General features: G+C 69.6%; 50 protein-coding genes (1 of these 50 cut by a window edge). 39 read left to right on the forward strand and 11 right to left on the reverse strand.

Going from position 1 to position 57331, the window contains the following annotated elements:
* Nucleotides 1–359: 359 nt before the first annotated feature.
* On the reverse strand, nt 360–857 hold the full coding sequence (locus tag ACOJUJ_RS18860; RefSeq protein ID WP_420128446.1) for a (2Fe-2S)-binding protein: 498 nt from the start codon (nt 855–857) through the stop codon (nt 360–362).
* Nucleotides 858–1083: 226 nt separating this feature from the next.
* Here ACOJUJ_RS18860 and ACOJUJ_RS18865 point away from each other — a divergent pair, with 226 nt between their 5' ends.
* From ACOJUJ_RS18865 to ACOJUJ_RS18940, 16 genes are all read left to right on the forward strand, one after another.
* Nucleotides 1084–1770 carry a hypothetical protein gene (locus ACOJUJ_RS18865; RefSeq protein WP_420128447.1) on the forward strand — a complete coding sequence of 229 codons (687 nt, stop codon included), beginning with the start codon at nt 1084–1086 and terminating at the stop codon, nt 1768–1770.
* Nucleotides 1771–1941: 171 nt separating this feature from the next.
* Nucleotides 1942–2622 (forward strand): HAD-IA family hydrolase, encoded by a 681-nt coding sequence (locus ACOJUJ_RS18870; protein WP_420128448.1) that lies wholly within the window; start codon nt 1942–1944, stop codon nt 2620–2622.
* Nucleotides 2619–3374 (forward strand): class I SAM-dependent methyltransferase, encoded by a 756-nt coding sequence (locus ACOJUJ_RS18875; protein WP_420128449.1) that lies wholly within the window; start codon nt 2619–2621, stop codon nt 3372–3374. The genes ACOJUJ_RS18870 and ACOJUJ_RS18875 overlap by 4 nt, the downstream gene beginning before the upstream one ends.
* Before the next feature lie 521 nt (nt 3375–3895).
* A complete protein-coding gene (locus tag ACOJUJ_RS18880; RefSeq protein ID WP_420128450.1) occupies nt 3896–4801 on the forward strand; it encodes a diacylglycerol/lipid kinase family protein in 906 nt (301 codons plus the stop codon).
* 339 nt (nt 4802–5140) lie between these two features.
* Nucleotides 5141–6487, forward strand: coding sequence for an amidohydrolase family protein (locus ACOJUJ_RS18885; RefSeq protein WP_420128451.1), 1347 nt, complete (start codon nt 5141–5143; stop codon nt 6485–6487).
* 334 nt (nt 6488–6821) lie between these two features.
* Nucleotides 6822–8243, forward strand: coding sequence for an amidohydrolase family protein (locus ACOJUJ_RS18890; RefSeq protein WP_420128452.1), 1422 nt, complete (start codon nt 6822–6824; stop codon nt 8241–8243).
* A gap of 314 nt (nt 8244–8557) precedes the next feature.
* Nucleotides 8558–8986: a cobalamin B12-binding domain-containing protein gene (locus ACOJUJ_RS18895; RefSeq protein WP_420128453.1), complete on the forward strand. Its 429-nt coding sequence runs from the start codon at nt 8558–8560 to the stop codon at nt 8984–8986.
* A complete protein-coding gene (locus ACOJUJ_RS18900; RefSeq protein WP_420128454.1) occupies nt 8983–10626 on the forward strand; it encodes an acyl-CoA carboxylase subunit beta in 1644 nt (547 codons plus the stop codon). The genes ACOJUJ_RS18895 and ACOJUJ_RS18900 overlap by 4 nt, the downstream gene beginning before the upstream one ends.
* A gap of 130 nt (nt 10627–10756) precedes the next feature.
* A complete protein-coding gene (locus ACOJUJ_RS18905) occupies nt 10757–11371 on the forward strand; it encodes a Uma2 family endonuclease (RefSeq protein ID WP_420128455.1) in 615 nt (204 codons plus the stop codon).
* A gap of 207 nt (nt 11372–11578) precedes the next feature.
* Nucleotides 11579–12250, forward strand: coding sequence for a Uma2 family endonuclease (locus tag ACOJUJ_RS18910; protein ID WP_420128456.1), 672 nt, complete (start codon nt 11579–11581; stop codon nt 12248–12250).
* Nucleotides 12251–12375: 125 nt separating this feature from the next.
* A complete protein-coding gene (locus ACOJUJ_RS18915; RefSeq protein ID WP_420128457.1) occupies nt 12376–13476 on the forward strand; it encodes a YcxB family protein in 1101 nt (366 codons plus the stop codon).
* A gap of 109 nt (nt 13477–13585) precedes the next feature.
* Nucleotides 13586–14959 (forward strand): acyclic terpene utilization AtuA family protein, encoded by a 1374-nt coding sequence (locus ACOJUJ_RS18920; RefSeq protein WP_420128458.1) that lies wholly within the window; start codon nt 13586–13588, stop codon nt 14957–14959.
* A gap of 157 nt (nt 14960–15116) precedes the next feature.
* Nucleotides 15117–16031, forward strand: coding sequence for a ribonuclease Z (rnz, locus tag ACOJUJ_RS18925; RefSeq protein WP_420128459.1), 915 nt, complete (start codon nt 15117–15119; stop codon nt 16029–16031).
* A gap of 264 nt (nt 16032–16295) precedes the next feature.
* Nucleotides 16296–16652, forward strand: a complete 357-nt coding sequence (locus tag ACOJUJ_RS18930) for a YciI family protein (RefSeq protein ID WP_420128460.1) — start codon at nt 16296–16298, stop codon at nt 16650–16652.
* 93 nt (nt 16653–16745) lie between these two features.
* Nucleotides 16746–17108 (forward strand): YciI family protein, encoded by a 363-nt coding sequence (locus tag ACOJUJ_RS18935; protein ID WP_420128461.1) that lies wholly within the window; start codon nt 16746–16748, stop codon nt 17106–17108.
* Nucleotides 17109–17112: 4 nt separating this feature from the next.
* Nucleotides 17113–18396, forward strand: coding sequence for an RNA polymerase sigma factor (locus ACOJUJ_RS18940; protein WP_420128462.1), 1284 nt, complete (start codon nt 17113–17115; stop codon nt 18394–18396).
* Between the two features lie 290 nt (nt 18397–18686).
* Here the strand turns inward: ACOJUJ_RS18940 and ACOJUJ_RS18945 are convergent, their stop codons facing one another.
* From ACOJUJ_RS18945 to ACOJUJ_RS18955, 3 genes are all read right to left on the reverse strand, one after another.
* A complete protein-coding gene (locus ACOJUJ_RS18945; protein ID WP_420128463.1) occupies nt 18687–20234 on the reverse strand; it encodes a phytoene desaturase family protein in 1548 nt (515 codons plus the stop codon).
* A gap of 295 nt (nt 20235–20529) precedes the next feature.
* Nucleotides 20530–21273 carry a lycopene cyclase domain-containing protein gene (locus tag ACOJUJ_RS18950; RefSeq protein WP_420128464.1) on the reverse strand — a complete coding sequence of 248 codons (744 nt, stop codon included), beginning with the start codon at nt 21271–21273 and terminating at the stop codon, nt 20530–20532.
* Nucleotides 21270–22787 (reverse strand): phytoene desaturase, encoded by a 1518-nt coding sequence (locus tag ACOJUJ_RS18955; protein ID WP_420128465.1) that lies wholly within the window; start codon nt 22785–22787, stop codon nt 21270–21272. Before ACOJUJ_RS18955 ends, ACOJUJ_RS18950 begins: the two co-directional genes overlap by 4 nt.
* A 180-nt stretch (nt 22788–22967) precedes the next feature.
* Here ACOJUJ_RS18955 and ACOJUJ_RS18960 point away from each other — a divergent pair, with 180 nt between their 5' ends.
* The 8 genes from ACOJUJ_RS18960 (at nt 22968) to groL (ending at nt 31444) form a co-directional block, all read left to right on the forward strand.
* Nucleotides 22968–23828, forward strand: coding sequence for a carotenoid biosynthesis protein (locus tag ACOJUJ_RS18960; RefSeq protein ID WP_420128466.1), 861 nt, complete (start codon nt 22968–22970; stop codon nt 23826–23828).
* The gene (locus tag ACOJUJ_RS18965) at nt 23825–25738 is read left to right on the forward strand and encodes a squalene/phytoene synthase family protein (protein ID WP_420128467.1); all 1914 of its coding nucleotides are present in this window, start codon (nt 23825–23827) and stop codon (nt 25736–25738) included. Before ACOJUJ_RS18960 ends, ACOJUJ_RS18965 begins: the two co-directional genes overlap by 4 nt.
* The gene (locus ACOJUJ_RS18970) at nt 25735–26295 is read left to right on the forward strand and encodes a hypothetical protein (RefSeq protein ID WP_420128468.1); all 561 of its coding nucleotides are present in this window, start codon (nt 25735–25737) and stop codon (nt 26293–26295) included. The genes ACOJUJ_RS18965 and ACOJUJ_RS18970 overlap by 4 nt, the downstream gene beginning before the upstream one ends.
* Complete coding sequence (locus tag ACOJUJ_RS18975; RefSeq protein ID WP_420128469.1) at nt 26288–26992, forward strand: lysophospholipid acyltransferase family protein; 705 nt, start codon at nt 26288–26290, stop codon at nt 26990–26992. Before ACOJUJ_RS18970 ends, ACOJUJ_RS18975 begins: the two co-directional genes overlap by 8 nt.
* Entirely contained in the window at nt 26989–28122 is a 1134-nt protein-coding gene (locus tag ACOJUJ_RS18980) for a glycosyltransferase (RefSeq protein ID WP_420128470.1), read from the forward strand. Before ACOJUJ_RS18975 ends, ACOJUJ_RS18980 begins: the two co-directional genes overlap by 4 nt.
* Nucleotides 28115–28840 (forward strand): phosphatase PAP2 family protein, encoded by a 726-nt coding sequence (locus tag ACOJUJ_RS18985; protein WP_420128471.1) that lies wholly within the window; start codon nt 28115–28117, stop codon nt 28838–28840. The genes ACOJUJ_RS18980 and ACOJUJ_RS18985 overlap by 8 nt, the downstream gene beginning before the upstream one ends.
* Nucleotides 28841–29437: 597 nt before the next feature.
* Entirely contained in the window at nt 29438–29740 is a 303-nt protein-coding gene (gene groES / locus ACOJUJ_RS18990; protein WP_420128472.1) for a co-chaperone GroES, read from the forward strand.
* 66 nt (nt 29741–29806) lie between these two features.
* Nucleotides 29807–31444: a chaperonin GroEL gene (groL, locus tag ACOJUJ_RS18995; RefSeq protein WP_420128473.1), complete on the forward strand. Its 1638-nt coding sequence runs from the start codon at nt 29807–29809 to the stop codon at nt 31442–31444.
* Between the two features lie 299 nt (nt 31445–31743).
* On the opposite strand, the gene ACOJUJ_RS19000 is transcribed toward groL, so the two are convergent.
* Nucleotides 31744–32568, reverse strand: coding sequence for a sensor histidine kinase (locus ACOJUJ_RS19000; protein ID WP_420128474.1), 825 nt, complete (start codon nt 32566–32568; stop codon nt 31744–31746).
* A 415-nt stretch (nt 32569–32983) separates the two neighbouring features.
* On the opposite strand from ACOJUJ_RS19000, the gene ACOJUJ_RS19005 reads away from it, so the two are divergent.
* From ACOJUJ_RS19005 to ACOJUJ_RS19020, 4 genes are all read left to right on the forward strand, one after another.
* Nucleotides 32984–33565: an RNA polymerase sigma factor gene (locus ACOJUJ_RS19005; protein WP_420128475.1), complete on the forward strand. Its 582-nt coding sequence runs from the start codon at nt 32984–32986 to the stop codon at nt 33563–33565.
* Nucleotides 33566–33614: 49 nt separating this feature from the next.
* Nucleotides 33615–38546, forward strand: coding sequence for an amino acid adenylation domain-containing protein (locus ACOJUJ_RS19010; RefSeq protein WP_420128476.1), 4932 nt, complete (start codon nt 33615–33617; stop codon nt 38544–38546).
* 329 nt (nt 38547–38875) lie between these two features.
* Nucleotides 38876–39931, forward strand: coding sequence for a 6-bladed beta-propeller (locus tag ACOJUJ_RS19015; RefSeq protein ID WP_420128477.1), 1056 nt, complete (start codon nt 38876–38878; stop codon nt 39929–39931).
* 138 nt (nt 39932–40069) lie between these two features.
* Entirely contained in the window at nt 40070–40414 is a 345-nt protein-coding gene (locus ACOJUJ_RS19020; protein WP_420128478.1) for a hypothetical protein, read from the forward strand.
* Between the two features lie 123 nt (nt 40415–40537).
* On the opposite strand, the gene ACOJUJ_RS19025 is transcribed toward ACOJUJ_RS19020, so the two are convergent.
* Nucleotides 40538–41266: a DUF1963 domain-containing protein gene (locus ACOJUJ_RS19025; protein ID WP_420128479.1), complete on the reverse strand. Its 729-nt coding sequence runs from the start codon at nt 41264–41266 to the stop codon at nt 40538–40540.
* 160 nt (nt 41267–41426) lie between these two features.
* Between ACOJUJ_RS19025 and ACOJUJ_RS19030 the strand changes: the two genes are divergently transcribed.
* On the forward strand, nt 41427–42197 hold the full coding sequence (locus ACOJUJ_RS19030) for a carbon-nitrogen hydrolase family protein (protein ID WP_420128480.1): 771 nt from the start codon (nt 41427–41429) through the stop codon (nt 42195–42197).
* Between the two features lie 168 nt (nt 42198–42365).
* Here ACOJUJ_RS19030 and ACOJUJ_RS19035 read toward each other — a convergent pair whose 3' ends face one another.
* From ACOJUJ_RS19035 to ACOJUJ_RS19045, 3 genes are all read right to left on the reverse strand, one after another.
* Nucleotides 42366–43637 carry an ABC transporter permease gene (locus tag ACOJUJ_RS19035; protein ID WP_420128481.1) on the reverse strand — a complete coding sequence of 424 codons (1272 nt, stop codon included), beginning with the start codon at nt 43635–43637 and terminating at the stop codon, nt 42366–42368.
* Nucleotides 43630–44586: an ABC transporter ATP-binding protein gene (locus tag ACOJUJ_RS19040; protein WP_420128482.1), complete on the reverse strand. Its 957-nt coding sequence runs from the start codon at nt 44584–44586 to the stop codon at nt 43630–43632. Before ACOJUJ_RS19040 ends, ACOJUJ_RS19035 begins: the two co-directional genes overlap by 8 nt.
* A gap of 114 nt (nt 44587–44700) precedes the next feature.
* Nucleotides 44701–45153 (reverse strand): hypothetical protein, encoded by a 453-nt coding sequence (locus ACOJUJ_RS19045; protein ID WP_420128483.1) that lies wholly within the window; start codon nt 45151–45153, stop codon nt 44701–44703.
* Between ACOJUJ_RS19045 and ACOJUJ_RS19050 the strand changes: the two genes are divergently transcribed.
* The 3 genes from ACOJUJ_RS19050 to ACOJUJ_RS19060 all read left to right on the forward strand — a co-directional run bounded on the left by ACOJUJ_RS19050 (nt 45134) and on the right by ACOJUJ_RS19060 (nt 46508).
* A complete protein-coding gene (locus ACOJUJ_RS19050; protein WP_420128484.1) occupies nt 45134–45577 on the forward strand; it encodes a GatB/YqeY domain-containing protein in 444 nt (147 codons plus the stop codon). The genes ACOJUJ_RS19045 and ACOJUJ_RS19050 overlap by 20 nt on opposite strands.
* Before the next feature lie 212 nt (nt 45578–45789).
* Entirely contained in the window at nt 45790–46257 is a 468-nt protein-coding gene (locus tag ACOJUJ_RS19055) for a hypothetical protein (protein ID WP_420128485.1), read from the forward strand.
* Nucleotides 46258–46268: 11 nt separating this feature from the next.
* Nucleotides 46269–46508, forward strand: a complete 240-nt coding sequence (locus tag ACOJUJ_RS19060; protein ID WP_420128486.1) for a hypothetical protein — start codon at nt 46269–46271, stop codon at nt 46506–46508.
* A gap of 79 nt (nt 46509–46587) precedes the next feature.
* On the opposite strand, the gene ACOJUJ_RS19065 is transcribed toward ACOJUJ_RS19060, so the two are convergent.
* Together ACOJUJ_RS19065 and ACOJUJ_RS19070 are read right to left on the reverse strand one after the other, a co-directional pair.
* On the reverse strand, nt 46588–46905 hold the full coding sequence (locus ACOJUJ_RS19065) for a hypothetical protein (protein ID WP_420128487.1): 318 nt from the start codon (nt 46903–46905) through the stop codon (nt 46588–46590).
* Between the two features lie 137 nt (nt 46906–47042).
* Nucleotides 47043–47726, reverse strand: coding sequence for a metal-dependent transcriptional regulator (locus ACOJUJ_RS19070; RefSeq protein ID WP_420128488.1), 684 nt, complete (start codon nt 47724–47726; stop codon nt 47043–47045).
* Between the two features lie 375 nt (nt 47727–48101).
* Between ACOJUJ_RS19070 and ACOJUJ_RS19075 the strand changes: the two genes are divergently transcribed.
* From ACOJUJ_RS19075 to ACOJUJ_RS19105, 7 genes are all read left to right on the forward strand, one after another.
* A complete protein-coding gene (locus tag ACOJUJ_RS19075) occupies nt 48102–49754 on the forward strand; it encodes a GAF domain-containing sensor histidine kinase (RefSeq protein WP_420128489.1) in 1653 nt (550 codons plus the stop codon).
* Nucleotides 49755–49864: 110 nt separating this feature from the next.
* Nucleotides 49865–52246, forward strand: a complete 2382-nt coding sequence (locus ACOJUJ_RS19080; protein ID WP_420128490.1) for an endonuclease MutS2 — start codon at nt 49865–49867, stop codon at nt 52244–52246.
* 103 nt (nt 52247–52349) lie between these two features.
* The gene (dnaG, locus tag ACOJUJ_RS19085; protein ID WP_420128491.1) at nt 52350–54269 is read left to right on the forward strand and encodes a DNA primase; all 1920 of its coding nucleotides are present in this window, start codon (nt 52350–52352) and stop codon (nt 54267–54269) included.
* Between the two features lie 510 nt (nt 54270–54779).
* Nucleotides 54780–55874, forward strand: a complete 1095-nt coding sequence (locus tag ACOJUJ_RS19090; RefSeq protein WP_420128492.1) for an alanine racemase — start codon at nt 54780–54782, stop codon at nt 55872–55874.
* A gap of 16 nt (nt 55875–55890) precedes the next feature.
* Nucleotides 55891–56124 carry a hypothetical protein gene (locus ACOJUJ_RS19095; RefSeq protein WP_420128493.1) on the forward strand — a complete coding sequence of 78 codons (234 nt, stop codon included), beginning with the start codon at nt 55891–55893 and terminating at the stop codon, nt 56122–56124.
* A 122-nt stretch (nt 56125–56246) separates the two neighbouring features.
* Nucleotides 56247–56798: a thioesterase family protein gene (locus ACOJUJ_RS19100; protein ID WP_420128494.1), complete on the forward strand. Its 552-nt coding sequence runs from the start codon at nt 56247–56249 to the stop codon at nt 56796–56798.
* On the forward strand, nt 56782–57331 hold the 5' end (the start) of the coding sequence (locus ACOJUJ_RS19105) for a DUF2339 domain-containing protein (protein WP_420128495.1). Its footprint extends 1256 nt past the window's final position; 550 of the gene's 1806 nt are visible here — the first part of the coding sequence; the start codon lies at nt 56782–56784; its stop codon lies beyond the right edge, outside the window. The genes ACOJUJ_RS19100 and ACOJUJ_RS19105 overlap by 17 nt, the downstream gene beginning before the upstream one ends.

Here is a 57331-nt window from a genome sequence, read left to right on the forward strand (position 1 = left end):
GGATCTGGACGGCCTCGAACGGCATCGAACTGCGGCCGCCGGCGCCCCCCCCTCTCCCGGCTTCTCCCCCCCGAACTGCAGGGGGGAGAAGAACTTCGGACGCGCTTCGAACGGCATCGGACTGCGTCTGACGCGGTGCCCCTCCCCCGGCCCCTCCCCGTTCGTTCCTCACGGAGAGGGGAGAATTTGATCGCGCTTCAGACGGTTCGGCTCACTTCAACCTCCCCCGGCAGTTTCGGGGGAGGTGGGCCGGTGGTGCCGGCCCGGAGGGGGCCTGCGCCGGCGTATCCGGAGCGCCCCACCGCCCGTGCCGTGTATCCCCCCTCCCGCGCCGTTCGCGGGAAGGGGGTGGCGCGCTCTCAGGCGCCGCCGGGGGAGGGCCGCTCCCGCATCCGCTCCGCCGCCAGCGCGACCGACTGGATGATGTTCTGGTAGCCGGTGCAGCGGCACAGGTTGCCGGACAGCGCCTCGCGGATCGTCGGCTCGTCGGGGTCCGGATGGTCGCGGAGAAACGGGACCATCGACATCAGGATCCCCGGCGTGCAAAAGCCGCACTGCAGCCCGTGGGCATCGCGAAATGCCTCCTGCAGCGGATGCAGCTCGCCGCCGGAGTCCAGCCCCTCGACCGTCGTCACCTCTGCCCCGTCCGCCTGCACGGCGAATACCAGGCACGAGCGCACGGCTTCGCCGTTCAGCAGCACGGTGCACGCGCCGCACACGCCGTGCTCGCACCCCACGTGCGTGCCGGTAAGGCCCAGGTCCTGGCGAAGAAAGTCGCTCAGCAGCAGGCGCGGCTCTACCGCGCGCCGTTGCGGGGCGCCGTTTACGGAAAGGGAAACGTCCACGGGCTGCGCCAAGGGGTGCCGCTCCCGCCGGGGTGGATTCGCGAAGTGAGATCCCCCGCGGCCGCCGCGGTGAGGCGGTGCGGCGCCGTTCGTGGGGGATGAGGACTGCGAACAAACAGATAGGATGCGCGCGGCGGGCTCGCAAGTAGGCGCGCGGCGCCGGCGAGTGCCGCCGTTCGGCTTCCGTTGCGCGGAAGGTGCGGGGCGGGCATGTTGGAACGCTGCGGTTTTTTCGCCCATGCTCGCCACCCGCTCACTGGTTTTGATGATGGCGCTCTCCATCCGCTCCATCTTTTCCGTGTTCGCCGCCGCGCTGGCCCTCTCGCACGCCGCGCCGGCCGCCGCGCAGTCCGAAGCTCCGTATCCGCCGCTTGCGGGCGCGGAGGCGGAGGCCGTTCGCAACGTGGTGCGGCAGTACGAGTACGCCACCCGCAGCGGGGACGGGAACGCAGCGGCGCGGCTGGTGAGCCGCGAGACGCGCGACTACTACAATCGCATGCTTGCCATGGCCATCTCGGCGACCGAGGAGCAGGTACGCGCGGTCACCCTGATGGATCGCATGATGATCCTGATGTACCGCCACCGCGTTTCCGCCGCCCAGCTGCGCGCCCTTCCCGCTGATGGCGGGTTCGCGCTCACCATTGACGAGGGATGGCTGAACGCCCCCGAGATCGGCGACCTCGTGTCCGGCAGCGAGGTCTTTGGCGAAGGCGACCGCGCCATCCTGCGCTACGACGGAGACATCCACTTCGTACGCGAGGGTGGCGCCTGGCGCTGGGACATGATGCCCCTGATCCTGGCGGCCGGCGAGGAGGTGGAGGCGGACCTGACTTCTCCGGAAGAACAGGACGAGTTCCTGATGTACGTTCTGGAGCAGGCGGACGGCCTGGACCCCTCACCCACCATCTGGCAGCCGCTGCCGTAGCCTTCGCGTGCAAGAATGACGGCAGCGAGGCCGGCGGAACGCGCGTTCGCCGGCCTCGTTCCGTTTCATCGCCGAGGCGGTTGCGGGTCGCGCAAACGCGGCCAGCGGTGCATCTTGTCGCTTCCGGGCCGGGGGACGGCCCGCATCATCCTTCGTACCTGCGGCGTTCTGATGACCGACACCAGGGCCGTGCTCTTCGACGCCGGCAACACGCTGATCTTTCTGGACCACCCCTACATCGTCGAGGCGCTGCGCGAGCACGGCGTGGAGACCACGATGGAGGGGTTGATGGCGGCGGAGTACGACACCAAGCTGCTGTTCGACCAGCTGGCCCGCGCCGACAACCTGGACGAGCGCGCCCGCGGCAAGCTGTTCTTCGCCGAGATCTTTCGCCGGGTGGGGGTAGATGATGCCGCGTTCCCCGCGCTGGCGCAGCAGATGTTCGCGCGCCACGCGGAAAAGAACCTGTGGGGCAACGTCCGCGAGCGCACCGCCGAGACGCTGGACGAGCTTCGCCGCCGCGGCTACCGGCTGGGTGTCATCAGCAACGCGGACGGCCGCATCGACCCGCTGCTGGAGTCCGTGGGGCTGCGCGAGCACTTTGAGCTGGTGGTCGATTCAGGGCTCGTCGGCATCGACAAGCCCGATCCGCGCATCTTCCATCACGCGCTGGAGCAGATGGGCGTGGAGGCGGAGGAAGCCGTGTACGTGGGCGACATCTACGAGATCGACGTACAGGGCGCCCGCGCCGCCGGCATGCGCGCCATCCTCATCGACCCCCTGTGGAAGTGGGACGACAAGGACTGTGAGCGCATCCGCGGCATCCACGACCTGCTGGACGTGCTGCCGTGACGGCCAGCCGTGGATGGTGGGATGGCTACTTCGACGAGACGTTCGTCGACATCTACCGCGACTTTCTTACGCCGGAGCGTACCGAGCGCGAGATCCAGGGGCTGCGCGAGATGGTGCCGCTGCCGCCGGACGCCGAGGTGCTGGACCTGGCGTGCGGCTGGGGGCGGCACTCGGTGCAGCTGGCCCGCAGCGGCTTCAAGGTCACCGGCCTGGACTGGTCGCGAACGCTGCTGACCCGCGCCAGGAAGCGGGCCGATGCCGCGAAGGTGTCCGTCGATTTCGTGCAGGGCGACATGCGCGAGATCCCGTGGACGGGGCGGTTCGATGCCGTGCTCTCGCTCTACTCGTCGCTCGGCTACTTTCTCTCGGATGAGGAGGACCTGCGCGTGCTGCGCGGTGCCCGCGACGCGCTCAAGCCCGGCGGCGTGTTCGTGATGGAGACGATGCACCGCGACCACATTGTCGGCGGATTCACGGAGCGCGACTGGTGGGAGACGGCGGGCGGCGCCACGGTGTGGGTGGAGCGCGAGTTCGACGTGATCGAGGGCGTGAGCCGCGAGTGGACGCGCTGGAGCAAGGGTGACAAGAAGGGCGAAAAGTACCACGAGCTGCGCATCCGCACCGCCACTGAGTGGAACGCCCTGCTGCGCCAGGCGGGCCTGGTGCCCATCGACTGGTGGGGCGATTGGCAGTTTGCGCCCTTCATCCACAGCAGCGAAGACCTGATCGTGGTCTGTGAGCGGCGGGATTGAGTGTGGGGTACGAGAGTACGAGAGTACGAAAGTGCGAGAGTGCGAGAGTGCGAGCGTGGCCGGTGATGGTGTGATCGCGACGGGCGTTGTCTCGGGCGATTGAAATCGCGGCTGGAAAATCACGAAATCCGTCTGCGCGGATTGTGGCCGACAGGTCGCCTCGCTATCGGAATACGATGGGCCCGCCATGCGCGTCGGGCGCCGTTTTCACGAGCAGTTGAAGCCCCGGCCGGCGAGCGTCAGCGAGCCGGACGGGGCTTGTCGCTTTCCCAGCAGCGGGTTTACCCGCTCATCCGCGCCGTCCGCCTGTCCGCATCCGCCCGTTCACCCGTCCGCCCCATCCGCGCCGTCCGCCTGTCCGCATCCGCCCGTCTGCCCGGTCGGCGCCGTCCGCTCATTCCCATCATCCGCGCCCGCCGCCAATACGTCCTGTCATCTTTTCCTCCGCCCGGGAGGGCGGCCGGCCCGCCACGCTTCGGGCGTCGGCGCTTCGGCCAGCGGTTTGCGAGGAAGCGCGGCCCATGCGCCCATCGCTCCTCATCTACAATCCCGCCGCCGGCCAGCGCTGGCGCCGACCCGCGCCGGAAGCCGTCGTGGATGAGCTCGCGCGCAACGGGTGGAGAGCGGAACTGCACCTGACGCGCGGCCAGGACCACGCCACGGAGTTGGTGCGCGCGCACTTGGCGCCGCGCCACCAGGCCGTCTGGTCCGCCGGCGGTGACGGGACGCTGGGGCAGTGCGCCGCCGCGCTGATCGCGTCGCAGGTGCCGCTGGGCATCATCCCCACGGGCACGGTGAACGTGATCGCGCGCGAGTGCGGTCTGCCGTCCAGCTGGCGCCGGGCCTTCGCGGCGGTGGCGGATGCGGCGCACACGCGGCCGTTCCGCACCTGGCGCGCGGGTGAGCGCGCCGTGCTGCTGGGGATAGGCGTGGGTTTCGACGCGCGGGCGATGGGGCGGGTGAGCGCGGGCGCCAAGGACGCGCTGGGGATGCTGGCCATCGGCACGCGCGGCGTGCGCGAGTGGGCGCGCTACGACTTTCCCCCGCTGCGCGTGACCGGCCAGGACGAGCACGGCCGCCCCATCGACCTTGACGCCACGCAGGTGCTGGCGACGGTGCCACGCCACTTTGCCGGCCAGCACGTGCTGGTGGCCGATGCGAATCCCGCGGATGCGTTCATCGACCTGGTTCTGTTCCGCGGGACGTCCCGCGCCCGGCTGGCTGCGTTCTGGGTGGGCGTGGAACTGCCTGGTACCGCCCAACTACGCGTCCCTGGCGTCCAAACGCTGCGGGCGCGGCGCTTCTCCGTCGCCGCCACCGACGGCCGCGCCGAGCCCACGCACGTCAACGGCGACGTGGTCGATTCCACGCCGCTCTCCGTGGAGCCGTGGGGTACGGTGCAGATTCTGGCGCCGGATCGGGTGTGATGGTGTGATGGTGTGATGGTGTGATGGTGTGATGGTGTGATGCGCCCGTGCCAGCCGCCGGGTCTATGCGGCCTGCACCGATCCCGCCACGCCCACGAAACGTTCTTTTCGCACCCAGGCCTCCAGTCCGCGAAGGCGGACTTCGTGTGGTTGTTGCCGCGAATTTATTCGCCCTTGCCGTCGAATCGAGCGCTCCATCGCCCCCACATCCCGCGGCGCACGGCTACGCTTCATCCCACATCTCTGGCGCATCGGCGGGCAGCGTTGCAGTATTTCATGCTAAATTTTTCGCCGCACCACGATCCACATCCCACACCACCTGCCAAAGGTCCGCACGCGATGAAGCTCATCCGCCTCTGCCGCGCCATCTCCGCCGCCGCGCTCCTGCTGGGTGCGGTGCTTCCGCCCGCCGCCTGCGCGCAATCCGCGGACGGCGTGACGGCGTTCGAGAACGTGACCGTCATCCCCATGGATACCGAGCGCTCGCTCCCCGGCCACACCGTGCTGGTGCAGGGCGACCGCATCATCGCCGTGGGCCCCAGCGCGTCGGTCGCGGTGCCGGGCGGCGCGCGGCGGGTAGATGGCCGCGGCAAGTACCTGGTCCCGGGCCTGGCCGAGATGCACGGCCACGTGCCCCCGCCCAGCGCGCCGGCGCAGAACACCGAGGACGTGCTGTTTCTGTACCTGGCCAGCGGCATCACCACGGTTCGCGGGATGCTGGGCGCGCCGGGCCAGCTGGAGCTTCGCCGCCGCACCGCGCAGGGCGAGCTGCTGGGGCCCACGCTGTACCTGGCCGGCCCCAGCTTCAACGGCAACTCCGTCAACACGGTGGATGATGCCGTGCGGATGGTGCGCGAGCAGCGCGCGCAGGGCTGGGACCTGCTCAAGATCCACCCCGGCCTTACCCGCGCCGAGTACGACGCCATGGCGCGCACCGCGGCGCAGGAAGGGCTGCGCTTTGGCGGCCACGTGCCGGAAGAGGTGGGGCTGATGCACGCTCTGCGGATGGGGCAGGAAACCTTTGACCACGCGGACGGCTACGTGGAGTACGCGGCCGGCGAGGACGTGTCGCTCGACGCCGCGAAGCTGGATTCCGCGGTGCGGATGACGCGCGAGGCGGGGGCGTGGGTGGTGCCTACCATGGCGCTGTGGGAGGTGCTGTACGTTACGCTGCCGCTGGATTCGCTGCTGGCGTACCCGGAGCTGCGCTACGTGTCGCCGCAGTCGGTGCAGGCGTGGGTGAACGCGTACAACCAGCGCCGCGCCGATCCTCAGTACGACGCCGGCACGGCGCGCCGCGTGATCGAGGCGCGCCAGCAGGTGCTGGCGGCGCTGCACCGCAACGGCAGCCGCATTTTGATGGGCACGGACGCGCCGCAGCAGTTCAGCGTGCCCGGATTTTCGCTGCATCGCGAGTTTCCGCGCATGCGCGCCGCGGGGATGTCGCCGTACGAGATCATCGCCACAGGCACGCGCAACGTGGGCGACTACTTTCAGCGCAACGACGCCTTTGGCACCATCGCCGTAGGCCGCCGCGCCGACCTGCTGCTGCTGGACGCTGATCCGCTCGCCGACGTCGCCAACCTGCAGCGCATCGCCGGCGTAATGGCGCGCGGCCGCTGGCTCCCCGCCGACGAGATCCGCACGCGCCTGGAAGCCATCGCCGCGCGCCATCCGCGGCCGTAAGGAAGGTACGGAAGTATGGGTTGGCTGCTGTTCTCCCTCCGCCACGCGGTTGGCGCGCTTAGCGGCGAGGGCCGGGGAGGGAGGCGGCCCACCGTCTCGCACGACACGATCCGACGCACACCAGCGCCCGTGCCGTTTATCCCCTCTCCCACGCAGTTTGTGGGAGAGGGGCAGGCGAGGAACGAGCCGGGGTGAGGCTCCCGCCGTTCGTCCCTCGCCTCCACGCTCCGTCCCTCGATCACGAAATCCGCACCTCCCGCGTTCCGCCGCTCATCATCCGGGGATATCCTTCTCCGCTCCCTTTCATCCGCCTCTCAGCACGCAGGATATGCGAATGCGACTCGCCTCCGGCATCCTCATCGGCATCTTTCTCACGATCGCGCGCACGCCCGCGGCGGCGCAGGAGGTGGTGGCGTTCACCAACGTGTCCGTGATTCCCATGGACCGCGAGCGCGTGCTGCACGACCAGACGGTGCTGGTGCGCGACGGGCGCATCGTGTTGGTCGGCTCCGCGGCGAGCGCGCGGGTGCCGGCGGGCGCGCGGCGGGTGGACGGTGCGGGGAAGTACCTGATCCCCGGCTTGGCCGACATGCACGCGCACCTGCTTTCCGACGCCGCCGTGCCGGACTCCGTCGCGCCCGACGAGCTGCGCATCATGCTGGCGAACGGTGTAACCACGGCGCGGCTGATGATCGGCACGCCGGAGCAGTTTCCGCTGCGGGCGCGCGTGGCCAGCGGCGAGATCCCGGGGCCCGCGCTCTACCTGGCCAGCCCGCAATTCGCCGGGCGGCGGTACGGCGAGCCGTATTTCAACGGCATCGTGGTCACCACGCCGGAGGAAGCGCGCGTCGCCGTGCGCCAGGTGGCGGATGCGGGATACGACTTTATCAAGCTCACCATCATGATCTCCGTCCCCGTGTACGAAGCGGTGATGGACGAGGCGGCGCGGCGCGGGATCAAGGTGATCGGCCACGTGGATCAGCAGGTGGGGCTGGCGCGCGCGCTGGCCGCGGGGCAGCAGATCGAGCACCTGAACATGTACTTTGAGGCGGCGCTGCGGGACGGCGCGCCGATGACGGCTTCCGTATCGGATTACCTCATCTACCGTCCCGCCAACTGGGAGAGCCTGGACTGGCTGGATGATGCCAAGCTCGACTCGCTGGGTCGCGCGACCGCCGCCGCGGGGGTGTGGAGCAGCCCCACGCTCACGTTCTTCAAGCTGGCGTTCGGCACCGGGCAGCCGGATTCAGTGATCGAGGCGCGCCCGGACTACGCCGTGCTGCCGGATTCGCTGCGCCGGCAGATGCGGGAGGGGCGCGACTACTACTGGAACAATCCGCCTTCCGCCGCGCGGCGGGCGCGGTACATCGAGGCGCGAAACCGGATCGTCCGCGCCATCCACGGAGCCGGCGGGCGCATACTGGCTGGCAGCGACTCGCCCGAGTTCTTTCTTCTATACGGCTGGACGCTGCATCGCGAACTGGAGAGCCTGGTGGATGCCGGCCTGCCGCCCTTTGCCGCACTGGAGGCCGCCACCCGCAACCCCGCCCAGTGGCTGGGCACGCTGGCGGAGAGCGGCACCGTAGAGCCCGGCAAGCGCGCCGACCTGGTGCTGCTGGACGCCGATCCTCTCGCCGACATCCGCAACACCACGCGCATCGCCGGCGTGATGCGCGCCGGCCGCTGGTACCCCGCCGCCGAGCTGTCGCGCATGATCGACGAATCCGCCGCCCGCATCCGCGCCTCGCTTCCGTGATGCGGGGCCCGAGCCGCGGTCGTGGCGGTTGAAACCGCGGCTGGAAATTCACGAAGTCCGCCTCCGCGGACTGTGGCCGACACTTCCTCCCGCCCAACCGCATCGAAGCGTCCGCAACGAGCCCCGCGCAGTTTGCGGGGCTTTGTGCCGTTCCAGCCGCGGCTTCAGCCGCCCGAGCTCAAAGCCGGCCGAAGCGGCACGCGGGCTGCAACCTCAGCTTGCCGCAGCCTCGCATTGCGCCTTATGTTACGCCATCTGTACCGCGTTCGGGGAGCGCGGCAATTCGTCACCATGTCCGCCAATTTCATCTGACTATGCCTGAACGGAAGATCCGGGTGCTGGTGGCCAAGCCCGGCCTGGACGGCCACGACCGCGGCGCCAAGGTGATCGCCGCCGCGCTGCGCGACGCCGGCATGGAGGTCATCTACACCGGGCTGCACCAGACCCCGGAGATGATCGTCAGCGCCGCCATCCAGGAAGACGTGGACGTGGTGGCGCTCTCCATCCTCTCCGGCGCGCACATGACGCTGTTCCCGGCCGTGCAGGAGGCGCTGCTAGCGGAAGGCGCCGACCACATCCTGATCACCGGCGGCGGCATCATCCCCGAAGAGGACATGGCCGCGCTGGAAAGCCGCGGCATCGGCAAGCTCTTCGGCCCCGGCACCACCACGTCGCAGGCGGTGGAGTACATCAGCGGCTGGTTCACCGAGCACGGCCGCGACCGCGAGGCCGTCGCCCAGTGACAACCGCCACCCCGGCAGCCGAAGAAGCGCCGCCCGCCAAGGGCCGCGCCCGCAAGCTTGCGCAGGAGCTCCGCGACCTGGAGGCGCGGCTGCGGCAGGGCGGCGGGCCCAAGCGCATCCAGAAGCAGCACAACGACGGCAAGCTGACCGCGCGCGAGCGCATTGCCTTGCTGCTGGACGCGCGCTCGCGTTTCCAGGAAGTGGGGATGCTCGTCGCGCACGACCAGTACGAGGGGCAGGCGCCCGCGGCCGGCGTGGTGACGGGCATCGGCACCGTGTGCGGGCGCGAGGTGGTGGTCATCGCCAACGACGCCACCGTCAAGGCGGGCTCGTGGTGGCCCGAGACCATTACCAAGATGCTGCGCGCGCAGGAGATCGCCATGCGCTGCCGCGTCCCCATCATCTACCTGGTCGACAGCGCCGGCGTGAACCTGCCGTACCAGGGCGGCGTCTTCCCCGGGCAGTACGGCGCGTCGCGCATCTTCTACTACAACAGCATCATGCGGCGCTACCTCAAGGTGCCGCAGATCGCCGCCGTCATGGGGCCGTGCATCGCCGGCGGCGCCTACCTGCCGGCGCTGAGCGACGTGATCCTGATGGTGGAGGGCACGTCGTTCATGGGTCTTGGCGGGCCCAACCTGGTGAAGGGCGCTACGGGGCAGACTGTGGATTCCGAGACCCTGGGCGGCGCGCTGACTCACAACGCCATCAGCGGCGTGGCGCACTACCGCACGCCCGACGACCGCACCTGCATCGCCAAGATCCGCGACCTGGTGAAGCAGCTTCCGCGTGAGACGACGGCGCTGCCGGTGACGGAGGCCAAGCCGGGCGCGCGGCCGGAGGCGGAGCTGTACGACCTGCTGCCGGAAGACCACAAGCAGCCGTACGACATGCGCCAGGTGCTGTCGTGCATCCTGGACGGCGGCGCGCTGGACGAGTTTCAGGCGGACTACGCGCCGGAGATGATCTGCGGCCACGCGCGCATCCAGGGCATCCCCGTCGGCGTGATCGCCAACGCGCGGGGGATGCTCAAGGATCCGCACGGCGGCGCGCCCAAGTTCGGCGGCATCATCTACGCCGATTCGGCCGACAAGGTAGCGTTCTTCATCGAGACGCTGAGCCGCCACGGCACGCCCATCCTGTTTGTGCAGGACGTGAGCGGCTTCATGGTGGGCTCGCAGGCGGAGCACTCGGGGATCATCCGCGCCGGCGCGCGCTTCGTGGAGGCCATGGCGACGGCGGGCGTGCCCAAGATCGTGCTGACCCTCAACCACGCGTCGGGCGCGGGGTACTACGCCATGGCGGGGCAGGGCTTTGACCCCGACTTTATCTTCACCTGGCCCACGGGGCGGATGGGGGTGATGGAGGGCGACAGCGCCGTCGCGGCCCTCTTCGGCCCGCAGCTGGAGGCGCTCAAGAAGGAAGGAAAGCAGCCGGACGAGGAGATGCAGGCCAAGATGGCCTCCGTCCGCGCCGACTACGACCAGCAGCTGGACGCCAAGTTCGCCGCCGCGCGCGGCTTCGTGGACGCCGTGGTGCTGCCGGACGAGACGCGCGCCGCGCTGGCGCTGGCACTGCGCACCTCGCTCAACAACCCTGGCCCGCACCTGGGCGCCTTCGTCCTGCCGCCCAACATGTAGGTGCACGGCGGTGGCGTGAAAGGATACAGAGTTGACGGGCTCGGCAGCCGACGGTAGAGTTACTCCGTTCGCTTGTCGGGCCCTTTCGTTGCGTGTCGATCGTGCAGTGGCGAGGTATCCAGGAGCGCAGATGAGCACCGCGATCGAGATGGAGAACGAGATCGAGGACGAAATCGGCGTTGAACCGGAGCGCAGGCGGTTCACCGTCGAGGAGTTCCAGCGGATGGGCGAGGCCGGCATCATCGCACCTGATGAACGGGTGGAGTTGATCGACGGAGAGGTGTATGAGATGACACCTGTAGGCCCGCGCCACATCTGGTCCGTGATCTATCTGAACAAGTATCTGGTTGCGCTCGCGGGGGATGAGATGTTCGTGTCACCGCAGAGCGGGGTGACGATCGGAGAGCGGAGGCAGCCGTACCCCGACTTCGCCGTGCTGCGGCTGGCGCCGGGAAAACTGCCCGGGCAGGCTCCGCAATCCGAAGATTGCGTGCTGCTCGTTGAAGTCGCCGATACTTCGGTCGGTTTCGATCGAAGGAAGAAAAGCCGTCTGTACGCCGAGGCGAACATCCCGGAGTACTGGGTCCTGGATCTTCCCAGGAACCACGTGGTCGTCCATCGCCGCCCCAGGGCCGGCGGATACCGGGATGTCGTGGAGTACGGGATTGAGGCCTCGTTCACATCTCCAGCATTTGGGGGCAGAACCATCTCGGCAAAAGATCTGCTGCAGACGTCGGGAGCCTGATCTACCCGGCACCCCGGGCGCCGTACGAAGGATCGCATTTGCGCGCCTTCGTCCTGCCGCCCAACGTGTAGGTGCGCGCCTGTGGCGTGAAAGGATACAGAATTGACGTTTCGGGGCGGACGACATTAGAGTTGATGCCGTCCGCTTCTTCGTCAGGATGTCCTCGCTGTCGAACACTCTTGCAGTCGCGACGGAAGGAAGGGACGCATGGCCGTTCAATTTGCGCAGCCGTACCGGTTTACCGAGCAGCAGCTGTCTCGCATGGCCGATGCCGGCATCATTCCGCGAGGTGGAACCACGCTGATCGATGGCGTTCCCTACCAGGGCGGTGTCCCGGTTCGGTTTTCGAGTCCGGATTATTACAGGCTAGGCGAGATTGGTGCGCTGACTGAGAACGAGCGCGTCGAACTCATCGACGGGGAGATCATTGCGATGAGTCCAGAAGGAAGCCGTCACTCCGCCTGCATCATACGACTGATTCGGTTTCTCACTCCCCGCGTTGGTGAAGCGCTTGTGGGTGCCCACGGCTCGCTCTTTCTTCCCGACGAGTATCGGCCGATGCCCGATGTGGTGGTGCTTCGTGCAAGCGCGGATGAGTACGAGCAGGCGCACCCTACGCATGAGGACGCACTGGTCGTTATCGAAGTATCAGACACGTCACTTCGGTACGACCGCCACGTGAAATCCGGGCGGTACGCCCAGGCCGACATTCCCGAGTACTGGCTGGTGGATCTGACGCGCGACAAGATCTCCGTCCATCAGAACCCTGTCGCGGGCGAGTACGCGCAGGTACGAACGTACGGCGCGGGCGAGTCGTGGAAGTCATCCGCTTTGGGCGGATTGGAAGTGGCTGTAGATGATGTGCTAAAGCCTCGGTGAACATGTAGCCGGGTTGCCGCCGTGGCGGGGCGGGTGATATATGACTCTCCGGAGGCTGCACGCGCGGCCTCCGGATTTGTTTTGGGGATGATGATGATCCGCGCCAACGATCCGCCGACGCCATCGTGAGCACGTCTTCGCCGCCCGCGCCGGCGCGGGAGCTTAGCTTTGAGCTGAACCCCACCTTCGCGGAGCACCTGCGGGCGCAGAAGGCCGCGCAGCGGCACGGGCGCGGGCGGCAGATCCGCATCCAGCAGCTGGTGGGGCTGGCCATCGGGCTGCCGCTGGCCGTCCTGCTGCTGTACGGCCGCGACCGGCGGATGGACGGGGCGGACTGGCTGCTGGTGGCGCTGGTCGCCGGCTACTTTCTTTCGCCGCTCCCCAACATCCTGCACGTGCGGCGGATCCGGCGCACGGCGGGCGGGCCCGCGCGGGTGACGATCGCGGAGAGCGGCATTACGGCCTCGGACGCGCACGGCGGCAACACCATCGCCTGGGCTTCCGTGCGCGGCGTGACGGAGACGGACGAGTTTCTGGTCTTCGACCTGGACGACACCGGCGGCTACTTCGTTCCGCTCCGCGTGCTGCGCGAGGCGCGCGCGCTGGAGCAGGCGCGCGAGATCATCGCCCGCGGACGCGCCGCCGCGGCTGCAGATGCCGATCTCGCAGACGTGAACCAGGCCCCGGCGACATCTCCGTCGGCTGACGTCGAGAGCGGGCCGGGCATCTCGCTGGAGTTTGCGACGACGGTGTGGGAAGACTTTGCGGCGCGGCAGCAGGTGTGGTTCCGCTCGCGGCAGGGAAAGCAGTTCACGGGCTACCTGATCGGCGTGCCTGTGGCGCTGCTGGCGCTGTTCCGCTGGTCGCTGGGGCCGCAGGGGGTGCGCGACAACCTGTACCTGCTCATCGGCGGGGCCACGCTGGCGCTGGTGATCATCCCGGCGCTGAGCCTGCTCTTTCTGCTGCTGGGCAGGGCGCTGGCGCGCGGCCGCATGGCGCCGGTGCGGATGCGCCTGGGCGAGGCGGGGCTTACGTTCACCGCGGGCGGCAACCGCATGACCACGGCGTGGCCCGGCATCCGCAAGGTGCAGCGGGCCGGCGGCTTTCTGCTGTTCTGGATCGACCGCAACACGGCGCACTATCTGCCTCTCCGCGCGCTGGGCAGAGACGCGGACGAGGCACGCCGCATCATCCGTGGCCACGCGGGCGACCGGGCGGCGCTCTGACGCGGCGCGGGACGGACGGCGGTTCCACCCGTGAAAGTTCCAGCGCTGGAACTTTCGCATATACTGAAATGACGCGCCCGGGCGCGCTTTATCGACCGACACGGACCTGATGAAAGAGACCATCCGCATCGCCAGTGGCCAGGGCTTCTGGGGCGACCAGCTCGACGCGCCCAAGCAGCAGGTAGAGGGCGGCCAGATCGACTACCTGATGCTCGACTACCTGGCCGAGGTCACCATGTCGATCATGCAGAAGCAGCGCAGCCGCAACCCGCAGGCGGGGTACGCGCGCGACTTTGTGCCGCTGATGGGCGACATTCTGCCCGCCGTGGTGGAGCGCGGCATTCGCGTGATCGCCAACGCCGGTGGCGTGAACCCGGCAGGCTGCCGCGACGCGGTGCTGGAGGAGGCGCGCAAGGTGGGGCTGGGCGGGCGCGCGCGGGTGGCGATGATCAGCGGCGACGACATTCTGGAGCGGCTGCCGGACCTGCTGGCGCGCGGGGTGGAGCTCAAGAACATGGAGACGGGCGAGCCGCTGTCGACGGTGCTCGATCGCGTGCAGAGCGCCAACGCCTACATCGGCGCGCGGCCCATCGTGGAGGCGCTGCGGCAGGATGCGCACGTGGTCATCACCGGCCGGTCGACGGACACGGCGCTGACCTACGCGCCCATGATCCACGAGTTCGGCTGGAGCGTGGACGACCATGACCGCATTGCCGCGGGCGTGGTGGCGGGGCACATCAACGAGTGCGGCGCGCAGGCCAGCGGCGGCAACCACCTGGTCGACTGGCGCAACATCACCGAGCTGGCGAACGTGGGCTATCCCATCATCGAGGCCTCGCCGGACGGCTCGTTCATCGTCACCAAGCACGACGGCACGGGCGGCCGCGTTACGCTGGCGACGGTCAAGGAGCAGCTGGTGTACGAGATGGGCGATCCGCGCAGCTACATTACGCCCGACGTGGTGGCGGACTTTACCAGCATCCGGCTGGAGGACGCGGGGGCGGACCGGGTGCGCGTGCACGGGGTGCGCGGCGGCCCGGCGACGCCGCTGCTCAAGGTGAGCATCGCCTATTCCGACGGCTACAAGGCGACGGGAACGCTCGTCTACTCCTGGCCCGACGCGGTGGAAAAGGCGCAGGTGGCCGATCGGGTGCTGCGCGAGCGGCTGGACCGCCTGGGGCTCAAGTTCGACGAGGTGCTGACGGAGTACGTGGGATGGAACGCCACGCACGGTCCGCTGGCCGGCCCGCTGCCGCGCGACCTGCCCGAGGTGACGGTGCGCTGGGGCGTGCGCGGGCAGGACAAGGCGGCGGTGGAGCGCTTTACCAAGGAGATCGCACCGCTGGTGCTGGCCGGCCCGCCGTCGGTCACCGGCTTTGCGGGCGGGCGCCCGGCGGTGCAGGAGATCATGGCGTACTGGCCGGCGCTGATCCCCAAGACCGAGATCGAGCCGGGGCTGAGGGTCGAGGTGGTGACGGCGTGAGGAAGTACGAAAGTACGAGGGTACGAAAGTACGTTTCCGGAGTCGGCGTGGAGGCGGGACGCGTGGCGCGATCGGGCGGCGTGGCGAGCGTGGAGAGTCGAGGGGCGGCGAGTAACGCCGCTCCGTACTCTCGTACTTTCGTACTTTCGTACTCCTGATGCGCATCACTTTCCTCGGCACCGCCGCGGCGCGCCCGACGGTGGGGCGCAACGTGTCCTCGCTGATGATCCAGCGCGAGGGCGACGTAATGATGTTCGACTGCGGCGAGGGGACGCAGCGGCAGATGATGCGCTACGGGACCGGGTTCTCGTTCAACGACATCTTCTTTACGCACCTGCACGCGGACCACTTCCTGGGCGTCATCGGGCTGCTGCGCACGCTGGGGCTGCAGGCGCGCGAAGAGCCCATCGACCTGTGGACGCCGCGCGGCACCACCGAGCTGATGCGGCAGGCGGTGGAGCTGGGGGTGGAGCGCGTGCCGTTCGAGGTGCGCATCCGCGAGCTCGCGCCCGGCGACACGGTGTCGCGCGGCGTGTACGACGTGGTGGCGTTCCGCACGCAGCACCGCGGCGGCCTCTCGCTGGGCTACGCGGTGGTGGAGCACGCGCGGCTGGGACGCTTCGACGCGCAAAAGGCGCGGGAGATGGGCATTCCCGAAGGCCCGCTGTGGGGCAAGCTGCACCACGGCGAGGCGGTTGAGGTGGACGGCCGCGTCTACCGCGCGGAGGACGTGGTCGGGCCGGCGCGGCCAGGGCGGCGCGTGGTGTACACGGGCGATACGCGGCCCACGAAGGTCACCATCGAGCACTCCCAGTCCGCCGACCTGCTGATCCACGAAGCCACCTTCGCGCAGGACGAGTCGGACCGCGCCCAGCACACCGGCCACTCCACCGCCCGCGAGGCGGCCGAGGTGGCCAGGGCGGCCGAGGCGCGCAAGCTGGTGCTCACCCACTTTTCCCCGCGCTACGCCGACGATCCGCGCGTGCTGGAGCGCGAGGCCCGCGCCGTCTTTCCCGAGGTGGTCTCCGCGTTCGACGGGCTGGTGATCGAGGTGCCGTACCGCGACGCGTAGGGCCCTCCCCCGGCGGCGCCCGAGAGCGCGCCACCCCCTCCCGCAAACTGCGCGGGAGGGGGAATATACGGCACGGGCGTTCGCGCGTTCCCGCCGAGCTGTCGGCACACGGAGTCAACGGAGCACAGTCTCTGTTGACTCCGTTGATTTTGGATGATTGAATACGAATTTCGATTCCGCGCCGGTGGCGATGTCGATTTCGCCCCCTCCCGTTCGACCATCTGTGTTCGCGGCAGTCATCCACCCATCGATGGGAGAATCCCGATGAAGTACCTGTGCCTGATCTACGGTGACGAAAAGCTGTGGGAAGCCATGTCCAAGGCCGAGGCCGACGCGGAGATGGCCGAGTACTACCAGTTTACGGACGGCATCCGCGCGGCCGGGCAGTACGTTGCGGGCGAGGCGCTGCAGCCGGTCGCGACGGCCACCACCGTGCGCGTCCGCGACGGCAAGGTGACCACGACGGACGGCCCGTTCGCCGAAACCAAGGAGCAGCTGGGCGGCTTTTACCTGATCGAGGCGCGGGACCTGAACGAGGCCATCCAGGTGGCCGCGAAGATCCCGTCGGTGCGCATCGGCAGCGTTGAGGTGCGGCCGATCGTCGATTTCGGTGAGATGTAGGGTTGTCGGCATGACGGGCCCGGTGCGGCTGGATCCGCGCCGGGCCCGCCGCGTTCCCGTCCGTTCGATTCCATCCAGCCAGACGGAGCCACGATGAAGTACCTGTGCCTGATCTACGACGAGGAGCGGGACTGGGACGCGATGCCCCCATCCGAAGCCGACGCATACCTGGCCGAGTGCATGGCGGCCGGGGAGGAGATCGAAGCCGGCGGGCACCTGCTCGCCGGCGAGGCGCTGGAGCCGGTGGCGGCGGCGGTCACCGTCCGCATCCGCAACGGCAGGATGTCCACGACGGACGGCCCGTTCGCCGAAACCAAGGAGCAGCTGGGCGGCTTCTACCTGATCGAGGCGCGGGATGTGGACGAGGCCGTGCAACTGGCGGCGAAGATCCCGTCCGCCCGCACCGGGTGCATCGAGGTGCGTCCCGTCATCGACTTCGGCCAGCCGCAGTCGTAAGCCCATGGCGAGCGAGCATGCGGCGGATGATGCGCGGCACGTGGTGGATGCCGTCTATCGCGCCGAATCGCGCCGCGTGCTGGCCACGCTCATCCGCCTGCTGGGCGACTTTGACCTGGCGGAAGAGGCGCTGCACGATGCGTTTGCCGCGGCGCTGGAGCGGTGGCCGCGCGACGGCGTGCCGGCGAATCCGCGGTCGTGGCTGGTCTCCGCCGGCCGCTTCAAGGCCATCGACACCATCCGCCGCCGCGCCCGCTTTGACGCGCGCCTGGCGGAGGTCGCCGCGCACCTCGAATCCGCCGTGCACGATCCGCCCGAGTACGATGCGGACGGGGTGGAGGACGACCGGCTGCGGCTGATCTTTACCTGCTGCCACCCCGCGCTCTCGCCCGACGCGCGCGTGGCGCTCACGCTGCGCGAGGTGTGCGGGCTTACGACGGAGGAGATCGCGCGCGCCTACCTGACGGGCGCGCCCACGCTGGCCCAGCGGATCGTGCGCGCCAAGGCCAAGATCCGCGATGCGCGCATCCCCTACCAGGTGCCCGCGCTGGCGGACCTGCCGGACCGGCTGGACGCGGTGCTGCAGGTGGTGTATCTCGTTTTCAACGAAGGATATTCCGCTTCCTCCGGCGCCTCGCTTACGCGCGCGGACCTGTGTGGCGAGGCGATCCGGCTGGGGCGGCTGCTGGCGGAGCTGCTGCCGGAGCCGGAGGTGCTGGGGCTGCTCGCGCTGATGCTGCTCCACGAGTCGCGCCGCGCCGCCCGCACCTCGGCGGAGGGCGAGCTGGTGCTGCTGGCGGACCAGGACCGCGCGCGCTGGGATCGCACCCTGATCCTGGAAGGTGAGGCGCTGGTGGAGCGGGCGATCCGCTCGAGGCGCTTTGGGCCGTACACGCTGCAAGCCGCCATTAGCGCCGTGCACGCCGAGGCGCCCACCGCCGGCGCGACCGACTGGCCCCAGATCGTGGGCCTGTACGACGTGCTGCTGCGCGCCGATCCGTCCCCCGTCGTCGAGTTGAACCGCGCCGCGGCGGTCGCCATGCGCGACGGCCCCGCCGCCGGTCTGGCCCTCATCGACACCCTTCTCGCGCGCGGCGAGCTGGCCGACTACCACCTGGCCCACTCCGCCCGCGCCGACCTCCTCCGCCGCCTGGGCCGTACGTCCGACGCGCGCGAGGCCTACGACCGCGCGCTCGCCCTCGCGCGGCAGGAGCCGGAGCGGCGTTTCATCGAACGGCGGCTGGGGGAGATTGCCGACGCGGGTGGCACCGGCTCCGCCGCGGGGTAATCCGCGCGTTGCCAAGGGATCGATCGGGCTTTGTCGCTCGCCAACGGCACCCCGGGTTGAAACCCGGGGCTATAAAGGCCATAAGCCCCGTCTTTGCTCGTTCCTCGCAAAACGGGGCTTCACCTGCTCGTGTCGACGGTGCCCGTCGCGCGTGGAGGGCCAGTTGCACGACGACCACCCGATGCGCGATGAACCTTCTCCCACGCTACCCCTCCCCCGAAGTTGGGGGAGGGGTCGACCTCCGTTGCGAGGAACGAGCAAAAGGCCGGTCGGGGGAGAGGGCCCGCGGGTCACACCTTCCGCCGCTCCAGATCCCGCAACACCGCCCGCGCCGCGTTCCGCCCCGACGCGCCCATGATGCCGCCGCCGGGGTGCGTGCTGGCGCCGGTGAGGTACAGGCCCTTGAGGTGGCTGCGATAGTTCGCCATTCCCGCCATCGGCCGCAGCCCGAACATCTGGTCCAGGCTCATCTCCACGTGCATCACGTTGCCGCGTGGCAGCCCCAGGTCGCGCTCCAGCGCCAGCGGATGCTGAAAGAGGCGGCCCACCACCTTGTCGCGCGTCCCCGGCGCGTACCGCTCAAAGGTGTCGAGGATGTTGTCCGCCACCTGGTCGCTGATGTCGTCCCAGCTGCGGCCGCCGGACAGCTCGTACGGATAGTACTGCGCCCACAGCCACAGCACCTCGCCGCCCGGCGGCGCCAGCGAATCGTCTACCGCGCTGAAGGTCATCGCCACGATGGGCGGATCGCGGGTGGGCTCGCCGCGCAGATAGTCGGCGTAGGCGTCGGCGATCTGCTGGCGGTCGCGGCAGAGCAGCTGGAGACCGATGCGCGCCTCGCGGCCGGGCGACGCGGCGTAGGACACCGGCTCGCGCAGCGCCAGCCGCAGCACCGCGCCAAAGCCGTTCCCCACGCGGATGCCGTCCCTCCCCGGTGGGCGGTGCGCCTCCGGCAACAGCCGGCCCAGCGTCTCCAGCACGTGCGCGCCGCTGAGCACCGCGCGCGCCGTGCATCCGCCCTCCCGCGTCTCCACGCCCACCGCGCGCCCGCTCTCCACCACGATCCGCTCCACGGGCGCGCCCACCTGCACCTGGCCCCCGTGCGCCTGGATGTGCCGCGCCAGCGCCTGCGTGAGCATCCCGCTTCCGCCCCGCGGCCGCGCAATCCCACCCTCGTGGTAGAGCGGCTGCCAGAGCAGAAACGGCGCGGTCAGCGGCTCGTGCGGCGGAGGGCCGCTCTGCGCCGCCATCCAGACCAGCGGCGTCTTGACCTTTTCCTCGCGAAAGTAGCGGTCCACCACCTCGCCGTACGGGCTCAGGATCGTCCGCAGCGCACGCTTCCAGTCGCCCTGCACGGCCTTGCCGAAGATGAATTTTTTCCCCAGCTCCAACGGGCTGGGGACGCTCAGGAAGGCGTCCTTCACCGTGCGCGCGAACGGGCGCCAGTCGTCCAGAAAGCGGCGGTACGCCTCGCCCTCGCCGGGAAACAGCGTCTCCATCCCGTGGACGGTCTGGTCCACGTCGCGGTGAAAGAAGAGCGTGGTGCCGTCGGCGTAGGGCGCGAAAAAGAGCGGATCGAGATCGATGTACTCCAGCCCATGCCGCTCCAGCCCCAGCTCCTGCACGATGGGCGTGTTGCGGATGAGGATGTGCGCGCTGCCGCCCAGGTCGAAACGGTAGCCGGGGACGATTTCCTCCGTCGATACGGCGCCCCCCGCCACGTGCCGCCGCTCAAAGACGCGTACGCGGTAGCCCGCCTGCGCCAGGTACGCCCCGCTGATGAGCGCGTTGTGCCCCGCGCCCACGATGGCGACGTCGCAATCCGTGTTGCGCCTCATGCCGAATCCGGAAAGAAAGCCAACTCGCGAGTCCGGCGAACGGTGTCATTCTGAGGGAGGCGCACGCCCCGATCCGTCCGGACGCACCAGGGTTCGTGCGCAGACCGAAGAATCTGCCGGATGGGCGCACCACTCCGTCGGCTACGACCGGTCCGCGTGCGAGAAGCCCCGCCTGCCGCCGAAGGAGATTCTTCGGTCAGCGCACGGGCTGCCACGCGCCGCGGAGGAGGCGGTGTGGGCGCCTTCCTCAGAATGACAGTGACCGTCCGTACCCACCGTTCGTGCGGATCCGCTCTCATCGGCTGGCTGGCGCGGCGGCGGTGTGCGCGACGGGCTTGTGGAAGGGGTGCAGGAAGAGCGTCAGCCCCTGGACCACGAGCAGGTTGGTGGCCAGAAAGAACGTCGCCTCTTCCAGCGGCAGCGGACCGAACTTGATCCCCAGCGTAAGCGTTTCGCTGATGTGCCAGATGCCCAGGCGGATGGCGATCGCGTCCGCCATCCACAGGTACAGCGTGGGGATGCCGACGGCGAGCAGAAACGTCCGCCGCGCCGCGCCGATGCGCCCGCCCGCCACCCCCCACTGCGCCGCCAGCACCGGCGCCGCCCAGGCCAGGATCATCCCCAGGTACGTCCCCTCCTCCCGCTGCAGCAGCACCCATCCCCACGCCGCCAGCAGCGCGTAGCCGACGGCCGGCCCCCAGCGCACGGCCGGCGGTGCGGGCGGAGCGTCCGCGTCGCGCGGGCCGATCATCCGGTAGAACCACAGGCCGGTGAGGAGCGGCTGCAGGATGAAGAACATGTACTCTTCGATGGGGATCAGCCCGATGGTGCCGATGACCCGCTCCGGGCCGTATCCCCACACGCCACGGCGGATGAGCTCGCTGTCCCACGGCGTGGTGTAGATCAGCGCCACCAGCACCACGCCGGCCAGCGACGGGATGGCCCGCGGCCCGATGCGCCGCAGCACGTTGCCCGAGGTCAGCACCAGCAGGAGCAGCGGGGGAAAGATGAAGATCAGGTGGAACTGCAGGTACGTCATCGCGCCGCACCCGCCATCGTGGGGACCGCCGCGGGGTGCGCGGGGCGGGGAACCACGCGCTCCAGCACCTTGGCCGACGACAGCACGCCCGGTACCCCGCCGCCCGGGTGCGTCCCCGCGCCCACGAAGTAGAGTCCGGCCACGTCGTCCGAGCGGTTGTGGTAGCGAAAGTAGGCCGACTGCGTCAGCCGCGGCTCCAGGCCGAACGCGGCGCCATCCACCGAGCGCAGGTCGTGCTCGAACTCGTCCGGCGTCAGGAACGACGGGCTGGTCACGGTGGACCTGATCCCCGGCAGCACGCGCCGGTCCAGCTCTTCCAGGATACGCTCGAAGTACGGCTCTGCCTGCTGCTTCCAGTCGATGCCGGCGCGGTTGTTGGGGACGGGGGAAAGCACGTACAGCGCCTCGTGCCCCGGCGGCGCGAGCGACGGGTCCGTCCGCGTGGGCGCGTGCAGGTAGAGCGATGCATCCGGCGCCAGCCGCTTGCGCGCGAAGATGTCGTTCAGCAGCCCCTTGTACCGCTCGCCCAGCACGATGGTGTGGTGCGCCACGTCGGGAAACGTCTTGGTGCTGCCGAAGTAGGCCACGAACAGGCTCATCGACTGCCGCTTGCGCGCCACCGCCGCGTCCGTGTTCCGCCGTCGGTGCGCGCCGTCGATCATCCGCGTGTAGACGTACGACGGGTCCGCGTTGCTGACGACCACGTCGGCGGCGATGCGCTCGCCGCCTTCCAGGCACACAGCGGACGCGCGGCCGTTGCTCACCTCGATGCGTTCCACCGGCGCGTTCAGCCGCACCGGCACGTCCATCTCCCCCAGCAACCGGACGAGGCCGCTGACGATCTCGCCCGTGCCGCCCTTCGCGAAGTGGACGCCCCACTTGCGCTCCAGCCAGTGGATGAGCAGGTAGATGGACGTGGTGGTGAACGGGTTGCCGCCGACGAGCAGCGGCTCGAAGGTAAACGCGCGCCGCAGCCGCTCGTCCTTGATGTAGCGCGCCACCAGGCCGTAGACGGTGCGGTGGCTTTCCAGCGCGATCATCTTCGGAATGACCCAGATCATGTCGCGCGCGCGGTCGAACGGCTGATCGGCCAGCTGGGTGTAGCCAATGTCGAAGATGCGCTCGGCGTGCGCGGCCAGCTTGCGGTAGCCGTCCACGTCACGCGGGCTCATGGCGCGGATCTGCGCCAGCAGCCGCTCCTCGTCCTGCACGTAGTCGAAGGTGCTGCCGTCGTGAAAGAGAATACGATAGAACGGGTCTACCGGCACCAGCTGCACGTATTCCTCCATCCGCCGCCCCGCCAGCGCGAACAGCTCTTCGAGAAGGTAGGGCGCGGTGATGACCGTGGGGCCTGCGTCAAAGGTGTATCCGTCGCGGCGAAAGACGCGCGCCCGTCCACCGGGCTGGTCCAGCGCCTCCAGAACCTGCACGTCGTATCCCATCACCCGAAGCCGGACGGCGGCCGCCAGCCCGCCAAACCCGCTCCCGATCACCACCGCGCGAGGTGCCTTCACCCGGATCTCCGTTCCACAGCTGTTCTTGTTCCGGCCGCAGAGTTGCGGTCGCCATCGTAGGGCAACCGCAAACCTTGTGCAAGCATTCTACAGTCGGGTATCGTACTTGCGGTCAGCGGTGGGACGACTGCCGCAGGAATCCCGCCGCGCGGCGCGCACGCTTTTTTCCAGCCGTAGGGTATGATGCCACGTCCGTCCCCATCCCCCGCCACCGGCCGCTGGCCGCGCGCCGCGCTGTGGGTGCTGTGTGCGTTCACCGCGTTCACGCTGGCGGGCTACGCCAGCTTTGGGCTGCACCCCCAGCTGCTGGCCCGCTGGCCCAACCTTGCGCCCATCTACGGGGTCGCGTTCCGCTTCTTTGCGGTCAGCCACGTGCTGATCGCCGGCGCGGTGCTCTTCCTGTTCCTCATCCTCCACGCCGGGCGGCGCTGGGTGGCGGCGTTCGCGGCGCTGTACGCCATCAGCCTGTCGTCGGAGCTGCTGGGGACCAGCATGGGGATTCCGTTTGGCGACTACGGCTACACGGAGCTGCTGGGGATCAAGTGGTTTGGCCTGGTGCCGCTGGTCATCCCGCTCAGCTGGTTCTTCATGGCGCTTCCTTCGTACGCACTGGCGCTGCGGGCCCTTCCCGCGCCGGAGGCGGCCGGGCGGCGGGTGCTGCTGGCGTCGCTGATCCTGGCCAGCTGGGACCTGGCCCTGGACCCGGCGATGAGCTACGCCACCAAGTACTGGGTGTGGGGCGAGGCGGGACCGTACTACGGGATGCCGCTGCTGAACCTGTTCGGCTGGTACGTGACCGGCCTGCTGCTGATGGGCGCGCTCGCGGCGCTCCGCGCGGAGTCGTGGATCCGGCCGCTGCCGCACCGCTGGCTGGGCGGCTTCTACCTGGCCAACCTGGCGCTGCCGCTGGGGATGAGCGCCGCCGCCGGCCTGTGGGGCGCGGTTGCCGCCACCGTGGGCGCGCTGGGCGTCGCGTACGCCGCGGCCCGGGTGCTGGCGGCGCGGATGCCCAGCGCGCGGCTGGTGGAGGTGCGCGCGTGAGCGCGGCGACCGTGGAGCGGGTGGATGCGCTGGCCGAGGTGCGCGCCGGCCTGGCGCGCGCCGCCGACCGCTGCGCTGAGGCGGGAATGCCGCGCCCCGCCTGCGACGGCCAGCTGCTGCGCCCGCTGCTGGCGTACGCCGCCGCGGGCGGCTCCGCCGAAGCGCTGACGGACGAGCTGTGGTGCGGCGCGCTGGCCGTGCAGCTGGCCCACGAGGCCTCGCTGGTGCACGACGACATCGTGGACCAGGCCAGCACCCGCCGCGGTGTCCCCACCGTCGCCGCGGCGAAGGGGGTCGGCCCGGCGCTGGTCCTGGGCGACCACCTGCTCTCGTCCGCCTACCGCATGGCCGCGGCGACGGGAAGCCTGGAGTTCGCCTCGCTCTTTGCCCGCGCGGTGGAGCGCACCATCGCGGGCGAGCTGGCGCAGGGGCGCGCCTCCGGCCGCCGCCTTTCGTGGGACGAGTACCGCGAGATCGCGCTGGGCAAGGCGGGGGAGCTGATGGGATGCGCCGTCGCGCTCCCCGCCGTGCTGCAGGGACGGGGGGATGCGGAGCGCTGCTTTGAGTTGGGCCGGCGGATGGGGCTGATGTACCAGATGCTGGACGACGTGCTGGACTACTGCCCCGCCGCGCAGACCGGCAAGCCCGCGCTGGGCGACTACGCGCAGGGCCGCTGGACCTGGCTGCTGGAGGAACTGGACGGCGTGGAGTTCGGCGGCGAGCCGGCGGGGATCGCCGCGCGGCTGCACGCGGCGACGGCGGAGGGCGATACGCCGCTGCGCCGCTGCCTGGCCCGCCTGCAGAGCGAAACCCTCGCGCTCACGGGCGAACTGCGCGCCGCCTTTCCGGGCGACGACCTGCTCCCCGCGCTGCTGGCGCAGTGGATGCACGGCGCTCGCGTGGCCGTGGAGCGTGAAGAGGCGGCGCGTCGTCCGGCGCCCGCCATCGCCCGCCGCCCGTCGGACCGGCTGCTGAGCCGCGTCCCCTCCGCCGCGGAGTGGGGCAGCTACTTTGCCGTCAACAGCCGCTCGTTCCGCTTTGCCGCGCGCTTTTTTCCGCCGGGCGAGTGGGAGCGCGTGGCCCGCGTCTACGCCTGGTGCCGCGTCACGGACGACCTGGTCGACCTTCCCAACGCGACCGACGACGCGGAGGAGATGCTGGATGAGTGGGTCCATCTTACCCGCCGTGCCTACGACGGCTCGTCCACCGGCATCGAGCTGCTGGACCGGGTGATGGCCGAGTCCGCCGCCGCCGACGTGCCGTTCACCTACGCGGCGGAGCTGGCGGAGGGAATGCGGATGGACCTGCGGATGCAGCGCTACGCCTCCATGGCCGAGCTGCGCGTCTACACCCACCGCGTGGCGTCGGTGGTGGGGATGTGGATCACGGAACTGTCCGGTGTCCACGCGCCGCGCGTGCTGGCGAAGGCGGGGGAGATGGGGCACGCCATGCAGCTTACCAACATCCTGCGCGACGTGGGCGAGGACTGGCGGCAGGGCCGACTGTATCTGCCCGCGGATGCGATGGAGCGCCACGGCGTTACGGCGGATGCGATCGACGCCATGGTCCGGCGCGGCGTGCCGGACCCCGCCTACCGCTGCCTGGTGGAGGAGCTTCTGCGCAGTGCGGAGGCATCCTACCACGGCGCCTTTGCCGCCATCCGCGAGCTGCCGGCGGGCTTCCGCCGGCCGGTGGCGGTGGCGTCGTACGTCTATCGGGGCATCCACACGCCCATCCGCCGCGCCGGCCACGACAACTTGTCGCGCCGCGCCGTGACCTCCGGCATCGCCAAGGCGTGGCTGGCCGTGCGCGCGCTGTGGGACGTGTGGAAGCTGGAGCGCGCCCCGGCCAGCGCGTTCGCCGAAACCGAGGCGCGGGAGGCCGCGCCCGTGCGCCTGGCCGGCGCGTGAAGCGGGCGATCCTGGCCGCGGCCCTGCTCGCGCCCGCCACCCACGCCGAAGCGCAGGCGCTGTCGCCCGCGGAGATCCAGGGCGTGCGCGAGCTGTATGGTGAGGCGCTGACGTCCGAGCGCGCCATTCCGCGCGGTCTGGCCGAGGTGGAGCGGCTGCGCGCCGGCACGCGCGATCCGCAGGCGCTGGCCACGCTTACGGCGTACCGCGGCGCGTTCACCGTGCTGCGCGCCAAGCACGGCATCTGGCCGCCCGACCGGCTGCGCCACACGCGCAACGGCCTGGCCGTGCTGGACGGCGTCATCGCCGCCAACCCGCGCCATGCCGAAGCGCGCTACCTGCGGCTGATGAGCTGCTACTACCTGCCGGGGATCTTTGGCCGCGGCTGGTCGGTGCGCGACGACTTCGCGGTGCTCGCGCGGCTTCTGCCCTCCGCGCGCGGCGACTACCCGGCGGACCTGTACGCGGCCATCGTGCGCTTTGTGATGGCCAACGGGCACCCGTCGCCGGAGCAGCGGGCGGCGCTGCAGGCCGCGCTGGGGGCGGCGGATGGATAGCCGCTGGCAGCCGCCCGCCGTCCGCGCGTTCGAGTTGTTCTTCCGGCCCTGGCGCGACGCCCGCGTACGTACGCTGGTCGCCGGGCTGCCGCGCGCGCTGCCGGGTGGCGTGCCGCTGCTGCTGGCCGCCAATCACGTAAGCTGGTGGGACCCGTTCACCCTGCGCGAGGTGCAGCGCGCGCTGCGCCCCGGCGCCCCGTTCTTTACGGTGATGCTGGAGGCGGAGCTGGCGCGGCGGCCGTTCTTTCGCCGCATGGGCGTGGTGGGGCTGGACCCCTCCTCGCCCGCGTCGCTGCGCGCGTGCATCCGCCAGCTGCGGCGCCTGCTGGCGGAGCACCCGGACGGCTCCATCTGCTTCTTTCCGCAGGGCCGCATCTGGCCGTCGTTCAAGCGCCCGCTCGCGTTTCGCCCCGGCATCGGGCTGCTGGCGCGCGAGCTGGCGCCACTGGTCGTGCTCCCCGTCGGCTTGCACGTGGAGCCGCTGAGCGCCACCCGCCCCACCGTCTTTGCCTCCGCCGGCGAGCCGCTTTCCATCGATCACCGGCTTGATCCCGTGGATGTCGAACGCGCGGTGGAGCGTGAGGTGGATGCCGTGCACGCCTTCCTTGCCCGCCACGGCGAGGATGCGCCGCGCCACTGGCCCGGCCCGGGCGGCAGGCTTCCCGCCGCGACGGCACCCGCGGAGTCGGTGCGATGATCGCGCTGGACCTGCTGAGCATCGTCCTTCTCGCGGCGATGCTCCTCGTCGCGCTCTACAACCTGGCGACGGCGCCGCGGCTGGAGGATGCAGGCGAGCCCGGCCATCTCCCGATGGTCAGCGTGCTAGTTCCCGCCCGCGACGAGGCGGAGAACCTGCGCCGCACCCTCCCGCTCCTCCTCGGCATCGACTATCCGCGGCTGGAGATTCTGCTGCTGGACGACCGCTCGGTCGACGGCACCGCGGAGGTCGCGGAGCAGATCGGGCGTGCGGGCGGCGCACCGCTGCGCGTCCTGCGCGGCAGCGATCCGCCGCCGGGGTGGGTGGGAAAGAACTGGGCGTGCCATCAGCTTTCCGAAGCCGCCACCGGAGGAGTGCTCATCTTCTGCGATGCGGACGTGGAGGCCGCGCCCGCCGCCGTCCGCCGCACCGTGGCGATGATGCAGACGCATCGCGGCGGAGTGCTGACCGCCATCCCCCGCCAGCGGTTGGACGGGTGGATGCAGGCCGCCGTGGTGCCCGTCATCGTCCAGCTGCCCGTTGTTTCGATGCTGCCGCTGCGGCTGATCCCCATCACCCGCTCTCCTTCGCTCTCGATGGCGAACGGCCAGTGGCTCGCGTTCACCCGCTCGGCGTACGACGTGGTCGGCGGGCACGATGCCGTGCGGGAAGAGGTGCTGGAAGACGTGGTGCTCGGCCGTCTGGCGAAGGCGTGCGGCGAGCCGCTGGTCGTCTGCCCGGCGCCGTCGCTGCTGGCGGTGCGGATGTACGGCGGCGCGGCGGCGATGCGCGAAGGTTTTCGGAAGAACCTGTATCCGCTCCTGGGCGGGCGTCGCGCTTCGTTCGTGGCGGCGCTGGCGCTGCTGTCGGTGGCGTGGCTGTATCCGTTCGTCGCGATGTTGCGTGGAACATTGACGACGCTGGTGCCGCTGGCGCTGTTGCTGGCGGTGCGGATTGCCGGGGCGCTGCTCTTTCGGCAGGGGTGGCGGACGGTGGTGCTGCACCCCGCCGGCGCGCTGCTGGCGATGGTGCTCGCGGTGGAGTCGTGGATCGGCCACGAGCGTGGCAGAGTGAGGTGGAAGGGCAGGGCGCTTCCGCCGCGTGTCCCGATCCCCGCTCCGGATGCTTGAAGGGTGGGTGTCCGTGCGGATGCTGCGCGAATGCATCCGCCGGCTGAACCGCGGCTACCGTGCTGTGCCCCCGGACGTGCTCCGCCGCTGGTGGATCACGCTGTCCGCCGGGATGGCCGCGGTGTGGCTGCTGACGGTCGCGATGGTGTTCGCCGGCCAGCGGCTGGAGTTGAGGACGGCGCTGGACTGGGAAGAGCCGGCGCTGCGTGCCTTCGTTGACGCGGCGCCGGTGACGTTCAACACCGCCATCTGGATGGATGCCGCCGGAAACGGGCTGGTGCTCTGGCTGGGCATCCTGACCTTCGCGGCGCTGGCGGCGTGGCAGGGGCTCGCGCTGCGGGCGCTGACGCTGCTGGTGGGCTTTACCGCCGCGTACGTGCCGTTCGTCACCGGCTGGCTGCTGTGGCGGCGCGCGCGGCCGCTGCTGGTGGAAGACGGCATCGCCACTCCCGGCTCGCTGTCGAGCTTTCCGTCCGGCCACGTGGTGCAGGCCGTCGTCGCGTTCGGCATCCTCGCCTACCTGTGGGCCAGCACCACGCGCAGCCGCGGCGAAGGGCTGCTCGCGTGGCTGATCGCGCTGTCCGGCGTTGGCGCGGTCGTGGTGGCGCGGCTGCGGCTGGGCGCGCACTGGCCCACCGACATCATGGCGGGCGCCATCCTGGGCGCCGCGTGGCTGGCGGTGCTGATCATCGCCCTGCGGCGGGCGGAATCGGGCTGAGTGCTGAGCGCTGGCCGCGTCTGGCGACGCGGGGGCCCTCACCCCCGGCGGGCCTTTTGCTCGTTCCTCGCAATGGCCGTCGACCCCTCCCCCAAACTGCGGGGGAGGGGTGGTCTGCACCGGAGAGCGGTGGCGCTTCGGAGGAGTCGAAGCGGGATCGAAGTCCACCTCCCCCAGGGTTTTTGGGGGAGGTGCGAGCCTAAGCGAGTAAGGGGGCGCCGTCGGGCGCAGTGCGATGCTGGGTCGTCGCGCCACCGAATTTCTCCCCTCTCCGTGAGGAACGAACGGGGAGGGGCCGGGGGAGGGGCACCCCGCCGACGCAGTTCGATCCCTGAATCCAACCTCCTGCAAATCCGTCCCGCCACTCCGCCGTTCCGGCACACAATCCGCCACTCTGGCAAGACCTGAAAGGTACGTACCCTGCATTCCGCGGCGCGCAGAAAACCCTCCTGCCGCATGCTTGACAGCAGGGCCCCGGCGGTTATGTTACCGCCGTCGTTAGCACTCCACGCTGGTGAGTGCTAACAAGGCAGGTGAGGTTGACGTATACGCTGTTTTTCAACCCATCACAAACTCATTACGCAGGGAGGTCACCAGATGGCTACCGCGACCGATATCAAGGTCAAGCCGCTCGCGGACCGCGTCGTCGTCAAGGCGCTCGAGGAGAACGAGCAGATGCGCGGCGGGCTGTACATCCCCGACACCGCCAAGGAAAAGCCCCAGCAGGGCGAGGTGGTGGCCGTGGGTCCGGGCCGCGTCGAGGACGGCAAGCGGGTCGACATGGAGCTCAAGGTGGGCGACAAGGTACTGTACGGTAAGTACAGCGGCACCGAGGTCACCGTCGAGAACGAGCAGTACCTGATCCTGCGCGAGTCGGACGTCCTGGCGGTGGTCGGCTGAGGCCGAAGCATCTTCCGGTTCTGACCTGACTGAAATTCGAACTCATAGATAGGGAGACTGCGAACGATGGCTGCCAAGGAGCTGACGTTCAACACCGACGCCCGCGCTTCGCTCAAGAAGGGCGTCGACAAGCTGGCCGAGGCCGTGAAGGTGACGCTGGGCCCCAAGGGCCGCAACGTCGTGATCGACCGCAAGTTCGGCTCGCCCCTGATCACCAAGGACGGTGTGACGGTGGCCAAGGAAGTCGAGCTGGAGGATTCGATCGAGAACATGGGCGCGCAGATGGTCAAGGAGGTCGCGACCAAGACGAGCGACCTGGCCGGTGACGGCACCACCACCGCGACCGTGCTGGCCCAGGCCATCTTCCGCGAGGGCCTGAAGAACGTGACCGCCGGGGCCAACCCCATGGCGCTCAAGCGCGGCATCGACAAGGCCGTCGAGGCCGTGATCGCCGAGCTCAAGGGCCTTTCGGTTCCGACGGCCGGCAAGAAGGAGATCGCCCAGGTGGGCACCATCTCCGCCAACAGCGACGAGGAGATCGGCAACCTCATCGCCGAGGCCATGGAGAAGGTGGGCAAGGACGGCGTGATCACGGTCGAGGAGGCCAAGGGCCTGGAGACCACGCTGGAGACGGTCGAGGGAATGCAGTTCGACCGCGGCTACGTCTCGCCGTACTTCGTCACCGATCCGGACCGCATGGAAGCCGTCCTGGACGACGCGCTGATCCTGATCCACGACAAGAAGGTCAGCACCATGAAGGACCTTCTGCCCATCCTGGAGAAGGTGGCGCAGATGGGCCGTCCCCTGCTGATCATCGCCGAGGACGTGGAGGGCGAGGCCCTGGCCACGCTGGTGGTGAACAAGCTGCGCGGCACCCTGCGCGTCTGCGCCGTCAAGGCCCCCGGCTTTGGTGACCGCCGCAAGGCCATGCTGCAGGACATCGCCGTCCTGACCGGCGGCCAGGTGATCTCGGAAGAGGTCGGCTTCAAGCTCGAGAACGCGGTGGTCAGCGACCTGGGCAAGGCCAAGCGCATCGTGGTCGACAAGGACAACACCACCATCGTCGACGGCGCCGGCAACACTGAGACCATCGAGGGCCGCATCAAGGAGATCCGGTCGGCCATCGACAAGACCACCAGCGACTACGACCGCGAGAAGCTGCAGGAGCGGCTGGCCAAGCTGGCCGGCGGCGTGGCCGTGATCCACGTGGGCGCCGCCACCGAGACGGCGATGAAGGAGAAGAAGGCCCGTGTGGAGGACGCCCTGCACGCCACCCGCGCGGCGGTGGAAGAGGGCATCGTCCCCGGCGGCGGCGTGGCGCTGCTGCGCGCCCAGCAGGCCCTGAAGGGCCTTACGCTGGACGACGCCGACGAGCAGATCGGCGTGCGCATCATCGAGCGCTCGCTCGAGGAGCCCATCCGCCAGATCAGCCTGAACGCGGGTGTCGAGGGCAGCATCGTCGTGCAGAAGGTGCGTGACGCCAGCGACAAGAACTACGGCTACAACGCCCGCACCGACGAGTACGAGGACCTGGTTGCCGCCGGCGTGATCGACCCCACCAAGGTCACGCGCACCGCGCTGCAGAACGCCAGCTCCATCGCCGGCCTGCTGCTGACCACCGAGGCCGTGGTCACCGAGAAGCCGGAGCCCAAGAGCAGCGCCCCGGCCATGCCCGGCGGCGGCGGCATGGACGGCATGTACTGAGCCAGTCGGCCGCAAGGCTGAACGGATTCAGTGGATAAACGGAACCGGCGGAGGGCCTCAGGCTCTCCGCCGGTTCTTTCGTTTTATTCCTATGATCCGCCTTCATGTCTGTTCCTCTTTGTTTTTCGTGCCCTCCCAGCCGTCCGTGTGATATGAGGCTGCAGCAACAATCGGGGTGCGCGATGATTGTGAGATCCGGCAGTCCCGCATTCTCCCGGCGCCCGAACCGCCTGCGCACGGATGACTCCGCTCACCCGCTCTCACCTTCATCCATGGGACATGCACGGCCGCACCGTCCGTCAGGGTGGCGCCGGCATGGCCGCCGGCGTGACGCTGGGGAGTTCGGGTTCCGGGCGCGGAATGGTGACGATGAACGTCGTTCCACGCCCGACGGTAGACGCCACGCCGATGGAGCCGCCGTGCGCGTGCACGATGTCGCGCGTGATGGCGAGGCCCAAGCCCGTGCCGCCACGCTTTCCGTGGGTGATGAAGGGCTCGAAGATGCTGGGAAGGATGTCCTCGGCGATGCCCGCGCCCGTGTCCTGGATGCCGAAGACAACGGCGTCGCGGGTGTCCTCGATGGTGAGCGCGAGGTCGCCTCCGTTCGGCATGGCCTCGCCCGCGTTGGTGATCAGGTTGACGAGCGCGCGCAGCAGCAGGTCCGGGTCGCACATCACAGAACCGGCGGAGCGTATGCGGCGGTGCACGCGAATCCCCCGTCCTTCCAGCCCGCACAGCACCACCTCGTTTAGCGGCGCGACCAGCGACGGGACTGGCACCCGGGTGAGCGCCACCTCGCTCACGCCGCGGGTGAACTCCAGGATTTCCTGCGCCATCCGGGTCATGCTGTCGGCATTTGCGCGTAGAAGCATCGACGCCTTTTCGGCGCTGATCAGGCCTTCTCGCAGCAACTCGGACACGCCGGACACAACCGAGATGTACTGTTTGAGGTCGTGTACCACGATGGCCACCATCGCGCCCAACTGGGTGAGACGCACGTCGCGCCTTACGTCTGTTCTGTCGGCATCCGTGAGGCTTGTGATTAGCGCGACGGCTTCCCGTTCCTGCGTGGGGAGGGCATCGCCAACACCCATGTCTCCGTCGGATTGGATTTCGCTGCTCATCCCAGCCTCCGAGTGTTGAGCGGTTCGCTCCCTTAGGCCGCCGATCGGCCGCAGCCCGCCGCGTCGTCCTTCTATTGAATCAACACACACGAAGGCCGAATCTGTTACAGTGTGCCCGAGCACAGCCGCACACCGTGAGTGATGTACGGCGGTGCTTTCCAAGCCCTGATCCGGAAAAACGGTCCGAACGGCCCAAGGATAATCATCAGCCGCTCCCTGGATTACGTTTCGTCCAGATTGAAGCGCATGCGCAGCCGTGTGTGCCAATCACACGCATCGTGGCTGCATGTGAGATGATTGCTGTAACAATCGGATCGCCGGGCGGTATTTACTTGTATGGGGGAGATGGAGCGGCTCGTCGGCGGGGGGCCACGGCCGCGGTCGGGAACAAGGTCCCACGGAGAGGGAGCGTCCCATGTACTCTGAACCCGAGCCGTTGTCCCAGAATCCGGAACCGGAGGCGGTTCCCCTGCTCCAATCCAGCGAACCTGCCCCGGTTTCTGAATGGCCGCCGGGAGGGGTTGAGGTGATGGAACGGTACTGGATTCCGCTCTATCGATGGGCGTACCGGAAAGTGCGAGACGAGCACGGGGCAACGGAAATCGTGGAAGAAGTCTTTCTCCGTCACCTTCGGAACCCCGAGAAATACCCGGTGCAGGCGCTGTGGACGCTGCTGAGGTGGGAAACGTCGCACTGGCGCAGCCGGCAGAAAAAGCACCAGGCGCTGTCGATGGCTAGCGCCATCGACGAAACCGAAGGGCCCTACGACGACGGCCCTGACGCGCTGGAAAGCCTGATCGGCAGCGACGAGCACGAAGCTATCCTGCACGCTGTTCATCGGCTCAAGCAAGGGGACCGCGACATCATCACCCGCTACTACCTCCAGCAGGAGACGATCGGGGAGATCGCAGGCGCGTTGGGCATCCAGCCGGGAACCGCGCGTGTCCGGCTTAGCCGGGCTCTCAAGCGGCTCCGCGGACTCATCGAGGGATATTGACCGCGCGAGCGATCAAGCCATTCACGGCTTCTGAACGGGAGAAAAGGCAATGAAAAACCCTACCGGCAAGCGAAACAACGCTCAGGCCGATGAGGCGGAGAAGGAGCCCGAGGCCGCCGAGCCGCCCGCCACGCCTCTCAACGGTCGCGAGTTCGCAGACGCGGACGCGTGGTTTCTGAACAAGCTGAATGGTGAGTTGGGGCCGGCGCTGATCGCGGCCCTTACCAGCGAGCAGACGGCAGAGGAGTCGGTGCGCGATGAAGATCTTCCTCCACAGGGCAGGGACGTGGTGGGTGCCATCGCGCGGATCATGCACCGCCTTAGCCACGGGGACGAGAACCGGGATCGCACGGAGGCACCGTGCGATCCCACGGCCGTCGTGGTGAGCGGCGGCGTGGACGTTGGTGTTGGCCAGCACGTCGAGCTGGGCGAGCTTCGCCCGCTTTACGGTGATGGTACCCCTCCCGCGGGGGAACCTCGCGGGCCGGCGCTCAGCTGGAGCATCGAGCTTTCCGCGGAGATCCGCCGCGTCCTGTCCTGGGCGGGCAGGTGGGTGCACGTGAGCCAGGGGCACGCGGTGCACGGGCTGGCATCGTATACCCTTTCGGTCGATACCCGCCCCGCGCGGATCCGGAAGGGCGCGCTCCGCGTTACGGTGCATCCTGAGGCGGACGAGCCGATAGATGTGGTGCTGACGCCGGCGACCCCCGTGCGCACGCTGGACGGGCTCTCCGCCGAGTGGCGCACGATCCGGCTCGCCCTTGGGGCCAGGACGTCGGCGGAGAATGCCCTGTCCGCGCTTTCCTCCGCACCGTGGGACCCGCCGCTCGATCCCGGCCTTGCCGGCGAGAATCCGCTCCGGGCATACAGGCTCGCAGATCCACCCGGGTCCACACGGATTCTGGGGCTGGGCGCGGCCGGGTACCCACCGCTGGATCTCCAGGGTGGGTCTGATCACGTCCGGGGGCCGTTCGTCGGGGCGGGAGCGACGTACGAGCTGACCCCGAAGTTCAGCGAGGACGCGCGCATCGAAGAGCTGCTGGGGCACGCGGTTGCATACCTGGTAAAGCTGCTGCGCGAGCGCGGCGTGCACGAGCGCACCCCCGTGGGCGTGCTTACGCGCTACCGCGGCTACGCTCCCTGCCCGGTGCAGGCGGTGCGCGAGCTGGGTGCCGAGTACGTGCCGCTGGACCCCGACGTGGGCGCCGCCGGCCTGGCGTCGCTGCTTTCCGCCACCGCCCCCCTCCTGGTGCTGGCGGAGGAGGGGCTGACCGACCGCCTTCCCGCGAACGGGCCGCCGGTCGTGATCCTGGACGCGTGCCTGAGCGCGCTGACCAGCCTGCCGACGGAGCCCCCGGCCCCGCCCCGCGTATCTCCCAAGTGGTACCTGGGCTGCGGTGACCTGGGGCGGAGCTACGACTATGGCCCGCCCGTTGGATGGGGATGGGCGGATCCGGATTCGTACGGCGGGTCCCGCGGCAGCCAGATGTTCTTTGCCGGCCACCACACCTGCTGGGAGCTGGGCAGCGCGTACGACCCTCCGGATGGGATGGAGCGGGAGGAGATGCATCCGAGCCTCGCGGCCCTGGCCGCGGAACTCGGGTGGCCCTCGTGCCCCCCCTTCGAGGCGCGGGCAGGTGTGTCGCAGGTGCCCCCCGGGCTGGCGATCGACTTCGGCACCTCGTCGTCCCGGTACGTGCACACCCGGTGCGCCATGGGAGGGTGGCGGCGCGAGCGCGGCCACATCCCGGACCCGTCGCGGCGGCTTGCCCCGCCCAGCGTGGCGCAGGAGCGGCTGTGGCTGCGGCACCGGAACGAGCCGGACAGCGCACGCGGCAACGTCAGCTTCTCCGTCGCCCTGGGGGGGGCGCTGGATGCCGACGCGCTGGGCCGCGCGCTGGGCGAGCTGGTGCGCCGACACGAGGTGCTGCGCAGCACCTTCCGTGACGACGGCGACGGCCTGCACCTGGTGATCCATCCCGCTCCCGGCCGCCTGGATCCGCGGGTGGTGGACCTGTGCGGCGCGGCGCGCGACGACGTGAAGCGGCGGCTGGAAGACGAGGCGGCGCGCCCGTTCGATCCGCGCGGCCAGCTTCCCGTGCGCGCCCTGCTGGTCCGCACGGGCCAGACGGAGCACACCCTGGCGGTGACCGTGCACCCCGCGGCGGCGGACGAATGGTCCGCCGGCACGCTGTTCCACGATCTGTGCACCGTGTATGGCGAGTACCGGGCAGGTTCGGCTTCACCGCTCTCAGCGCCGGAGGTGCGGTACGCCGACTTCGCCGCGTGGCAGCGGCGGGCGCTGGAGGAGCGCGTGCTGGAGCCGCGGCTGGCGTACTGGCGCGACCGGCTGCGCGGCGCCCCCGCCGTGCTGGAGCTGCCCCACGACCGGCCGCGCCCGGCGCCCGCCGGCCGCCGCCCCGCGGTGCGCCACTTTGACCTTCCCGCCCTATTGGCCGCGCGGGTGCGCTCGCTGGCGCGGGAGCTGGACGCGACCCTGGCCGAGGTGGTCCTGTCCGCCTGCAGCCTGCTGCTGCACCGGCTGACCGGGAGTGACGACGTGGTGGTGGGGACGCGCGTGGCGGGACGGGTGCGCGGCCTGCCGCCGGGCGCGGTGGGCTGCTACGCCGACACCCTGCCGCTGCGGGCCGACCTGTCCGGCGACCCGAGCTTCCGCACGCTGGTGCAACGGGTCGCCGGGGAGGTGCGGGAGGCCCGGGCGAACGAGGGCGTGCCCTTCGAGTCCATCGTCGAGGCGGTGCGGCCGGAGCGCACCCCCGGCCGCCACCCGCTTTTCCAGGTGGCGGTCGCGGTGCGCGAGGTGCCGGCGCCCGTACGCCTGCCCGGCCTTTCGCTGCGGCTGGCCGAGGTGCACGGCGGCGCTCCGGGGCTGGACCTGTTCCTGGAGGTGCAGGACGATCGCGAGCGGCTGCGCGGGCGCCTGCACTACGCCCCAGACCTGTGGGAGCCCGACACGGCCGACCGGATGATCCACCTGTTCCGACGGGTGCTGGACGCCGGCGCGCTGCACCCGGACCGCCCCGCCGCCGCGGCTCCGCTGGTGGTGGACGCCGAGCGGCACGTGCTGCTGGAGCACTGGAGTGGCACCGTGCGTCCCTATCCGCGCGAGGCCACCATCCACGAGGTGTTCGCGCAGGTGGCGCACCGCCACCCGTCGCGCACCGCGCTTTCGTGGGACGGGGGGCAGATGACCTACGGCGAGCTGCACGCCCGGTCGCTCGCCGTGGCTGCTCGGCTGCGGGGGCTGGGCGTGCGGGCGGACGAGCCGGTGGCGCTGGTGATGCAGCGCTCCCCGCAGCTGGTGGCGGGGATACTGGGGATCCTCCACGCCGGCGGCGCGTACGTCCCCATCGACGCCGAGTACCCGCACGAGCGCGTGTCGTGGATGCTGGCCGACTGCGCGGCCCGCGTGGCCGTGACGCAGGAGCGGCTGGCCGCGGTGGTGCCGGCCGGCGTGGAGGTGGTGCGGATTGAAGAGGCGTGGGATTCGCGCCCGGTGCAGGCGGGTCCCGGAGGGTCGGCCGGTGCGGGGCCGGAGGGCGCCGCCTACGTCATCTACACCTCTGGCTCCACCGGCCGCCCCAAGGGTGTGGTGGTGCCGCACCGCGCCGTGCTGCGCCTGGTGCGGGACGCCGACTACGCGCGCTTCGGGGTGGAGGAAACGTGGCTGCAGGTGGCCCCCGTCTCGTTCGACGCGTCCACGCTGGAGCTGTGGGCGCCCCTGCTGAACGGCGGATGCTTGGCCATCTACCCGCCGGAGCAGCCCATCGCGGAGGCGCTGATGAGCTTCGTCACCCGCCACCACGTGACCAGCGCTTGGCTCACGGCGGGGCTTTTTCGCCGGCTCGTCCACGACAAGGTCGACGTGCTGGGGGGGCTTACGCAGCTGCTGGCGGGAGGCGACGTGCTGTCCATCTCGCACGTGCGCGAAGTGCTGGAAAGATACCCACGCCTGCGCCTGATCAACGGGTACGGGCCCACGGAGAACACCACCTTCTCCTGCTGCCACGCCGTCACGCTCGCGGACGTGGAGCGCGGCTCCATCCCCATTGGCCGCCCCATCGCCAACAGCACCGCGTACGTGCTGGACGCGCGGATGAACCCGGTGCCGGTGGACGTGCCCGGCGAGCTGTACGTGGGCGGCGACGGAGTGGCGCGCGGCTACCTGCGCGCGCCGGCGCTTACGGCGGAGAGGTATCTGCCCGACCCTTTCTCCGCCTCCCCGGGCGCGCGGCTGTACCGCACCGGTGACCGCGCGCGGTGGCGGTCTGACGGGACGCTGGAGTTTCTGGGGCGCATTGACCAGCAGGCCAAGATCCGCGGCTACCGCGTGGAGCCCGGCGAGATCGAGGCGGCCCTGCTGCGCCACTCCGCCGTGGCCGATGCGGTGGTCCAGGTGCGCGAAGACGTCCCCGGCGAGCGGCGGCTGGTCGCGTACGTCAAGCCCGCGTCGATGGCCACAAGCCACGGGACGCGTCTGGCGGCGGAGATCCGCGATGCGCTGGAGCAGGAGCTTCCGGCGTACCTGATCCCCTCGGCCATCGTACCGCTGGAGAAGCTGCCGCTCACCGCCAGTGGCAAGGTGGACCACGCCGCCCTTCCCGCCCCGCGTTCGCCGCGAAGCGGCACCGAGCCGCGCACGTACGTGGAGGGTGTGCTGGCCACCATCTGGAAGGAAGTGCTGGGCCAGGAGGTGGTGTACCTGGATGACGACTTCTTCGAACTGGGCGGTGATTCCATCCTAGCCATGCGGATTGTCGCGCGTGTGCGAGAGATGCTCAAGCTTTCGCTGCCGGTGCCAACGCTCCTGGAGGCGCGCACGCCAGCTCAGCTGGCGAAGCGAATCGAGCGGGCGCAGCCTGAGGTGAAGAAGGAGGTGCTGGCCGCGATGGCGGCAACGACGGAGCCGGTCCTTCCGCTGCCCGTGTGGAATCTCACCGAGTGGCGGGAAACCGTGTAACAGAGCGACAGGGCGGAGAGCGGTGTCTTTGCTCGCCCATTGGCGAAAGCCACCGGCGGCGGCATGGACGGGATGTACTGATCCGATCGGCCGCAAGGCTGAACGGATTCGGTGAATAAACGAAACCGGCGGAGAGCTTCAGGCTCTCCGCCGGTTTCGTGCTCACGCATGGATTACTGCCGCTTTCGCCGCAGATGGTATCTAGATCGGGAGCCGTGCGCCGGACCCGAGGGCGGATAGGGAACGATTCTTGACGATCAATTCTCGCTCGATCGATTAACCATTAGGGGTGTCGGTACGCCCTCCCTCCAAAACCCTCACGGATCGCGATGATCCTTCCTCTGTGCTCCGGCAGCCGAGGTCCCGCATGGGTGGCCCTGCTGCTCATCGCGCTGCTCGCGCCGCTGCCGTCATGCGCGCAGAGGGACGGGGTGGTGCGCGCGCAGGGGCCCGGCGCGCGGCTGGTGCTGACCGAGGTACTGCGGCTGGGGAGCGTTTCCGGGGATGAGGCGTTCGGGCGGGTGATGGATGTGGAACTGGGCCCCACGGGGCGCATCTACGTGGCGGATGATCTGAGCTGGAACGTCGTGGCGTTCGACGGTGCGGGACGCCTTCTGCGGCGGGTGGGGCGCCGCGGCCAGGGCCCGGGGGAGTTCGAGAGGCCCTGGTATCTGGCGGTGGACCGGTACGATTCGCTGTTCGTATGGGATGGTGCGCTCGCCAGGATCTCCGTGTTCGGGCCGGACTTCCGTTTCGCCCGCAGCTTTCCCGCGCCGGGCCCGTGGACGGTGAGCGGATTCTCGGTGCGTCCGGACGGCACGCTTCTCGTCGGTGCGTTTGCCCCCGGGGCCGCGAGATCGATTCACGTGCTCGCCCGCGACGGCCGCGTGTTGCGGAGCTTGGGTCCGTCGGCGGATGCGGCGGGGATTCCCGAGGGGTTTGCGTCCAGCCTTCTTGGCGGAAGCGTGCACGAGAGCAACGAGGGGATCGTGTTTTCGCGGCGCAGCCCGTACGAACTGGTCTTTCACGACCGCACGGGCCGCCGGCTGAGGAGTTGCCGGGGCGATGCGCGGTGGACGACGCCTCCGCGAACCGTGGTGCGGGTGGAAAACGGGCAGCAGGCGCTGGAGTGGCAACGGTTCGTCCACTCCACGGGCGCGATCTCGCTGGGAGGCGGATACTACCTGAACGAGCTTCTGGATCCCGATGGACAATCCACCACCCTGGACCTGGTGCGCGCCAATTGTGCGCTGGCGCATCGCCGGGTGCACGACGGGGTGCTCGGCTTTCGAGACCGGCGCGGTGATCTGCTGGTCGCGCGGGTGGGGGGTGAGGTCCCTCAGGTGGCGCTCTTTCGTTACCGCATTGAACGGGTTGTGCGGTAACGGCATGCCGGAATGCCCGCGCCTGAGCCAGCCTCTTCCCCAGCGAGGTAATGCATGAAGAAGATCGTACCGTGGGTGGCAGCCTGTGCGGCGCTCCTGTCGTCCGTGGGCGCGGCCACGCCTCTGACCGCACAGTGTATGGCTTGCACGAGCTCCAACTCGTGCGGTCCCTCAGGGGCTCGCGGCGGCTGCATCGCGAGTTGCAACGGTGAGATCTGCGCCTGCTCCGACACCCGGTGCCGGCCGGGGATCACGACGGCTCCCGCCGGCGCGGAGTATCCGGCACGGTTTGCGGCCCAGGCCAACGGCAGCGAGCAGCGGGGTGACGCCGTCGTGGTCTTCGTGCGCGAGTGCGACGGATCCGTGGAGCTTCTCGTCTACTCGGAGGATGGGATGCGCCTGATCGAGTCGCGGCTGTTGCTGGGCGAGTCCGAATCCGTGTCTCCCGCACGCCTGGCGCTGGCCGAGGCCGACAGCAGCTGAAACAGGCGCCGGTTGCGGCCCTTTCTGCGTGGCAACGAGGACGGCCCCGCTCCCTCACACGAGGGGCGGGGCTGCCCGCGTTTCAGGCGGTTCCAGATGGCGGGGCGTCCGGCGAGCGGCGGATCAGTAGCAGGCCCAGCCGAAGGCGAGGCGCCCTCGGTGCCGCGGGCACTGCGTGACGTGGCCAACGCCGGCGTCCCCGAACATGTAAGGAAGGTTCTGCTCGGAGTCGACCTGGAAGAGCAGTTCCATCCGCTCTCCGCAGTCAGGGCAGCTGGGGTACTCGACTCCCTGCACCCACAGTGGCCAGCCCAGCAGCTTTTCTCCGCCGAGCGGGAACCCCGCTTCACTCAGTGTGTCGCTTTCCTCGTCCGAGAGGGTCAGCCCCCTGTCTCCCAGTTCCTCCCAGTTGGGATAATCGGCGCTTTCCGCCCAGTTGACGATGCGCTTCCCCGGAAACGTATCCGGTGCCGCGACCGCCGCCGTGCCGCCGCCCAGGTCGTCGCGCGCGACGAGGCGAAGGAACGCGGTCGGGGAAAAAGGCGCCCACGGCTCCGCGTCGACGGTGCATGCATCGTCGTCGCTCGTGCAGTAGAAGAACTGCAGGAGCCCGCCTTCGAGACGCGCGGCGGCTGGCGGCGGAAGATCTCGCGCGTTGAGCTGCACGAAGAGCTGCATCGGGCGGCCGCAGCTGCCGCAAGCGGGCCACGCCTCGCCGGTCCGCAGCCAGGGCGCTCCGCCCAGCCGGGAGCCGTCGGGCGCGCCGTCGCCGTCCACCACCTCGGGCGTCCAGGCGCTGCGCCGGTGGGGCGCCAGCTTCTCGCGCAGCGCGGGGTTCTTGATGTCTGACATGGGCGTGGGGAAGGCAAGAGGAGGGCGATTCGTCTGCCCGGCCAGTGTATTGCTGGAACTCCGCTCGGGCAAGCTGCCCCCAAACCATCTCTCGCTGCCATTCCGTGGAGTGGAGCGGCCCCATCCGGCGCAGCCCCTCTCCCTCGGAGTCAGACCGTCCGTGAAAGTTGCCGCGTACCAGGTTCCGCTGCTCCAGGTGGGTTCGATGGAGGCGATCGATCTCATCCGCGAACACGTCGCGTGGTGCGAGGCGGAGGGGGTGGAAATCCTCTGCTGCCCGGAGGCCGTGCTTGGCGGCTTGGCGGACTACGCGACGAGTCCGGAGGATTTTGCGCTCGACATGGAAAGCGGTCAGTTCGCCGAGGTGCTGGCGTCCCTCGCGAGCGACACGGTCACGACGATCGTCGGGTTTACCGAAGTCTCCGGTGAGGGCGCGATCTACAATTCGGCGGCCGTCTTTCACCAGGGCGCAGTCGCCGGCGTGTATCGCAAGCGGCATCCGGCGATCAACAGATCGGTTTACCAGGCTGGGGACGAGAGCCCGGTCTTTACGATCGGCGGGCTGACGTTCGGCATCCTCATCTGCAACGACTCCAACTTTCCCGAACTGGCCGAAAGCATGGCTGCGCAGGGAGCGGCGGCGCTGTTCATCCCCACGAACAACGGTCTTCCTCCCGAAAAGGCGGACGTCGTGGCGCAGGCGCGCAACGTCGACGTTGCCCTGGCCACCGCGAACCGCGTGTGGGTGATCCGGGCTGATGTGGCGGGTCGCGATGGAGGACGCGTATCGTATGGATCGTCCGGCATCATCGACCCGGAGGGCCGGATCCTTTCGACAGCACGGCGGCTTGCCGAAGATCTGCTGGTCGCGGACATCGACATCGCCCCTGTCCATCGCCCCTGTCCGCCGAACGTCGGACGTCATGCATGAAACTGTCGGAGCCGCGGCACGAGCAAACTCCGTTGACCCCGTTGACTCCGTGTGAGCCCTATCTGTTGTCGTCGTCCGCCAAACGCGACAGATCCGCGGAAACGCAGCGAGGGGCGCACCGGAATCCCGGCGCGCCCCTCGTGCATCCCCTCAAAAACTATCAGCAGGCTATGCGGCGCGCAGCCAGCGGCCCAGTTCGCGGAGCGTGGGCTTCTTGCCCGTGCTCAGAATGCCGACGCGGTAGATCTTGCCCGCCATCCACACCACGCCCAGCATTCCCAGCACCAGCAGCGCGATGGCCGCCGCGATCTCCCAGGCGGGGACGTCGGTGGCTACGGCGCGCATGGGCATCACCACCGGCGAGGTAAAGGGGATCAGCGACAGCGTGCGGGCCGTGGTCCCCAGCGGGTCCGTCAGCACCGGCATGATGAACATGATGGGCACGAACAGCGGCAGCATAAGCGGAAAGGTGAGCTGCTGCGCCTCCTGCTCGCTGGTGACCGTGGCGCCGGCGGCCGCGTACATCGCCGCGTACAGCACAAAGCCCAGCGTAAAGAACACCAGCACCACCGCCAGCACCGACGGCGGCATCTGTACCGCCTTCATCGCCCCGGCGTTCATCCCGAAGCGGCTGGCCAGCATGTCGGACTGCGAGGTGAGCAGCGCGCCGAACGCCGCCCAGATGCCGATCTGCAGCAGCACCACCGACGCCAGCCCCAGCACCTTGCCCGCCATCAGGTGCATGGGACGCACCGAGCTCACGATCACCTCCACGATCCGGTTGTTCTTTTCCTCCAGCACGCTGCGCATGGCGTTCTGCCCGTACAGCGTGATCATCTGGATGAACAGGATCAGGATCACGTACGCCGTCATCAGCGTGGCCAGCAGGTTGCCGCCTTCGTCGCCGTCGCCGCTGATGCGCGCGGCCTGCACGCGCACCCCGCGCACCAGCTCCGCCACCTGCGCCGCCGTAAGCCCGCGGCCGGCCAGGCGCTCCTGCCGCACCGCCGCCGTCACCGCCGCCTCGATGTCTTCCACCACCTGCAGCTTGGTTACGTCGCGGGCGCGGTAGGCCACCTGGCTGGTCTTCACCACGTCGGGCCCGATCACCAGGTACCCGTCGATCTCCTTGCTCTCCACCCGCGCGTTCAGCGCCGCCCGCTGCGTCTCCAGCGGTCCGGCCACGCGCTCGATGGTGTAGCGGATGGCCTTTTCGTCGTCCTTGGGCGTCTGCAGCGCCGCCGCCACCTTGGCGCCGATGCCGGCGGGCGACTGGTCCACGATCACCAGGGTGCGCTCGCCACCGCCGGTCTTGATCAGCGCCGGCAGCACCATCATGGCGATCAGGAACACCGGGAACAGCACGGTGCCGATGATGAATGACTTGGTGCGCACCCGCTCCAGAAACTCGCGGCGGATGATGATGAGCACGTTACGCATGGGCCACCTCCTGGGTGCGCCGCGGGCGGGCGGCGTCGCCCACCCGGGAGACGAAGATCTCGTGAAGCGACGGCTGCACGTGCTCGAACCGGCTCAGCGGCACGTCCAGCCCGTTGGCCGCCGCCACCAGCTCGCGCGGGTCGGTCGACGCCCGCAGCTCCGTCACCCATCCCTCACGCCCACGCTCCACGTTCTCGAACCCCGGCCACGTCGCCATGAAGTGGTCGGCGGCCTCGCTGGGCTCGTCGAAGGCCACGGCGTAGCGGTTGCCGCGGTGGGCGCGGCGCACCTCGCGAAGGTTGCCGTCCAGTACCTTCTCGCCCCCGGCGATGATGCAGACGTGCTCGCACATCTGCTCGGCCTGCTCCATGTTGTGCGTGCTGAAGATCACCGTGCGGCCCTCGTCGCGGGCCCGCAGGATGGTGTCGCGCAGCACCTCCTGGTTCACCGGGTCAAGCCCGGAATGCGGTTCGTCCAGGATCAGCAGGTCGGGCCGGTGAACCACCGTGGTGATGAACTGCACCTTCTGCTGCATCCCCTTGCTCAGCGTCTCCACCTTGGCGCCGCGCCAGTCGGCCAGCCCCATCCGCTCCAGCCACTGCGCTCCCTCGCGCGCCGCCGTCTTGCGGTCTACGCCCTTGAGCTCGGCAAAGAAGGTGATCACGTCGATCACCGTCATCTTCTTGTACAGCCCGCGCTCTTCGGGAAGGTAGCCCACGCGGTGCAGCACGCCGCGGTCGCGCTCGGGGTCGGCGCCCAGCAGCAAGATGCGTCCAGCGTCGCGGATGATGATGTTCATCACCATGCGCAGGGTGGTGCTCTTGCCAGCCCCGTTGGGGCCCAGGATGCCGTAGATGGTGCCCGTGGGCACCGAAAGGGACAGGTTCTTTACCGCGTGGTGGCTGGCGTAGCTCTTGGAGACGCCGTCCAGCAGGAGTGCGTGGCTCATACGGGTTCCGGGGGGGAAAGGACTGCGGCGGACCGCCGGTTCCGGCAGGCCGCCCTGGCACCGCGCGCCGTGGTACGGGGGGAGCACCCGGCGGGTTTCGACGGTGCTGGAATTTTAGCGATAGGCCGCCGGGGGTGGAAGTGGATGGGTGGCGGACGGCCGCTGCGGCACGCCGGGCGGTCGGTATCGATTGATGGACGGGGATAAAGAGATGTTGGATCGAAAAGAGGGATGTGGATCGATGACGGGATGCGGATCGATGATGGGATGCGGATCGATGATGGGATGCGGATCGATGACGGGATGCGGATCGATGATGGGATGCGGATCGATGATGGGATGCGGATCGATGATGGGATGTGGATCGATGATGGGATGTGGATCGGATGAGGCGCAGAACAGCGGTGAGGTCGGATCGTACCGCGCGGATGGCGAGTGGGGAGCTTCGATGGACGGCGGCGGACATGCGTGTCCGGTTGAGGCGGAGCGCCGGGTGCGGTAGATTGCGGGCTTCGACCTAACCGCCCGATCCAGAACGGACATCACCATGCCGGAACCGTCGCTCATCGAACAGCTTCGCGCCGACCTCACCACCGCGCGCAAGGACCGCGACAAGCTGCGCACCACCACGCTCAGCACCTTTCTGTCCGAGGTCAAGAACAAGGAGATCGACCTGGGCCACGGGCTGGCGGACGAAGACGTGCGCGGCCTGCTGACCACCGCCATCAAGCGCCGCCGCGAGGCCGCCGAGCAGATGCGCGCGGGCAGCCGCGTGGAGCTGGCGGAGAAGGAGGAGCAGGAGGGCGCGCTGCTGCAGGCCTACCTTCCCCCCGCCCTGGGCGAAGACGAGGTGCGGTCGATGATCCGCGACGCCATCTCCGCCGGCGCCAAGGACGTGGGCGGCGTGATGAAGGCCGTGATGCCGGCCACCAAGGGCCGCTTCGACGGCAAGGAGCTCAACCGCCTGGTCCGCGAAGCCCTGGCCGGATGACGACGGAGAGTGCCGCGCATCTTGCGCGTCACTCTGTCTACTTGTAAGCTCCTTTGGAAATCTGACGTAAACCGCCCACTCATCTGTCACCCGCCGTGCCGATGCCGTCCCGTTCTCTGCGCAGATGGCAAATCACCTCCGGGAGAGCACTGAACGAGATGGAAGCGGCACGGCTCGCGGTACGGGGCACCGGTCGCGGGCGCCGGATTGCGATGCAGCAGATGAATCAAGCGTACGTAATCCTCTTGCTGTCGCTATTCCAGCGCTTCTGCCGCGAGTTGCATGAGGAGTGCGTGGAGCATCTGATGCAGCAGCCCGGATTGCGGCCGTACGAAGAGATTCTGAACCTGCGCTTCATCGAGGGCCGAAAGCTGGATTCGGGGAATCCCAATCCGGGCAACATCGGTTCGGATTTCGGTCGGCTGGGCGTGAGGCTCTGGCCGGAGTTGCGGCAACTGGGCTCTCGCAGCAAGGTCCATCACGAGGCACTGGCAACGCTGAATCACTGGCGTAATGCCATTGCACATCAGGATTTCCGAAATCCGGAGCTGCGTGGACGCACCAGCATCCAGCGTACGGAAATGCGGCGTTGGCGAACGGCGTGTAACCAACTCGCGGTAGACATGGACAAGGTCATGCACGCATATTTGTCGCGTATCACGGCGGCGCCGCCCTGGTGAGGGAGACTCGGATGAGTAGCAATCCCAGAAAGAGCCGGCCACAGAAGCTACGGGTGGGTACACGTGTTCGATATCGGCTTCCGGGAAGCTTTCTGGAGGCAGTCGTCATCGAAGACCGTGGATTCATCCGTCGTGGTGAGCAAGTCGTGCGGGTCCGCACGATCAACGAGCCGGATTTTCCCGATGAATTTGACACACCGGTTCGCCTGCTGGACGTCGTAGAGCCTGCAACCGACGAGCTTGCGGCCTGATCCCCCATACAACGAGTGAGGCCGTCCACCGCGAAGGTGGACGGCCTCTCTGTCGTTCACGGTAAGGGCCTGCGGCGCCTCAGCCCAGCATGTCTTCGACGGCGTCGAGGACGGGGCCGCGGGCTTCGTTGGCGCTTTCGTAGGCCTGGATGCGCAGCAGGGTGGAGCGGTCCAGGTCGGCGTCGCGCAGCCAGTCCAGCAGGGTGTCGCGGTCCATGCCGTCGTACCCCAGCACCGGCTCCTGGCCGCCGGGCGCAAACTCGCCCCCCTCGTCGTCATCGCCGCCACCAAAGGGCATGGCGGGGCGCAGCCACCGCTGGCGGCCGGAGTCGCGGAAGGCCGCCACCACCACGCCCACCGCCGCTACGCCAACCAGCAACTTCAGAATCTGCCGCATCGTCTGCTTTCCGGTCTCGGGAAGGTTCCTGACGTCCGCGCGGGGCGGAGCAAAAGCCCGGCCAACGACGAAGGGACAAGGAGAAAGGAGGAGGAGGTGGTCGAGTCCCCCGGTCCCGATCCCTGGATCATCCTTCCTCAGCTTGTCTCTTCCTGCCGCACCCGGATGCGCTGCGCCAGAGAGTGCGAGATCACCGCGGGCGCGCCGTTGATCGACAGCGAGATGGGTCCCTCGAACGGAAACTTCTCCACCACCTCCACCTGCGCGCCGGGCCGCAGGTTGAGCGAGCCCAGGTAGCGAAGCTGCTCCGGCTCCTGCACCTGCACCTCCAGAATGCGCCGCCGCTCGCCCGGTGACAGGTCGCCCAGGGCGGGGTAGGCGCCGCGGTCCACCTCGCCGCTGGCGGTGGGGATGGCGCTGCCGTGCGGGTCGCGCTCCGGCTCGCCCATCAGCCGCGCCAGCCGCTCGATCAGCTCGTCGCTGGCGGCGTGCTCCAGGCGTTCGGCCTCGTCGTGCACGCGGTCCCATTCGTAGCCCAGCTTTTCCACCAGGAACAGCTCCAGCACCCGGTGCCGCCGGATAATGCGCAGCGCCTCCAGCTCGCCCGCGGCGGTAAGGCGCACGCCGTAGTAGGGTTCGTGGCGCAGCAGATCCTGCTCGGCCAGGCGCTTGACCATGGCGGTGACGGCCGCGGCGGTCAGCCCCAGCCGTTCCGCGATGCGCGAGGTGGAGACCGGCGACTCCACCTGCTGCAGCATCCACACGGCCTTGAGGTAGTCCTCTACGACCGGCGTGTACGGGCGTTCGGGTGTGTGTGGCATGCGGCGTAGACTAGGCGATTGCGCCGCCGTGTCAAGGCGGACCGCGTGTCGGGAGGGTGCTGCGGGTGCGGTAAAGGCCAGATGAACCGCGGGATTTGGGCGTGTCCCTCCGCTGCGCGCCGGGGGCTCGGCATCCGGCCCGTTCCCTCGGCGCCCATGCATGCGCGCCGGTGTCTCGGCCCTGCGGGCGCGCATCCCTCACGCGACGACGACAATCCGCATCACACCATCACACCATCACACCCGTTCACCCGTTCACCCGTTCACCCGCCACTCCCACTCCGCCATTTCCCTTGCGCACCGCACCCCGCCGCATCCAACTTGCGGCATCAGTCCAGGTGCCGTTTCTTCCGCACCCGTGCCGGTCCTCCCGCCATGTCCACCGACCCCGCCGACCTGCTGCACCACCCCGCCCGGCTGGCCGCGCTCGGCGCCACCTCCCTTGCCGGCACCCCGCCCGAAGAAGCGTTCGACCGCCTGACCCGCCTGGCCGTGCACCTGCTGTCCGCGCCCATCTCGCTGCTGTCGCTGATCGACGGAGAGCACCAGTGGGTCAAGAGCGTGGCGGGCGCCACCCTGGGCCAGGGACTGCCGCACGCCATTCCGGTGGGCCGGTCCATCTGCGGGCACGTGATCGCCGGCGGCCGGCCGCTCGTCATTCCCGACGTTCAGCACGAACCGCGCGTGGCCGTCGACGCGGCCATGCGGGCGTGGGGGGTGCGCGCGTACGCAGGCGTGCCGCTGGTGACGGCGGACGGCCACGCGGTCGGCGTCCTCTGCGTCGCCGACACGCAGCCGCACGAGTGGCCCAGGGAGTCGCTGGCCGCGCTGCGCGACCTGGCCGCGCTGGCGGTGACGGAAATCGAGTGGCGGCGCTCGCAGGCGGAGCGTGAACGCGCCTCGTCCGCGCTGGCCCAGGCCGAGCAGCTGTTCCGCGGCGTGGTGGAGCAGTCGCTGGTGGGGATCTACGTGATGCAGGACGGCGTCTTCCGCTACATCAACCCGCGTTTCCGCCAGGTCTTCGGCCTGCCGGTGGACTGGCTGGACTCCCCGCACGACCTGCTGGAGCTGGTGGCGCCCGAGGACCGGGACAAGGTACGCGAGAATATCCGCCGCCGCATCGAGGGCGAGGTGGACGAGGTGCAGTACTGCCTGCGCGGCGTGCGGACGGACGGCTCCATCATCCACCTGGAGGTGCACGGCAACCGGACCGTGCTCGACGGCCGCCCCGCCGTGATCGGCGTGGGGATCGACGTCACCGAGCGGGTGCGGGCGGAGCGGGATCGCGAGCAGGCCATCCTGGCGCGCGACCGCTTTTACGCCATGGTCAGCCACGAGCTGCGGACGCCGGTGAGCGCCGTGATGCTGTACAACGACCTCCTCCTGTCCGGCGTCTACGACCCGCTCACCACCGCCCAGCGCGAGGCGGTGGACCGCTCGCAGAGCTCCGCGCGCCACCTGCTGGACCTGATCAACGACCTGCTGGACCTGTCGCGGCTGGAGGCCGGGCGGCTGGAGACGCGGGTGGAGGACGTGGAGACGGCGGAGCTGGTGGAGAGCGTGGTGGACGGGCTGTCGCCGCTGGCGCTGGAGCACGGGTGCCACCTTTCCGTCCACGTGGCCGAGCGCCCGCTCGTGGTCACGGGCGACGCGCGGCGGGTGCGGCAGATCCTGCTCAACCTCCTTTCCAATGCCGTCAAGTTCGGCCACGGGCAGCCGGTGGAGGTGCGGCTTGGGCCCACGGAGGGCGGCGTGCTGGTGGAGGTGTCGGACCACGGCCCCGGCATTCCCCCCGGCGACCTGGACCGCATCTTCGAAGAGTTCGTGCAGCTGGGCGAGCCGGGGGTGGGCACGGGGCTGGGGCTGCCGATCGCGCGGCGGCTGGCGGAGCTGCAGGGGGGCACGCTGGAGGTGGCCTCGCGCCCCGGTGAAGGGAGCACCTTCTGCCTCTTCCTTCCCTCGGGCGCACCGCGAGTGGCGCATTCGGCCGGCTTCCCATCCTTCCTTTCTTCGGCTATTCTTCGGTAGCGGGCGCGTGGCTGGACCGGCGGCGGGGGCCGGGGGTACGGGGCGCGGCGCGGGGAGGTTATCTTTCCCGGTTCCGCGCGAGAGACCCGAGCAGCAGCTGGCCCGACCGGATGAACCCGCACGCACTGAACGTCCTGGAGTATCGCGAGGCGCTGGACCTCGTGGCGCGATTTGCCTCGTCCGGCCTGGGCGCCGACGCGGTGCGCGCGCTGTCGCCCAGCGCCGACCTGGGTTTCATCGAGCCCGAGCTGGCGCGCGTGGAGGAGATGCGATCCTTTCTGCGCGGCGACAGCGGCTGGTCCGTCCCCGCCATCCCCGACATCCGCGAGGGGGTGCGCAAGCTGCGCGTGGAGGGCTCGGTGCTGGACGGCCCACAGCTGCGCGACGTGGGCGTCCTCCTGGCTTCGTCGCGCACCACGCGCCGCGCGGTGGCGCAGAACGCCGGCTCGCTGCCGTACCTGGCGCTGATCTCCGGCGGGCTGGTGGAGCGCGAAAAGGACGAGGCGGAGATCGGCCGCACCCTGGATGACGCCGGGCTGGTGCGCGACGAGGCCAGCCCTGCGCTCTACCGGCTGCGGCGCGAGATCAAGGGCGCGCGCAACCGGCTGGTGGAGCGGCTGGCGTCGTACATGGCCTCGCTTCCCTCGCACTACCAGGTGTCGGACGCGTCGGTCACGGTGCGCGAGGGGCGCTACGTGATCCCCGTGCGCCGCGAAGGGCGGGGCGAGGTGGGCGGCATTGTCCACGACGAGTCGGCGACGGGCGCCACGCTGTTCGTGGAGCCGCCGGCCGCGGTGGAGATGATGAACCGCCTGCGGACCCTGGAGGCCGAAGAGGCGCGCGAGGTCACCCGCATCCTCCGCGAGCTGACGACCCGCCTGCGCCCGCTGCAGCCCGATCTGCTGGCCTCGCTGTCCGCCCTGGTCGCGCTGGACTCGCTGTACGCGCGGGCCCGCTACGCGCTGCGGACGGACGGCCGCGCGCCAAAGATCCTGGAGGCGGGGACGGAGGAGTACGAGGTCGTCCGCGGCTATCATCCCATCCTGCAGGCAAAGTCGGCGGAGGTGGTGCCGTTCGACCTGCGGATGGACCGGGGCGAGCGCACGCTGCTGATCTCCGGCCCCAACACGGGCGGCAAGACGGTGCTGCTCAAGGCGATCGGCCTGATCTCGGTCCTGGCGCAGAGCGGCATCGTCCCGCCGGTCGGCCCGGGGACCAGGCTGCCGGTGTTCCTGGACGTGTTCGCGGACGTGGGCGACGAGCAGAGCATCGAAGCGTCGCTGTCCACCTTCTCCGCGCACCTCAAGAACCTGCGCGAGGTGCTGGACGGCGCCGACTGGCGGTCGCTGGTGCTGACGGACGAGATCGGCAGCGGCACGGACCCGCAGGAGGGCGCCGCGCTCGCCCGCGCCGTGCTGGTGGAGCTGACGCGCCGCTCCTGCTTTACCGTCGCCACCACGCACCTGGGGCAGCTCAAGCTGCTGGCCACGGAAGAGCGGGGGATCATCAACGCGTCGCTGCAGTTCGACGCCGAGCGGCTGCAGCCCACGTACCGGCTGCTCAAGGGGATCCCCGGCCGCTCGTACGGCCTGGCCATCGCGCGGCGGCTGGGGCTGGAGCCGCGGCTGCTGGAAGAGGCGGAAGCCACGCTCCCCGCCGGCGAGCGCGACGTGGCCAAACTGCTGCTGGAGCTCGAGGCCAAGGAGCAGCACTTCGCAGACCAGACGGACCAGCTGGCGCGGCAGCTGGCGAAGACGAGGGAGTTGCGCGAAACGCTGGAGCGCCGCGAGCGGGAACTGAAGGAGCGGGAGAAGGACGCCGAGCGCCGCGCCCGGCAGCAGGCGCGTGACCTCCTGCTGCAGTCCCGCGCCGAGGTGGAGGCCGCCATCCGCGAGGTGCGCGACGCCGCCGACGCCGACAAGCTGGAGGAAGCGGCCCGCGCCGCCCGCCGCCGCGTGGAGGAGGCCGCTACCCGCCAGCGAGAAAAGCAGCCGGCGGAGCGCTCCGCCCGCCCCGAAAAAGGCCGAGGCCGCGCGCCGCTGGCGCTGCAGCCGGGCCTGCGGGTGCGCATCGAGTCGCTGGGGCGCACGGGGACCATCGTGGACATGCGCGACGGCAAGGCGATGGTCGAGGCGGGGGCGATGCGCATGCTCCTGCCTCGCGAGGACCTTACGCCGCTGGCCTCCGGCGACCAGCCGTCGGAGTCGCGGCCGCGCCCGTCGGCCGGCTACGTGAGCACGGGATCGGACGCGCGGCCGGAGGTGGATCTGCGCGGCATGCGCCCGGACGAGGTGGACGTGGTACTGGGGCGCGCGCTGGACAGCGCCATCATGGCCGGGCTGCCGTCGTTCCGCATCATCCACGGCAAGGGCACCGGCGCGTTGCGGGCGCACGTGCGCAAATGGCTGGAGAGCGACCGGCGGATCAGCGTGCAGCGCCCGGGCGAGCTGTTCGAGGGCGGCACCGGCGTGACGGTGGTGGAGTTCGCATGAAGAAGAGTGCGTGAGTGCGGAAGTGCGTGAGTGCGTCAGTTGGCCCACTCGCGTGTCTTTCCACTCCCGCACTCACGCACTAACGCACTAACGCACTTTCCCTTTGCCCATCCCGGACCACCTCGTCGAAGAGATCCGGCAGCGCGCCGACCTCGTAGAGATCCTCTCGGAGCACACGCGCCTCAAGCGCACCGGGAAGACCTGGCGGGGTCCGTGTCCGCTGCACGGTGGCGAGGGGCCCAACTTCTCCGTCGATCCCGCCAAGGGCTTCTACAAGTGCTTCACGTGCGGTGAGGCGGGCACGGTCTACAACTTCATGATGAAGCACCTCGGGATGACCTTTCCCGAGGCGGTGCGCTGGACGGCGGCGCGCGTGGGCGTGGAGGTCCCCGACGAGCGGGACCGGGAGCGCGATCGGGAAGAAGATCCCAACCGCGTCCTTTACGAGGTGAACGGCTTCGCGGCGCAGTGGTTCCGGGAGCAGCTGGCCTCGCCCGCCGGGCAGCGCGCCCGCGACTACCTGGCCCGCCGCGGCATCACGCCGGAAAGCATCGAGCGCTTTGGCCTGGGGTGGGCGCCGGAGGAGTGGGACGCATTCGGCAACGCGGCGCGCAAAGCGGGCTTCCACACGGCGGACCTGCTCACCGTCGGCCTGGTGAAGGAAGCGAAGAAGACGGGGCGCGAGCCGTATGACGCCTTTCGCGGCCGGGTGATCTTTCCCATCGAGGACCTGGGCGGGCGGGTGCTGGCGTTCGGCGGGCGGGTGCTGGAGCAGGTCGAGGAGCACGTCCCCAAGTACCTCAACTCCCCCGAGTCGCCCGTCTACAGCAAGGGGCGCACGCTGTACGGGCTGGGGTGGAGCCGCGGCTCCATCCGCCGCGAAGAGGTGGCGCTCGTCGTCGAGGGCTACATGGACTACGTGTCGCTGGCGGCGCACGGCGTCACCCACGCCATCGCGCCGCTGGGGACGGCGATGACCGAGGAGCAGGCGGCGCTCATCGCCAACTACGCCCCGCGCGCCATCCTGCTGTACGACAGCGACAAGGCCGGCCTCAAGGCCACCTTCCGCAACGGCGACCAGCTGCTGCGCGCCGGTGTGGAGGTGCTGGTGGCCACGCTGCCGGAGGGCGAGGACCCCGACTCGCTGGTGCGCGCCCAGGGCGCCGACGCGTTGCGGCGGTACCTCAGCGACTCGCTGGACATCATGGATCGCAAGATCCAGCTGCTGGACCGCAAGGGCCTCTTCACCAGCATCAAGGGGACGCGCCGCGCCATCGACGTCCTTCTCCCCACCGTCCGCGCGGCGCGCGACGCGGTGGTGCGCGGGCTGTACCTCAAGCGCATCAGCGACCGCACCTCCGTCCCCGTGGAGACGCTGGAGGCCGAGGCCAACGCCGTCACCGAGCAGCCGCGCACCTTTGCGCAGGTGCACGACCAGCGGCGCCGCGAGCGCGAGGCGGGACGCGGCCCGCGCTTTCAGGCCGACCTGTCGCGCTACGAGTCGCGGCCGGAGGAGCGCGAGCAGCGCTCCAGCCCGCAAAAGCGCCTGCGGATGGGCGCCGAGCGCGACCTGCTGATGATGATGTTCCACTCCGAGCGCTGGGTGGAGGAGTGCGCCAAATTCGTGGGCCCCGACGAGTTCGAGGACCCCGACTACCGGCGCCTCTTTCGCGTGCTCATCGAGACGGAGGGGCAGCGCGACCCCGAGGGCCTGTGGCTGCTGAACTTTCCCGAGGACCTGGCCGGCGACGTCGAGGCCATCCGCCAGCGTGTGGAGCACCACGACTGGAGCGGCGAGCAGCGCTTTTTCGCCGAGAACATGGACAAGATCCTGGCGCGCCCGGCGGAGAAAGAGGGGCGTGACATCAAGCACGACGCCCCCACCGACGACACCGTCGACCAGGACATCCTGGAGCGCATGCGCGACCAGCTGGCGTTCCGCCGCGAGAACAAGCACCTCAAGATCAAGCACGGCATCCTGGACCCCAACGATCCCATCCTGCGCGGCGAGCGGCGGTACTGACGTTTCGCGGTGGTGGGGAAGGGGATGAACGGAAGCCGCGGGGTTTGGGCGTGCCCCTCCGCTGCGCTCCGGGTCGGGCTGCGCGCGCCGTAGGCAACGATACAACTGTTGCCAACGGCGCCGAGCCCCCGGCGCGCACCAGCCTCGCCGCGTTTCCTCCCCTCCCGTGCATGCGCGCCGGTGTCTCGGCCCTGCGGGCGCGCATCCCTCACGCGACGACGGATCGTATTCGTCGAGCCCGGGTCCCCGCGGCCACACCAACCTCCCCCAGGGGTTTTTGGGGGAGGTGGGCGGGTGGTGCCCGCCCGGAGGGGGCGCCGCGGGTCGCGCTGAACCATCCTCCACACACCAGGCTTGGCGTGTCGTTTATCCCCCCTCCCGCGCTGTTTGCGGGAGGGGGTGGCGCGCTCTCAGGCGCCGCCGGGGGAGGGCCCCGGAGGCCCCCCGTCGCGCATCCCGCCCTCCCGTCGTACCTTCCGGAATCCATCCCGCACCCGGATTCCGACGCAGATGCAGACGCCCCACACCATCCACGACCTCGACACCCCCGTCCCCCTGGTGGACGTGGAGCGCATGCACGGCAACCTGCGGCGCGTGTCCGAGTACTGCCGCGCGCACGGGCTGGCGTGGCGGCCGCACGCCAAGACGCACAAGAGCCCCGCGCTGGCGGCCGAGCAGATGCGCGCCGGCGCCGTGGGCATCACCGTCGCCACGCCGCGCGAGGCGGAGGTGATGGCGCAGGCCGTGGACGACCTGCTGCTCGCCTATCCGCCCATCGGCCAGGCCAGGCTGCGGCGGCTGATGGCGCTGCCGCGGCGCGTGCGCCTCACCGTGGGACTGGACTCGGCGGAGGCGTTGGGCGGGCTGGCGGCGGCGGCGCGGGAGGCCGGGCGCCGCGTGGGCGTGCTGGTGGAGGTAGACGCGGGGATGGGGCGTGTGGGCGTGCAGACCGCCGCCGACGCGGTGGCGCTCGCTCGCGCGGCGGCGGATGAGGAGGGGATCGACTATCGCGGCGTGATGTTCTATCCCGGCCACGTCCGCGACCGGGTGGAGCGGCAGGAGGACGCCATCCGCGCGCTGTCGGAGCGGATCGGCGTCGTGCTGGAGGCGCTGGCAGAGGCGGGGCTGAAGCCGGAGGTGGTAAGCGGCGGATCGACCCCCACCTTCTGGCGCTCGCACGAGATCGCGGGGCTGACGGAGGTGCGGCCGGGCACCAGCATCTTCAACGACCGCACCACCGCCGAGATCGGTGCCTGCGGGTGGGACGAGAACGCGTACTCCGTCCTGGCCACCGTCGTGTCCGTCGCCGTGCCGGGGCAGGCGGTGGTGGACGCGGGCTCCAAGGCGCTCTCCAAGGAGGAGATCCGCGCCGACACCGTGGGTTACGGCGCGCTGCTGGACCGCCCGGAAATCGTGGTGAAATCCGTTTCCGAGGAGCACGGCTTGCTCGACCTTTCCCGCACCGGCTGGCGTCCGAAGATCGGCGAGCGGGTACGCATCGTCCCCAACCACGTCTGCGTCTCCGTCAACCTGCACGAGCGCCTGTACGGCGTGCGCGGCGACGATATCGTCGAGGTGTGGGACGTGGAGGCGCGGGGCCGCTGAACACCGGGAGGAACCGATGAGCCGTTCGCGGCGCAGGACGCCGATCTGCGGCATCACCACCGCGAAGTCGGAAAAGAAGGACAAGCGCATCGCCAACCGCACGCTTCGCCGCCGCGTGCGCGCCACCCTGCACGGTGATCCCCACGCGCCTCTTCCCCTGCCGCGCGAGGTGAGCGATCCGTGGCTGATGGACAAGGACGGCAAGATGCCGATCGATCCTGCCCGGCATCCGAAGATCATGCGGAAGTAGCGCCGCACGGGCCGGGTCGATGACGAGAAACCGCCCTCCCATCGGCTGCGCCGCCTGCCTTATCCCGGGTCGGCGGGCTATATTCCGGTGGCATCATCCGTGTCCATCTCGCCGTCGCCCGCATGAACCTCCTCTTCCGGCTGCTGCTCGTCATCCTGCGCGCGTGGCGTGCGCCGCGGCTGGGGCCGCTGGATGAATCCGTCATCCACGCCCGCGTCCTTCCCACCGACCTGGACCTGAACCTTCACCTGAACAACGGCCGCGCCCTGACGCTGATGGACCTGGGGCGCGTGGACCTGATATTCCGGATGGGGGTGGTCGGCGAGCTGCGGCGGCGCAGGTGGAACCCGGTCATCGCCTCGCTGACGATCCGCTTCCGCCGCTCGCTGGGCCTGGGTCAGCGGTTCGCCATCCACACCCGGACGCTGTGCTGGGACGCCCGGTGGTTCTACATGGAGCAGCGCTTCGTCCGCGGCGGCGACGAGATCGCGCGGGCGGTCGTAAAGGCGGCGTTCATCGGACCCGAGGGGCGGGTGCTGCCGCAGCAGCTGGTGGATGCATCGCCGTGGCGGCTGGAATCGCCCCCGATGCCGGAGGGGGTGCGCATGTGGGTGGAGGCGGAGGAGGCGATCCGGTCCGACACACCAGGCAGAACGTATGAGCCGATTGGATGACGCCTCGCTGAACGAACGCCTGGAGCGCCTGGAGCGGCTGGTCGAGGAGCTGAGCCGCCGCCTTCCGCCCCTCCCGGCGGATGCGGACACGGCCGCGCATCGTCCCGCCGCCGCTGCGCCCGTTGCCGCCGCACCGGCGCCGCTCGTCACCGCGGCGGAGCCGGAGCGGGGACGCATCCGCCCGTCGGTGGCGGACCGCGCGCGGGAGTGGCTGCCGGACGACGGCGCCAGCCCGTTCGCATGGGACGGGCAGACGTGGCTCAACCGGCTGGGCATCATCATGTTGCTGCTGGGGGTGGCGCTGCTCTTCCGCTACTCCATCGACATGGGATGGCTCACGCCCGGGGTGCGCGTGGGCTTTGGGGCGGCGGTGGGTGCCGTGCTCACCGCGCTGGGGCTGCGGATGGACGAGCGGCGGCGCTTTGGCTCCGTGCTGCTGGGCGGCGGCATCGCGACCTTCTACCTGACCGGCTGGGCCGCGTTCAACCTGTACGCGCTGATCGGCTACGCCGCCGCGTTCGCGGGGATGGTGG

It is taken from the genome of Longimicrobium sp. (assembly GCF_048594345.1).
GTDB lineage: Bacteria > Gemmatimonadota > Gemmatimonadetes > Longimicrobiales > Longimicrobiaceae > Longimicrobium.

Coding starts and splice junctions, on each gene's coding strand:
- ACOJUJ_RS19055 (WP_420128485.1), top strand. CDS start 45,790: ATGCAGCAGATGAATCAAGCGTACGTAATCCTCTTGCTGTCGCTATTC.
- ACOJUJ_RS18940 (WP_420128462.1), top strand. CDS start 17,113: ATGGCGAGCGAGCATGCGGCGGATGATGCGCGGCACGTGGTGGATGCC.
- ACOJUJ_RS18885 (WP_420128451.1), top strand. CDS start 5,141: ATGAAGCTCATCCGCCTCTGCCGCGCCATCTCCGCCGCCGCGCTCCTG.
- ACOJUJ_RS18880 (WP_420128450.1), top strand. CDS start 3,896: ATGCGCCCATCGCTCCTCATCTACAATCCCGCCGCCGGCCAGCGCTGG.
- ACOJUJ_RS18870 (WP_420128448.1), top strand. CDS start 1,942: ATGACCGACACCAGGGCCGTGCTCTTCGACGCCGGCAACACGCTGATC.
- ACOJUJ_RS18985 (WP_420128471.1), top strand. CDS start 28,115: ATGCTTGAAGGGTGGGTGTCCGTGCGGATGCTGCGCGAATGCATCCGC.
- ACOJUJ_RS19005 (WP_420128475.1), top strand. CDS start 32,984: ATGTACTCTGAACCCGAGCCGTTGTCCCAGAATCCGGAACCGGAGGCG.
- ACOJUJ_RS18930 (WP_420128460.1), top strand. CDS start 16,296: ATGAAGTACCTGTGCCTGATCTACGGTGACGAAAAGCTGTGGGAAGCC.
- ACOJUJ_RS19060 (WP_420128486.1), top strand. CDS start 46,269: ATGAGTAGCAATCCCAGAAAGAGCCGGCCACAGAAGCTACGGGTGGGT.
- ACOJUJ_RS18960 (WP_420128466.1), top strand. CDS start 22,968: ATGATGCCACGTCCGTCCCCATCCCCCGCCACCGGCCGCTGGCCGCGC.
- ACOJUJ_RS19075 (WP_420128489.1), top strand. CDS start 48,102: ATGTCCACCGACCCCGCCGACCTGCTGCACCACCCCGCCCGGCTGGCC.
- groL (WP_420128473.1), top strand. CDS start 29,807: ATGGCTGCCAAGGAGCTGACGTTCAACACCGACGCCCGCGCTTCGCTC.
- ACOJUJ_RS18935 (WP_420128461.1), top strand. CDS start 16,746: ATGAAGTACCTGTGCCTGATCTACGACGAGGAGCGGGACTGGGACGCG.
- ACOJUJ_RS18920 (WP_420128458.1), top strand. CDS start 13,586: ATGAAAGAGACCATCCGCATCGCCAGTGGCCAGGGCTTCTGGGGCGAC.
- ACOJUJ_RS19035 (WP_420128481.1), bottom strand. CDS start 43,637: ATGCGTAACGTGCTCATCATCATCCGCCGCGAGTTTCTGGAGCGGGTG.
- ACOJUJ_RS18910 (WP_420128456.1), top strand. CDS start 11,579: ATGGCCGTTCAATTTGCGCAGCCGTACCGGTTTACCGAGCAGCAGCTG.
- ACOJUJ_RS18980 (WP_420128470.1), top strand. CDS start 26,989: ATGATCGCGCTGGACCTGCTGAGCATCGTCCTTCTCGCGGCGATGCTC.
- ACOJUJ_RS19090 (WP_420128492.1), top strand. CDS start 54,780: ATGCAGACGCCCCACACCATCCACGACCTCGACACCCCCGTCCCCCTG.
- ACOJUJ_RS19025 (WP_420128479.1), bottom strand. CDS start 41,266: ATGTCAGACATCAAGAACCCCGCGCTGCGCGAGAAGCTGGCGCCCCAC.
- ACOJUJ_RS18895 (WP_420128453.1), top strand. CDS start 8,558: ATGCCTGAACGGAAGATCCGGGTGCTGGTGGCCAAGCCCGGCCTGGAC.
- ACOJUJ_RS19000 (WP_420128474.1), bottom strand. CDS start 32,568: ATGAGCAGCGAAATCCAATCCGACGGAGACATGGGTGTTGGCGATGCC.
- ACOJUJ_RS19010 (WP_420128476.1), top strand. CDS start 33,615: ATGAAAAACCCTACCGGCAAGCGAAACAACGCTCAGGCCGATGAGGCG.
- ACOJUJ_RS19070 (WP_420128488.1), bottom strand. CDS start 47,726: ATGCCACACACACCCGAACGCCCGTACACGCCGGTCGTAGAGGACTAC.
- ACOJUJ_RS19100 (WP_420128494.1), top strand. CDS start 56,247: ATGAACCTCCTCTTCCGGCTGCTGCTCGTCATCCTGCGCGCGTGGCGT.
- ACOJUJ_RS19065 (WP_420128487.1), bottom strand. CDS start 46,905: ATGCGGCAGATTCTGAAGTTGCTGGTTGGCGTAGCGGCGGTGGGCGTG.
- ACOJUJ_RS18975 (WP_420128469.1), top strand. CDS start 26,288: ATGGATAGCCGCTGGCAGCCGCCCGCCGTCCGCGCGTTCGAGTTGTTC.
- ACOJUJ_RS18950 (WP_420128464.1), bottom strand. CDS start 21,273: ATGACGTACCTGCAGTTCCACCTGATCTTCATCTTTCCCCCGCTGCTC.
- ACOJUJ_RS18890 (WP_420128452.1), top strand. CDS start 6,822: ATGCGACTCGCCTCCGGCATCCTCATCGGCATCTTTCTCACGATCGCG.
- rnz (WP_420128459.1), top strand. CDS start 15,117: ATGCGCATCACTTTCCTCGGCACCGCCGCGGCGCGCCCGACGGTGGGG.
- ACOJUJ_RS19050 (WP_420128484.1), top strand. CDS start 45,134: ATGCCGGAACCGTCGCTCATCGAACAGCTTCGCGCCGACCTCACCACC.
- groES (WP_420128472.1), top strand. CDS start 29,438: ATGGCTACCGCGACCGATATCAAGGTCAAGCCGCTCGCGGACCGCGTC.
- ACOJUJ_RS19040 (WP_420128482.1), bottom strand. CDS start 44,586: ATGAGCCACGCACTCCTGCTGGACGGCGTCTCCAAGAGCTACGCCAGC.
- ACOJUJ_RS19020 (WP_420128478.1), top strand. CDS start 40,070: ATGGCTTGCACGAGCTCCAACTCGTGCGGTCCCTCAGGGGCTCGCGGC.
- ACOJUJ_RS19095 (WP_420128493.1), top strand. CDS start 55,891: ATGAGCCGTTCGCGGCGCAGGACGCCGATCTGCGGCATCACCACCGCG.
- ACOJUJ_RS18945 (WP_420128463.1), bottom strand. CDS start 20,234: ATGAGGCGCAACACGGATTGCGACGTCGCCATCGTGGGCGCGGGGCAC.
- ACOJUJ_RS19080 (WP_420128490.1), top strand. CDS start 49,865: ATGAACCCGCACGCACTGAACGTCCTGGAGTATCGCGAGGCGCTGGAC.
- ACOJUJ_RS19015 (WP_420128477.1), top strand. CDS start 38,876: ATGATCCTTCCTCTGTGCTCCGGCAGCCGAGGTCCCGCATGGGTGGCC.
- ACOJUJ_RS19045 (WP_420128483.1), bottom strand. CDS start 45,153: ATGAGCGACGGTTCCGGCATGGTGATGTCCGTTCTGGATCGGGCGGTT.
- ACOJUJ_RS18865 (WP_420128447.1), top strand. CDS start 1,084: ATGCTCGCCACCCGCTCACTGGTTTTGATGATGGCGCTCTCCATCCGC.
- ACOJUJ_RS18905 (WP_420128455.1), top strand. CDS start 10,757: ATGAGCACCGCGATCGAGATGGAGAACGAGATCGAGGACGAAATCGGC.